Source organism: Caballeronia sp. GACF4, assembly GCF_023631025.1.
Lineage (GTDB): Bacteria > Pseudomonadota > Gammaproteobacteria > Burkholderiales > Burkholderiaceae > Caballeronia.
Genome location: NZ_JALQDW010000018.1, coordinates 346,029 through 403,029 on the forward strand (window position 1 = coordinate 346,029; position 57,001 = coordinate 403,029).

A 57,001-nucleotide genomic window follows, 5' to 3' on the forward strand; every position below is an offset into this window, starting at 1 on the left:
TTTGTTCGTTTGCGGACACGCGCAGAATGGCTTCGAGGATGCCACGCAGATTGCGGATCGACACGCGTTGCTGCAGCAACTGCCGCAGCACGGCCGCGAGCCGGGCTGTCGTGATCCGTTGTTCGATCTGCGCGACGAGTTCGCGAAACTCGGGGCTCAGACGATTGAGCAGAAAGCGCACCTCTTGCGTGCCGATCAGGCGCGGTGCGCACCGCTCGAATATCTCGATGAGGTGTTGAGCAAGGACGTCGTCGGGCGTGGCGGTATTCAGAACGGAGGCATCGAGCGACGCGGCGGCGCCGGCCGCGATCCACACTGACTTCTCGAAGCCCGGTCGATACCCCGACGGGCCTTCGGCCGGCACATCCGCCGGGCGTCCGCTCGCCAGGACGTGCTGGGGCATGAGCGTGCCGCTCGCGAACGGTACATCGTCGACATCGATGATGTAGCGCTCGGCGGCGAGCCGCTCGTCGATCACGACGGCAAGGCCGGGAAAGGGCAGGCCGAAGCGCGTGTTGAGATGATGGCGCAGCGTGCCGAGCACGCGGTTGAACGCATCGCGCGGCACGGCTTTGAAGGCGTCGTTGCCAAGTCGAAGGCGCAGCACGGTGCTCGTTCCAACCTCGGCCTCGTCGAGCAAATGGGGCATGTACCGGCTGCCGTCGCGCGCAAGCGCGGGCATGGGAGCGCGTGCCTCGTCGCGCGCCCGTTGCGCCGCGCGCATGAGCACGAAGCCAAGTCCTCCGAGCAGCGCGGCCAGCAGCGCAAACTGCGCATGCGGAAAGCCGGGAATGAGCGCCAGTGCCGCGCAGCACGCGCCCGCCATGACGAGTGCGTGAGGCCGAAGCGTCAACTGCTCGTAAAGGTCCGTGCCGAGATTGGTGGCGCCGCTCGCGGGCGATACTCTCGTGACGAGCAGACCGGCCGCGATCGACACGACGAGCGATGGTATCTGCGAAACGAGGCCATCCCCGATAGTCAGGATCGTATAGACCTGCAAGGCGTCGCCAAACGGCATGCCGCGCTGCCCGATGCCAACCGCGAGTCCGCCCACGATATTCACGAGCGCGATCACGAAACTTGCAATGGTGTCGCCCTTGACGAACTTCATGGCGCCGTCGAGCGATCCGTAGAAATAGGTCTCGCGTTCGAGTCCGGCACGCAGCAGCGCTGCCTGCTCGGCGGTGATGAGCCCGCTTCGCGAATCGGCGTCGATACTCATCTGGCGTCCTGGAATGCCATCCAGCGTGAAGCGCGCCGCGACTTCCGCGATGCGGTCCGCACCCTTCGCGACCACGATGAACTGAATCGCACAGAGCACCAGGAAGACGACGATGCCGACTGCGACGTTGCCGCCCGCGACCAGCTCGCCGAAGGCCTGGATGATGCGCCCGGCGTGCGCCTGGAGCAGGATCATCTTGGTGGATGCGATGGCCAGCGCGAGACGCAGCAGCGTGGTCATGAGCAGAAGCGCGGGAAAGCCCGGAAGATCCGCCGCGCGCGACACGTAGATCGTGGAGAACAGCATGACGAAACCCGCGCAAAAGCTCATGCCGATGAACAGATCGAGCAGGAACGGCGGGATGGGCAGAATCAGCAACGCCAGCACGCTGATGAAACCCGCGGCTGCCGCGATGTGTGCGTGGCGCGCGATCTGTCGGGGCAAGCTGGCAAAGAGAGGAACGGATGGGCGGTTCATGATTCCGGATTCGGGGTTTAACGGTTCAGATCGCGATGAAGCGCGCGTCGCCGGCCTTTGACGTAGGGGTCGCCGTGTTCGTCGCGGTATTCGCGTTTGAGTTCTTCCTTGTCCATGCGCAAACGGCGCTTTCTCAGCACGTGCTGCATGGCATAGTCGGCTACCGCGGGCGCGGCCTGCGAAAGCGCAACCAGCGCGAGCAGACGGGAATGGCTGAGAGACGCGAGCGCAAGCTGGGATAGCGGATCGAGCGAATACGCCGGCTCGATCTGCACGAGCCATTCTGCCGTCACACGCCAGGCCACGAAGATGAGCACGGCGAACTGGAACAGCATCAGTACGGTCTCGAACGCGACCTTCAAGCCGAACAGATTCTTCAGCCCTTCCACCGGGTTCAGACGCTTGAGATCGAGCGCGATCCGCCTGAACGACACGAGTCCACGCGTTTGAACGAGTTCAGGTATGACGTTGGCAAGCATGCCGGCACTGAGCATGATCAGCGCTCCCTTGCCCGGTTCGAGCAGCGCATTCAATACGGCCTTGAACTGCCACGCGAACGAACGGCTGGCGTCCAGTCCCGACACGGCGTCGATCATGTGGACGAAACCGGAGAACGTGTGTGGCGCTTCGAACGCCAGCAGCAGCCACCACAGCGCGGCGCTCATCGCGGTGCTCAAATGGGCGCTCTTCGCAATGTCGCCGTCGGTTCGGGCGCGCAGCAGCCGGCGAGGCGTGGGCTTTTCGGTTTTGTCGCTCATATCGACCGGTGCCTCCTATTCGAGATTCAGCGAGACGGCGAAGATGCGCGCGAGTCGATCGAGGATCGCTGGAACGCACGCCATCAGCGCGAAGGAGAGCACCATTGCCTTGAACGTACGCGCAGTGGAAAACGGATTGAGACGCTTTGCATGCCGCGACGCGAGTCCGAGCGAAACGTCGGTGAGCAGCATCAAGGCGAGTAACGGCGCCGAAAGCTGCAAGCCCTGCGCTAAAGACTGCGGCAAACGCGTTTCCGAGAACATGGAGAGGAGGCGCGCGAATCCACCGGGATACGGTCCGCCCGGTGGCCAGATCGACCACGCGTCGGCGAAGACTCCGCACAGTGCGACAAGACCGTGGCCCGTAAAGAGCGTGAACGCCGCGAATTGAGTGAAAAGCGTTTGAAACGCGGCGGATTCCTGCTGAAAGTTCGGGTCATAGACCGCGCCCACGCTATAGCCGCCTTGTTGATCGAGGATGGCGCCCGCCGTGGAGGCCGCATGAAAGACGACGCCGAAACCGAGTCCCAGCAAAAGACCGATGCCAGCTTCCATGACGCTTGCCGCAAGCGGTTCGTGCGGCAATCCCGCTTGCGCGGGCAGCACCGCGAACATCAGCACGAGCGGGGCACGCAGTGTCACACCGAGCGCTCCGTCGTTACCAAACGGAATCAGGGCGAGCGCCACGGCTGGACGAATCATGCAGAAGGCGAAGCCGCTCAATTGATCGAGGATGTTCATGGTCAATGCGTGCGGCCCGAGGCGATCATCGTGAAGATATGGCTCAAAAGACGCGCGACTTCCCGGTTCGCCCACGGCGCCGTCACGATCAGCACGAGTCCGACGCACACGATCTTTGCACCGTACGGCAGACTCTGATCTTGGATCTGCGTGACCGATTGCAACAGACCGAGCAAAAGACCGACTGCGGTCGCGACGGCGAGCATTGGCAACGAAAGCCAGAACACGAGCAACAGCGCGTCGGTTGCGAGCGAGGTAAGGGAAGGAAGCGAATTCACTTGGCGTAACCGAGAATGAGTGCATGCATGAGTCTGGGAATGCCGGAGGCAGCCACCAGCACGAAGAGCTTGAGTGGAATGGAGACGGTGCTCGGCGACAGCATCATCATGCCCATGGCGGTCAGCACGTTCGCGACCACCAGATCAATGACGAGAAAGGCGATATAGAGCAGGAAGCCCGCTTCGAAGCCGCTCGAAATCTCGCTGATCAGAAACGCCGGAACGAGCAGCGTGAAGTCGCTTTCTTGCGCGTCGAGAGCGGGATCGGTGCGCTTTGCCGCGTCGAGCAGGAACGCACGTTCTGCCGGGCGTGAGTGCGCCAGCATGAATTCCCCGAGCGGTCCACGAACGGCGTCGATCATCTGCGGGAGGGGCGGCAATTGCCCGCTTTCGACGCCCTCGTCGAGGGAGAGCGCGTCGCCGATAGCGTGCAGGGTAGGCGCCATCACGACCAGGGTTGCCGCGAGCGCGAGACCGGATATCGCCAGGTTGCCGGGCGCTTGCTGCACTCCGAGCGCGGAGCGCAACAGCGTAAGGACGATGCTGAACTTCGTGAACGAGGTGCACATGATGACGACGAGCGGCGCCACGCTCAGTAGAAAGAAGACGCCGACGAGTTGCAGTTGCCCGGTTTGCGCTCCGATCATGACGCGACGTCCGGATGGGCGGATTGCAGCACGCTCGTGATCCGCACGGCCAGCACATCGTCTATGTTCACCAGTTCTCCCTTGGCGAAGGGCAATCCCTGGCACAACAGCGTGACCGAGCGCTCGCGTACCGAAAGCTGCAGCGACACCAGCGAACCCTGTCGCAAGCGGCTGAGTTCGTGTAAGGACAGGCGCATCGAGCCGATCACGGCGTCGAACGGAAAAGTGAGGGCTTCGACCGGAATGAATTCGCTGGTCAGTTCGGATGGCTGATTGTCTTCGTTGAGAATGGGGCGATCTAGCACGATCTGATCTCCAAGAGTTTTCAAGAGAATGCGCTGTGTGCCGTTGCGAAGAGGCAAGCGCAGGTATTGAACTGATTTGTCGAGCACCAGCGCGTCACCGGCGCGAATGCGCCGCAAACGCAAGAGCGTGAGCGTTGGTCCGGCGACGCAGACCGGAATGCTGACGACGATCTGGCGCGCAAGCGCGCTCGAATTGCACTGCGGATCAGGCTGGCGCCGCAGCCAGCGATCCACCGCCTCGCAGTGAAATGACAGGCTCGCCGTGCGTCCGCTTTGGACGTGCGTAAGCGCGAGGCCATAGGCGCCCGGCGCGGGCGACGCGTCATAGGAAACGCCGGTCACATCGAGCGCGAAGCCGAATGCGCCTTCCAGCGCGCAAAGCCAGTCCTCGCACGCGTCGGCAATCAGCTTGTGTGCGAGCTTCCCAGTCTTTTCCAGACTCTGGCGCGAAAGTTCGGGGATAAGCGCCCGCGCATCCAGATCGAGTACCAGCGGCTGACCGCAGGCCATGCCGTGCAGCCGCAGCGGATAGTGCGAGCGACACGGCTCGAACGCGAGCGTGTAGCGCCGATGGCCTACGCTCACTGGCACGTCGGCGCCGAAATGCAAGGCAGCGATGTTCTGCCGCTCCGCCTGTTCACGTGTGAGCCGTTCGAGGCCGGCGAACGGATTCATATCGCGGCGCCCCCGCTCGTGGCATTGCACGCGATCCAGCCGGCCGGCGCGGCATCGCGGGAAAGGACGTCGAGCGTGTCGCGCAGTCCTTGCTCGATGACATCGAATTGCCTGAGAAGACGGTCGTCCAGACGCGTGTATTCGTCGAGCACGGCGGCGATCGCATCGCGGATGCCGCGTTCGAGTGCGGCGAGCTGCTGCCGCAAGCTGCCATCGATTACGCCGATATCGGTTTCGACCACGCACGAACGCGGCGGCAGATCGGCGTCGCCAAGAACGGTGATGAGCGTCAGGCCCAGCTCGTCTTCCATCGCGCTGACTGCTTGCCTGGCTTCCTCGTAATCGCATGCCGAGACGCGCACGGAGAGCGGCCGTTGCCCAGGCGCCGCTTGCAGACTGCGGCGAAGTTGATTCGGAAAGATCGCGCCGGCAGGCATGTCGCCGACGACGTCGCGTACGGCCTCGACGACGATCTTCACGAGGCGATCGTTCAAGCCACGAAGCGCAAAGGCGGCCGCGGCGGCCGGCATGGCGAGGTCATGCACCGCCGCCGCGCGGCCCGCGATGAAACCGCGTGCGAGCGCCTGCCGTCTGACACGCCGGGCGCGTTGCGCGAGGTCGGCTGCCTCTTGCCTCGCACGTTGTGCATTCACGCGTTGCAGCGCGGGCAGGTCTTGCAGCAAGGCGAGATCGTTGGCGCAAATGTAACCGTCCGATTCGACCCGCCAGTCGGAAACTCGCCAGATCAGCATGGCCGCCTCTCTGTGTCGAGGAGTTGCAGTGCATCGCCGATCAATTCGAGCGCCGCTCGCGCCGACACGAAAGGCAGGCGCCATTGCGCCGCGGCCGTGGCGTACTCGCAGGGCAGACGCACTTTCATCCACAGCCGTTGTGCGTGGCCGCTCGTCGCCCGCAGTGCGAGCGCGATCCCGGCTATGCACAGGCTGCGCCGGTTGAAGAAGTCGACAGGGGAGTCGAGCCTCAGGTCGGGCTGCTGTCCGCGCCGATGGCACTGGAGCCGCGCGAGCGGCGGCAAGCCCACCGCGCCCGAGAACTGCGTGTGCGCGGCGGCGCTCACGAGAAGGCGCAGCGAGCGCGCGCACGCCAGCGCGGCGCACAGGCGCAAGAGTCGTCCGCACGCCGGGCGCGCGAGCGGCGCGGCGAACCACGGCAATTGCTTGGCGCCGGCCTCGGCGAGCGTCGGAAAGCGCGCGAAAAGATGCAAGGCGGCTGCGGCGCGGGCGCGCTCGCTGCGTGCGGGCGTGGCTCGTCCGCACCAGCTGTGATGCGCCCAGCCTGCGACGTCGAGAATGGGTAGGGATTTCATGTGCGGTCTTCGCGAGAATGGGAGGAGTCGTTGGCGGCTGCGCCCGGCTTCGGCTTCGCCGGCACGGCCTGGCGGGTCCGCCGCCTGAAAAACGTCACACCGGGTATGCGTATCCGCGGCAATGCGCGAATGCCCGAATCCCACACCCAGACGGCCAGGATCAACAGCAGCGCCATGACGGTCAGAACGATGAGGACACGCTCGACCTTGCGCTGATCGGCAAGCGGTGGCGGACAGTGGCCCGTCTGCGCGCACAGATCGATTTGCGTGACGACCGGCATGACGGGAACGAGCGTCACGTAGACCTTGTCTTGCGTGAGCCCCTGCACCGCGCCGGCGACGAGCGCGCGGATCTTCTCGCGCATGGGCTCGAGATTCGCGTCGCTGCGATATCGCACCATGACAGACGCGCTCGGCAGCATCGGGGGGCCGAGTAGCGGATCTCGCTGCGGATCGACGATATGCACCCGCGCCACCAGCACGCCGTCGATCGTTTCGAGCGTGGCGGCCAATTCTTCGGTGAGACCATAGACGTAGCGCACGTGGTCTTCTTCGGGGCTCGAGATCAATCCCTGGCGGCTGAAGAGTTCGCCGAGATTGGCATGACTGGCGTGGGGCAAGGCATACGCGCCGGTCAGCTCGGTCGCGGTGACGGCTTCGTCTTCATCGACGGATACGGTCCACGTCTTGTCGGCGTTGCGCTCCTTCGAGCTCTCGACACCGTGTTGACTGAGGACCGCGACGATGCGGTTGGCCTGGTCCTCGTCCAGCCCCTCGTATAACGAGGTCTTGCATGCGCCGAGCAGGACGAGCGGCAGAAGAATGAGCGCGCGACGCATTACGTTCTCTGAGTGATGGATTGGATGGCGCTGCCTACGCTCTGGGCAAGATGCGACAGCGTAATCAGCGTGACCGAGTAGTCGCTGACGGCGGCTTGCAGCGTGAGCATCTCGCCTGTCGTAAGCGGCCGTCGGCGGGTGGGATCGAGCAACGCGCCGAGGGGCGCGGCCGCTCCTTGCAAGGCGAACTGAGCTTGCTCGGCAAGGCGCGTGATCCCTTCGCCTCCCGTGCCGGCATCCAGTTGCGCCGGTGTGGCGGCGATCGCTGGCGGCGTCGCGTCGACCTGAAAAGATTGGATGGCAACTGCTTGCGAAAGCATCATCGTGAATATTCTTGGTTGGACAGGAAAATCCGGCGCGCGGGAGCCCCCGCATTGGAGGCCCCGCCGGTGTGTGCGTTGGCTTACTTCGTGTTCTGCGCGACGGATTTGTGTGTTTCCGCCAGGCTGCTCAAGATGGACGTCCCTTGTTGCAATGAAGACGTGTACTCGCCGACCTTCTTCTGCATGTCGAGCATGCTGGCGCTGCCCACGCCTCCGGCTCCGCCTTGCCCTCCTTGACCGTTTTGGCCGCCTTGCGCGCTCTGCGCGCTAGCGTCTTGCTCCGATTGATTGATCGACTGGGCCTGCTGTTGCAGGTTTCGCTTGACGGCGTCCGCCACGCTTCCGAGCGACAGCGTGCCGTCGGGTGCGATCATGCTGCCGCCCTGGGCGCCGCCCATGCCATAACCGAACATGGCAGGGGTGTAACCGATATTTGCCGCTTGCATCGACATATTCTGCTTTCCTATATAAGTGATGGCGCGCTAAAAGGATCGTGCAGACTCCATGAACCTTCGTGCGGCGCGCCGACGCGCGAAGGGCAGCGCACCGGTAAGGGGCTGTCGGGTGCGGCTCCGGCGGCGTGAGCCGCTAGCAGGACTTGCCGGAACTCGTGCGTTGTGCAATCAGGACATAGATGCTTCCGTCATCGCGAATCACCGATGCGCCGCATGGGTCGATTCGCTCGATCCGTCCTATCGACAGATGCGCTCCCGCGAAATATCGGGCTCCTTGCTGGTCGGCGAGCCACGCGGCGTGCGGAGAATTCAGCAGATTCAATCCGAGCGCTTCGAGCGGAACACGCACGGGGCCGCTGTTGTTCTCGTGACCGTCGAAGCGCAACGCCTCTAATCCATCCACCTGTCCTTGCGCGAGCCGGTCGACCCGCGCGTAGTCCCATGACTCGGGTTGCAGATAGGCGTCCGCTGCGGGAAGTGTCGCGACGAACACGCCGGGCCGTTCGCCTGCACGCAAACGGACGCCGCGGTAGTACTTGTCGAGAAAATCGCTCAGTTGCTCCCGCATGCTGTCGATCACGGCGACGCGCACACGCACCGCGCCGCCGCGTGCGCGCGCGACGAGGGAAACGGCGCCAAGGTCGGCGGCGGTCTGTACGTAACCCTCGTAAACACGTGCGCCCGTTGTCTGATCCGTGCGCTGGCGAACGTTGCGAAAGGCGGGCTCGTCCAGAGGCGACGACCGTTTTTCTAGAGGTCTCGGAACAAGGGTATTCAGGCTGTACAGCAACGCGAATCCGAGCGGCACGATCGCTATCGCAAGCCATTGATAGCGAGGTATGCGCGCACACTTCCTTCGCAGCCACGTAAATGGCGCGTGAGCAAGGAGCCATGCAGATTCCGCGCTTTTCATGGCCTGCTCTGTCGGCGGGGCGCCGTTGCTGAACTGCAAGGCCGTCTCTCCCAGCCGGAATGTGGCACCGTGGCGCAACTGCGTTCGGGCGCCCACTTTGAGCGCTTGCCCGAATACCGCGATGTCGGCGTGAGCGGCATGCAGTTCGAGCCTGTTGCCGTGCAGTCGAACGCTCGCGTGATGTGGCGCGATGCCGGTATCCAAAAGGATCAGGTCGGCGTCGGCCGCGCTGCCGATTTGCAAGTCGCGGTCCGCCGTTAGGGCGATGCTCGCGCCCGCATGCAGCCCGGAGGCGACGAAGAGTCGTGCGTCGGTCATTGCTTGCTCCCTTGCGATGCATGCGCGGCATTGCGTGGAGCGGCAAGCTGACTGGCCGGCAGTGGTGGCAACGGAGGAAACGCCGCATCGGGCAAGGGCGGCCGCGGATAGTCCTTTCCGGTGATCGCCGAGAGAGCGGGCACATCGTCGACGGAGAGTTCGGCCGGCGCCGCGGCGTCCGCTTTCAGCCGCTTCAATCGCGGTGTGATGAGGACGAGCCGCTCGGTGCGATCGAAAGATGTCTGCTCATCGCCGAAAAGCGTCCCGATGATCGGAATGTCGCCCAGGATAGGGACTTTCGATCCGCTCGTTTGCGTATGCTCGTATTCGTAGCCGCCGATCAGCAGGCTCTCGCCATCGCCCACTATGGCCTGAGTGATGATCGAGTTACTGTTGACGCGCGGTATGCCGTCAACCGACGCGTCGCCGTCGAAGGAGCCATCCTCGATCTGCACGCTGAGAAGAATCCTGCTGTGCTCGCCGCCGCCTTGCTCGACAGTGGGCGTAACCTTGAGCGTGAGTCCCGTGTCGACATTGAATAGATTGGCATCCTGATTACCTGCCACGCGAACATAAATGGAATTGTGCGACGAAAGGACTGCCTCGGCGTTATTGAGCGTCAGCACGCGAGGACGAGACAGGATGCGCGCGCGACCGGTTTTCTCGAGCGCGTGGATCTGCTCGTAGAGGAAGTGCGCGGAATTGCCGATCAACGTCGTCAGCGTGAGTCCCGCATCCACGCCGAGGGCGACGGACGACGCTCCCGGCAGGGCAGGCGCTACGGAACCACGCGTGTTTGACTGGCGGCTGGATGAAGCCCCAGCGCCCCAGCGAACGCCGAGTTCCCTGGCGGCATCGCTCGACACATCCATCACGAGAGCCGAGATTTCCACGAGATCCTGCGGCCGGTCGAGCATGGAGATGGCCTTCTCGTAGGCGGGCATCATCGCCGGTACGTCGTACACCACGACCGAGTTCGTGCGCGGGTCCGCGACGATGTTGCGCCTTGCCGGCGTCACGGCGGATTGGGGAAGTTCCGCCGGACTGTCATCCACCGAGGCATCTTGTGCGGTTTCCGTGAACCCGGGCACGCTCGGTAAAGGCGGAATCCCCTTGACCGTGCCGTGCAGGCTATCCGGGCGTCCGCGAGTGTTCGTCGCCGCCGGTCTCGCCACGCTCGTGTTTCCCATCAGCGTCCGGAGCAATGAAGCCACGCCCGCGATGGTCTGCTGACGATTCCCCGAGGTATAGGTGATGTCCTGTGCCTGGGTATAACGCAGCGGAAACACGCGTATCTGCGTCTGTTCGAGCGTCTGCTGCGGCGGCGGCAATTGCTCCTGGGCTTTGACGATCGCATTGGCCACGGCATCGACGTATCGGGACGGCCCGGTGACTTTCACGCTGTCGCCCGAGAAATGCAGAGGAAGATGCGGATCAATGCGCAGACGCATCAGGCGGTGACTGCATCGGACTTCAAGGCTTAAGTAGCCTTCCCGGCGCGCTTGCGCGTCGGCTGCCGGCGTCAGCAGAAGCTGCCGCCGGCGGCGGCGCTGGCATCACGCCAATTGATCGCGCACGGCGCGGCAGTCGCGTCTCACCTTCGCTAACTGGACGGTTCTTCCGATACGGCTCGTCTGCTCGAAAGCCGCCACCTCACCGCTGACAACGCTGTGAGGTGGCGGCACATTAACGCTCGGCTAACTCAGGCATCATCGCCCGAGGAAGTGTCTTCAGCTGCGTCATTGGGAGACGCCGCCGTCGACTGGTCAACGGAAGCTCCCGCGTTCGAGCCACTTTCCGGCTGTGCTTGCGGCTGTGCTTGCGGTTGTGCTTGCGGTTGTGCTTGGCCTCCGCCACCGTTTGCGCTCTTACGTAGCGCGTCGCCGCCTGATTGTATGCGTCCGGATCACGCGGGTTGACCCCATAGTCCTTCGTGAATGCCCGCTCAGCGGGATCGTCGAGGAAATGGCTCAGTTCGTGAGACAAGGTTCCCATCTGCTCAGTGTCGCCTCCGTCGCGAAAGTCAGGCGTGAGAACGACGCGCTTATCGACCGGGTCGAATTGCACCATTGAGTCGCTTTTGATCGCAATGGGCTTATAGGCTCCGCTATCGATCCGATCACTCGCTGTATGTATGTCCGAGATGAAAGTCGGACTCGCGTTGATCAGCTTGAGCTGACTCTGCGACGGCTGATAGTCGCCCCAAAGCGATTCCTTACCGGTGATGGGTTGTGTGTTCGTACCCCTTGACGACATATGCCCGATTACCCTGCGTAACCGTCACGTTATCGGCGAAGGATACGTTCGAATTGCCGTTAGCCGGTGTCGTGCCGATGCTCACGCGGGTGTGATCCGGCAGGTTGAAGTCGATCGAGCCATTGAACATCCCGCTCGTCTGGTTCGGCGTACCCGAATTGAGATCGATATGCGGATCGCCCCAGACCTTGGTTTGATTACCCGTTTTCTCATCGGTAAGGTTGATCGAGGACTTGGATTTATCGAAGTCCAGCTTGTAATCACCAAGGTCGATGGACGATTTTCCGTCGTGTACGCCCGTGTCCGACCATTGGCTTTGTTGACCCGCCGCGCCGTCACAGGCGTCCCCACGCATCCGGTTCAGGTAGCTGCTCGATTGCATGCTGCTGTATTGCATGTCCTGTCTCGGACTCTCACGCTCGAAGTACGAGTAATTGGCGGAACTCGCCGACTGGCTGAATCCGTCCGGGCCGCGTGACATTTGCTGCGAAGAATCACTAAAGTCGCCGCGCATCTGGTTCGAAAAGCCGCTCGGTTGCATGCTGTTGTACTGCATGTCCCGGCCAGGACTCTGACGCTCGAACGACGAGTAGCTGGCCGAAGTCGCCGACTGGCTGAATCCGTCCGGGCCGCGCGACATCTGCTGCGTCGAATAACTGAAGTTCGAACTGGACATGCTGCTGCCGCCGAATGCACGCGGCATGGCCGGCTGATTGAAGGGCTGACTGAAAGACTGGTTGAACGGCTGATTGAGCGACATGCCACCGTAGGGCATGGACATCATCTGAAGCGGCCGATTGCTCGAAAAAGACGAGTTCTGTTCGAAACCGGTAGTCGAGGACGGAAACCTCGGCAGGTTCATCGAGAACGAGGCACGGCTGTCGAAATTTGCTTGCATGGTTAGATATCCTTGTAAATGGACGGATGTGCATAACTGAGTATCACAGAGCATCGGCGACCAATTTTCGTGATGGCTCGAAATTGCTCTGCAGAGGCAGTGTAGGTTTCGCAGATCTGCCCATGCACTAAATATTCAACGCGCGCGAAAGAAATCCGACATCGGGGGTCCCCGTCGAACGACATCGCTCGCATGTCTTGCCCCAAAAACGCACAAGTAATGAAGGAGTATCACCTTCGTCGCGTCCGGGATTTGTACGCTTCAGTCACGCGAATCACCTTCATGTTGGATGCCGCGTGCATTCGAGAAGTCGACCAAAATCTAATGAGGAAAACGAGTGACGTCATCCCGCGAATCGATCCACGTTGAACCAGCGCATGCCGCGGGTGTCGTCAAGACGGGCAGAGTGCGCAATGTCAAGCTCTTCAAACCGCGCGCGCTAACCGGTGCCGCGAAGGCTTTGCTCGTCGTGGGATTTGGCGGCACGGTTTCGTACGCTTCGGCGCAAGCCAGTGGAGACGCAGGTCACGAAAACGCAAGAGCGGCCAGGACGCGCGGTGATTATTCGTCGGTGGGCATGGACGATTCGAAATCGTTGAAGGCAGGCGCCATCGGCTCAGGCGTGTTGCAAGTCGAGTCATCCGAGCCGCTTCGATCGTTCGATTCTCCCAAGCTTCATTTGCGAGGCTGGCCGCACGATTTATCGTTCGCGCAACGCTTCTCTCTTAGATCCGATGCAACGGCGAGCAACGAGCTGCTGGCTAATACGAAGCATACGCGGCCTCAACATGCCGTGTTCTTCGCCACCCCATTCGTGAGCAATGGGCTTGATAAAACCGCTGATTACGGCAAGGTATTCGACACACGCATGACCGTGCGTTCGTCCACGCCTTTATCGCTCGACGCATCAAAACGACGCGCGCCACCGGACAAGCTTGCGGGCCATGTGCAAAGATTTACTAAGCGGCGCGCCGCCCACGCGCGAGTTCAACAAGGCGTTGGGACACCGATGCATTCCAACCGAACGCGGCGGGTTGCACCGCGCGTCGCGCATCACGCTGCGGGTGCATGGAAGCATCATCACCACGCAGTCGTTTCGGGCAGCGACATGGTCACCGCGCGGGTTGATGACATCGCCGCGCACTTGGATCACACGCGGCACGACGCGCCGGAAAGGTCGCTTTACGCACTGGGACAGCAGCGCGCTGCGCAGATGCCACAGATGACGCCAGCCTTGATGGCCGACGTCGGCAATGTCACCACGGCCGCAACCCATCCCGCGAGTCGACTCGTCGCCACCATGTTGAGAGCGGATGAACCGGAGATCGTTGTCGGCGATGTGGTGAGTCGTTCCCTCGATCGAAAGCCAACAGTACGTTTGGAGGAGGCCAGAAGCCTCATAACGAGTCTTGCCGCGCTGCCTGACTCAACGCCTCCGAATGCCGTAAATGTAAGCCATGCCGCGCAACGACCCGAACTGGCAGAAGGGCCACACGTTGCAATGCGGGCATCGATTGGCTCTCCTTCGACCAAAAAGACGGCGACCGTAGCGTTGGGCAGCGATGCAATCGCCCTTGGCGCACATGCGAGCGCTCTCGGCGATTCCGCGATGGCAAGCGGCGAAAATGCCGTGGCAATAGGTGCGAATTCGCTAGCCGACCGGGATAACGCGGTGTCGGTCGGCAGCACGGGCCACGAGCGCCAGATCACGAACGTCGGGGCTGCGACGACGCGCACCGACGCAATCAACCTTGGACAACTCAACGACGTTATCGGCGGCGTGAACGGTCGTATCGACGATGTCGATCGCGCCGCGCGACGAGGTATTGCAGCGGCTTCAGCACTCAACATTGCCACGCCGTATTTGCCGGGGCGGACCACGTTCAATGCAGGCATGGCGAGCTATCGCGGTCAGGCGGCGCTCGGTATAGGCGTTTCAAGCTGGAATCGTAAAGGAACGGTGAACTATAACCTTGGCGTTTCTACAGCAGGCGGCAATAGCACCATCGTGCGCGTCGGTATGGGCATCGTACTAGGCGCGTGAGCGAAGAGGAACTGCGAATCTTTATAACATCGAGGAGGAGCCGGGGTTGGCCAGATGACCCAACGATCCATTCGGAATCGAACTGGCAGTTTATGTAGTACTACCAATATTGCAAGAAAATCAGGTTACGTGGAGAATTTATCAAATGAAGAAATCTGTTGTCGCAACGCTTTTCGCGGGTGTCTTTGCCGTGTTTACCGGCAGTGCTTTCGCATCTGACGGAACCATCACGTTCAACGGCGCCCTGACTGCCTCCACCTGCGCCATCAACGGCAATGGGACTTCGGCCAAGGACTTCACGGTCAAGCTGCCGACGATCTCGACCAGTACGCTGAAAGCCGCAGGCGAGACAGCCGGAACGACGTCCTATCAGATTGCTTTGACGGGATGCACCCCGGTGACGAGCTCCAGCAAGGCAGCGGTCTTCTACGAAGCCGGCACCTCGGTCGATCCCGCCGACGGCCGACTGACCGTCACGGCTGGCGGTGCCAGCAACGTCAAGATGCAGTTGTTGAACTTGGATGGCAGTCGAATCAAGGCGGGCTACTCGACCGATCTGCAAAACTCGAAGGCTGCCGACATCTCGTCCGGTTCGGCAACGCTTAGCTACAACGTTCAGTACTACGCAACTGGCGTAACCACCGCCGGTGCGGCCAACTCTTCTGTCGTTTATAGCATCGACTATCAGTAAAGCGACGTGCGGGCCACGGAGATCGTCATGTCATTGCGGCCCGCCGTTCAATGCAACGTCTTGAAGACGAGACACAACGCCAATGAAACTTGCGATAAAGATCCTCACCATTGCAACCCTGAGCACGGTGATGCTCGGGCGCACGCACGATGCCGAAGCATCGGTGGTTATTGCAGGAACTCGCGTCATCTATAACCAGAGCGACTCCGAGGTCACGGTCAAGTTGACCAACAACGGCAAGCTCCCTGGCCTGGTGAAGGTGTGGATCGACAATGGTAATCCGGACACCGCGCCGGACACCATCGAGGTTCCGTTCGCCATCACACCGTCCATCATGCGGATCGATCCGGACAAGTCTCAGACTTTGCGGATCATGTCATCAGGCGAGCCTTTGCCCGCGGATAGGGAATCGATCCTTTACTTGAACGTGCTGGAGGTTCCGCCCAAACCAACGGGCGATGAGGCGGACGCGAATCAGCTACAACTTGCGTTCCGCTCACGTATCAAGTTCTTCTATCGGCCAAGCGCACTGAAGGGTCAACCTGATAGCGCGTCCGGACAGGTCGTGTGGCAAATAAAGCCTGGCGACGCCGCCAACAAGATCGCGGCATTCAATCCCAGCCAGTACTTCGTCTCTTTCGATCGAATCACGCTAACCGACGGCGCGCGCACCGCCGTGTTCGATGAGGGCGGGATGGTTGGTCCAGGTGAGACCCGAGTCTTCGCGCTAACCGGCGACATTTTTGGTCCAGGCGCGAAGTTGCACTACACAGCAATCAACGATTACGGCGGACCACAAGAGGGTGAGGCCGACTTGCAGCCGTGAGCAGGAGATATCGAAGCTGCTGACACACAAACGGCAATGCGGTTTTGTAGCGAACCAAACGCCAATCATACAGACAGGACGCGTTGATGCAGGCCAGGTCTCATGCGTAAGGCTTGCCTTTGAGATGGAATTTCGGAATCCGTAATGAAAGCAAGAAAATATAAAAGCAATGAGCCTCAACCCAGGCTCAAGCCAATAAGTGTCTGTACGATACAGGCATTGGCGGCGATTGGTGTAAGCGCTCATGCGTGGGATGCATCCGCGCAAGTTGCAGCGGTCGAATTCAACGAGCAATTTCTCGACACGGGCGACGGCGGGAAAGTCGACATCTCTCGCTTCAACCAGGGACAGCGCGTATTGCCTGGCACCTATCGCTCCGACCTCTACGTGAACGATGTCTGGAAAGGCAAGCTCGATATCGAGCTACGCGAATCCACGCCCGGGACCGGGACAGTGCATCCGTGCGTCACGACCGGATGGCTCGAAAAGTCCAGCGTGGACTTGAGGAAGCTCTCGTCCGAGGCATCCGCAAGGCTAGAGAACGACAGCGGGGAATGCCTTGAACTTCCCGACCTGATACAGAACGCGACTGCAACGTTCGACAGCGGCGAACAGCGGCTCGATGTAAGCGTGCCGCAGATCGTCATGCTCAAACGTGCGCGTGGCTATGTCGATCCGAAGTATTGGGATGATGGCGTGCCAGCCGCTTTGCTTCAATATTCCGCAAACGCTTATCACAGCGAGTCGGGAAGCGCCCGAACCGACACGCAATACCTCGGCGTCAACGCCGGTCTCAACGCCGGACCGTGGCGCTTTCGCTATCAGGGAAACCTTACGCGCGGGAATCTCGGCGGGCAGCATTATCAAAGCGTGCAGACTTACGTGCAGCGCGCGTTCAAGGACATCAAGAGCCAATTCATTGCAGGCGACACCTTCACCGACGGCGCGCTGTTCGACAGCTACGGCGTGCGAGGCGTGACGCTAGGCACGGATGACCGGATGGTTCCCGAGTCGCAGCGCGGCTATGCGCCAGTCGTTCGGGGCATTGCAAGCAGCAATGCGAAAGTGCAGATTCGCCAGAACGGCAACGTGATCTACGAGACGACGGTCGCGCCCGGTGCGTTCGAAATCGACGATCTCTACCCCACGGGCTATGGTGGAAATCTGGAGCTACTTGTTACGGAGGCGGACGGTACGACCCACGTTTCCTCGATTCCATATGCCGCTGCCGTCAACGCGCTGCGCCCCGGTGTAACACGCTATAGCGCGGCAATTGGCGAGTATCGCGACCCGGCCGTGAGAATTCATCCGTTCGTATCTCAGTTCACGGTTCAGCGCGGCATGAGTAACCGTGTGACGCTGTATGGCGGTATCACCGGTGCGGACATGTATTTCTCCGCGCTCGCCGGCGTGGCGCTCAATACAAAATTCGGCGCATTCGGGTTCGACGTGACGGAATCGAGCGCGAGCTTCAAGGGCTTCGGAACACGGAATGGGACGAGCGCTCGCCTAAGCTATGCCCGAATGTTCGAGCCGACCAACACCAACATTGCAATCGCGGCCTATCGATATTCGACTGGCGGTTTTCTGAGCCTGCCAGATGCGGCCACGACGCGTCAACTGATCAGCGATCATCAGCTCGGTTCGATGTCCGCTCCTCAAAAGTCGCGCTTGCAGTTCACGCTGAATCAAGGACTAGGCGATAGCGGACGCTTTGGCGCCATCTACGCGGTGGGCTCGCTCACGACATACTGGAACCGGACATCGCGCGATACGCAGTTTCAGCTCGGCTACAACAATAGCTGGAAGCGCCTGACCTACGGGGCGTCGGTCATCCGTCAATACCAGGTGGACAACAAGCGATGGGATAACCGCTTCATGTTGACGGCGATGGTGCCGCTCGGTTGGGGCTCGCACGCTCCTCAGTCTTCGACCAGCTTTCAGCACGACACCGGCAACGGCAACTCCAGCCTTCAGGAATCGGTGACGGGCACGCTTGGCTCGGACAGCGCGCTTTCATATGGCATGAATGCGTCGTTCAGTGATGGCGATCGAACGAGCGGCAATACCGCCAGCGTGGGTGGAAATCTAGGCTATGTATCGCCATTTTCCTCGCTGTCGGTCAACGCAAGCAAGGGACGCGACTACTCGCAATACGGCGCGGGCATTTCCGGTGGCGTGGTGGCCTGGCAAGGCGGCGCGGCATTCGCGCCAAACATGAGCGACACCGTCGCCGTCATCGAAGCGAAAGACGCGGCGGGCGCAAGGCTCGCGAATGGCGCAGGTCTTCGTGTCGATCCATGGGGACACGCCATCGTCTCCGGCGTGCAGCCTTATTCCGACAACGAGGTCGAGATCGATCCTAAAGGGCTACCGCTCAACGTGCAACTCAAGTCGACCGTACAACGCGCTACGCCGACTGCGGGCGCCGTGGTGAAACTCGAGTTCGACACTGAGAACATGGGCAAGCCCGCCCTGATGCATGTTCTTCAGGCAAGCGGCAAGCCGCTTCCGTTCGGCGCGCAAGTTTCGGATGGCAAGGACGACACCGTGGGCACCGTGGCGCAGGGCAGCCGCATCATTGCCACCGGACTCAAGAGCGATGAGGGAACGCTCAATGTCAAATGGGGAGACGCTCCCGAGCAGCGTTGCGTGGTTCGCTACGCGTTGCCAAAACTGCCGCTGGCCAGCACGCCTAATTCACTTAGCATAGCTGATGGAGTCTGCCGATGATCCTCGACAGATCACTTGAGATCATAACTTCGATGAACCGTTTAAACACAATCGTCCGTGCCGTTGCACGGCATGCAGCGGCCTGGCTTATGCTGGCCGGAATGATTCCTTCCGCCGCATGGGCCAGCGCGTCTTGCCATTCCAACTACAGCGCATTCACGCTTTCTTTTCCGTCTACGATAGCCGTGGCGCGCGACCTGCCCGACGGATCGCTTCTGAGTGCATGGTCCGTGTCTGCCGCCACTCCAAACTATTGGACCTGCACTGTGTCCGATGGCTGGTACACCGGCACCGATTTCGAGCTGGCAGGTATCGTCGCCGGTGCGCCAACCCGCTATAAAGCCTCCTACAATGGCGTCGAATTTTCGGTCTATGCGACTAATGTGCCTGGCATCGGGATCGCACTTGGAGGAACAGTCTATGCCGCTAAAACGCAATACGGCCCGTGGGACTTTCCGGTTTTAGGATACGAGAGAAACAATGTCGGTAGCCCGGTGGACAATGGCGGACAGCTCATAGCGGCCCTCGTGAAGATCGGTGACGTTACCCCGGGTACAGTTTCCGGATTGATCGCGAGGGCGTTCTCGTGGGAGACCAAGGGAAAAGTCCTCCTGGATACAACGCGGCTTCGGGTTCGATCGACTTCAACATGACGCCGGTGATCATCACCGTTCTGACATGCCGCACACCCGATGTAACGGTGCCAATGGGCACGCTAGCCCTGACGGACCTACCGGCATTGGGACCCGCACCGCGCAAGTCGGCATCTTTCAATATGAGCTTTGACAACTGTCCCGCAGGCACGCCCGTGGAGGGCACTACGGCGGGCATGATCCATAGTGTTCAATACCGGATCGATCCGGCGAATGGGACGGTGTCGGGCTTCAGCAATGTTGCGGCACTAAGCGGCACGCCTTCGGCAGGAGGCGTCGGCATTCAGCTATTCGACAGTGCGGGCGCGGCAATTCCGTTTGGAACGAACCTTACCTTGAATGGTTTCAACGGAGCAGTCGCTTCGAGTTACACCGTCGCAATGACCGCACGTTATTACCGGGCAGGTCCGTTATCCCCCGGTCCGGCCAACACGACAATGACAATGACCATGTACTACCAGTAGTAATGCGATCGACGTGAAGATGTGCGCTCCCCAACCTCGCGGAAGGGGTAGATCGGCTCACTTGCGGGCCATGTTCATTTACTTGCTTAATCGAAGGGAGTTTCAAAATGGAATCTATCAAGCGCGATGCCTTGGCTTACGCGTCGGTGGCCGGTGGCAGCGCGAAGGCGTCGAGTAGTTCGTCTGCGTCGACAAACGTGAGCATCGTTATCAGTGCGCCGGTTCCACATGGCAACCAGAAGGGATGATGCATTAGCCCATCCGTAAAGCAGGCAAGACCTGCGTTTCGCTTGTCTTCAAAGCGAAGGCCGCCTTCGATTCTCTGAAAGCGGCCTTCGTCCTACCTCGCATTCAACTGGCGAACGCCGCCATCGTGCGTTGCGCCTCGGTGATCTGGCGGAAGTACCGCGCCGTGCGCTGCAAGCCTTCATCGAGTTCCGTCACGGGTTGCCAGTCGAGCAGCGTGCGCGCCTGCGTGATATCCGGTTGACGATGCCACGGATCATCCATCGGCAATGGATGAAACACGATCTCGGAGCTCGAACCCGTCAACGCGATGATGCGTTTAGCAATGTCCAGCATCGAAAGTTCGTGCGGGTTACCTAGATTGACTGGACCCGTGACGTCATCGGGCGTGTTCATGAGGCGGATGAAGGCGTCGACCATATCGTCGACATAACAGAATGAGCGCGTCTGCGTGCCTTCGCCATAAACGGTGATCGGCTCGTTAGCGAGCGCCTGCATCATGAAGTTGGACACCACGCGGCCATCGGCGGGATGCATGCGCGGCCCATACGTATTGAAGATTCTCGCGATCTTGATGTTGAGGCCATGCTGCCGCCGATAATCCATGAAGAGTGTTTCGGCGCAACGCTTGCCTTCGTCATAGCAAGAACGCGGACCGATAGGATTTACATTGCCCCAATAAGCTTCTTGTTGCGGATGCACGCGTGCGTCACCGTACACTTCACTCGTCGATGCCTGAAAGATGCGCGCCTTCACACGTTTGGCGAGACCCAACATGTTGATCGCGCCATGCACGCTCGTCTTCGTGGTCTGAACGGGATCGTACTGGTAATGAATGGGCGAAGCGGGGCATGCGAGGTTATAGATCTGGTCCACTTCCACATAGAGCGGAAACGTCACGTCGTGGCGCATCAGTTCGAAATTCGCGCTGTCCAGCAGATGCGCGATGTTGTCCTTCGTGCCGGTATAAAAATTGTCGACGCACAAGACATCGTGTCCTTGAGCGAGCAGGCGTTCACATAGATGCGAGCCGAGAAAGCCCGCACCTCCCGTGACCAGAATGCGCTTGCGAAAGGCTTCCTTCATGGCTGTTCTCTAAAATGATGTTTAGCTGCAGACGTGACGCAGCGTGGCTTCCCACTCGGCTGCGAAGCGATCGATATGAAAGCGTTCCAACGCCACCTTGCGTGCACCTTCACCGAGCCGGCGGGCCTCGGCGGGATCGCGTAGAAGGTGTTGCATGGCATCGATCAACTGGTCCGTATCGGTATGGATGAAGCCGCTTTCGCCGTTGCGAATGACGGTTGCAAGCTCGGTCGTCGCGAGGCCGACAATAGGCATGCCTATCGTCATCGCCTCGACGATTGCGAGACCGAGGCTCGTCCAGCGAATCGGATTGAAAAAGAAACGGTATTGCGCGCTGAAAGACGCGAGATCGAGGTTGCCGATCTCGCCGAGTCCTCCCGCTGCGTGAGCATCCATGCCGACTAGGTCGAGCGGCACACGCCGCGCGGCTTCGGTGAATACATCGTGACCGAGCCTGCGTCCACGCTGCTTCAGATGATTGATGATGACAATGCCGCGTTCTTTCTCGCCGCTATAGCGCACGCTGTCGGGCACCACGACACCATGTTCGATCACCTGCGTCGGCGTCTCGCCGCTGTCCCACATGAGGCGGTTGAAGTGGGTCACATGCACGAGCAGCGTGTCGCGATCTTGCACCCAATGCCGCTGTTCGAAGGCATTCTCCTGCGGCGGATCATGCTCGATATAGACGCGCGGCAAACGGCGTTGTGCATTGCTCAAGAGATTCAAGCGGTCGTCGTCCCAATGCGTGCGATGCTGAAAGAGCACGACATCGAAATCTTGCGAAGCCACTTCGTCATAAGGCACTTCGTGGACATTGTCGCCCCACGGCAAGACGCCGACCTTGCCCGCGTAGCCCGGAGGATGGCCGGGCTTCGTGACGAGATAGAAGTCGTGCTTCGCCTGACTCAAGTAGTACATGTAGTTGCCGTGCACGTGCCATGTCAGAACACGCAGGCGTCGGTTATCAGCAGTGAGCATGGATCGGGGCCGTATGGAATCGAGGTTCGAGCAGCTGCGCATGTGCGACATCCAGTACCTGTGCAACGCTGATATTCAGCGCGCATGGATGCCCATACGGACAGTCGCGAAACGAGCAGGGACGACACGACGGATAATCCGCCAGCACGCGATGACGTTCATGGTCGAGCGGCGCCCAGCGGCGCGTGTCGCTACCTGACGCGATGACGACGCTTTTCGTACGCATCGCCGCCGCGATATGCGATATGCCGGTGTCGTTGCAGACAACGAGTTGCGCCTTGGCTACGAGCGCGGCGAGGCCGCCTAGCGATGTCTTTCCGGTCAGGTCGATTGCATTGCAGCCTTCCAATGCCCGCGCTATATGCGACGTGATCGGCGCTTCTCCCGCGCTGCCAGTCAATGCGATCTGCCAACCCGCATGGGCAAGCGATAAAGCCACTTGCGCAAAGCGTTCGGCGGGCCAGCGGCGTGAAGGCAGTTGCGAACCCGCATGCACGAGCACGAGTCGCGTGGAATCGAGTTCATAAGCATCGAGCAACCCGGCGCATTCTTGGATGTCTTCGTCGCTCAATGGGATGTCGAGATCGGTATGGCTTGCATCGATACCGAGCGCATCCATCAGTGCGTTATAGCGTGCTATCTCGGGCAGCGTATCGGGCCAGGGAATGAAGACGCCTTCGCGCATCGCTTCATCAGGCTTCAGATAGCCGGCGTTCGAATGCGCGCCCATTCGTTCGACGATATCGTTCGCCACGCCGCCGCTGCCATGCAGCTGAACCGCAAGATCGAAGCGGCGCTCCTGCATCGCGCTCCAGAATGACGGCAAACCCGCATCGGTTTCTTCCTGCTCGGGAAAACCGACAGCGCCGGGAAAGGGAACGAGTTCATCGATCAGCGGACGATAGCGCGTCACGAAACTGCTTGCCCACGGTAGCCCTATCAGCACGATATGCGCACGCGGATGAGCAGCTCGTAACGCGCGCAACGCGGGGACGCAGCAGAGCATATCGCCAAGCTGCAAAGCCCTGAAAATAGCGATGCGTTCGATCATACGAACACCACGCGAAATTTGAAGGCGCCGTATAGCCGCCAGTAGATCGAGAGAAACGGAATCCACAGCGACGTCCACGCCATTTCGAGCACGTGCGATGCCGTAAGCGCTGTCTTCATCAGGCGCTTTACACAGAACCAACCGCTCATGGCGAGCCACGCAATCACGCAGGCAATGGCGAGCGAGTTGAAACGCAGTGCGTAAGCGACGATGGCCGCCACGACCACCGCGAGGATCATGTAATACAACACGGGCGGCGTGCTGCGTATGCGCGATCTGAACAACGCAGGATGCTTCTTGTAAAGCAACGCATCGAACTGACTCTTCTTCTGTTGCGACAAGCTCACGCCCCAACGTGCGGGGCGCACGGGGTGCAACACCATCGCATCGTGCGAACGGACGATATGCGCGCCGCTGCGCAGGAGTTGAAATTGCAGATCCGAATCTTCGCGCCACGCAGATGTAAAACGCGCATCGAATCCGCCTATACGGTCCATCGCGGAGCGCTTGACGAAGGTATTGGCCGTTGCGAACTCTGCGCTCGAAAGACCTGCCGCGTCCTGTTCGTAGTCGGTCGGCCGCGCGGGAAGCGGCACGACGATGCGTCCGGACACCGCATCCGCGCCGGCATCGAGCGCGGCCACGCCCGCACTTAGCCACTGCGCATCGGGGATGGTGTCGTCATCGGTGAATGCGATGAAACGTGACTGCGCCGCACGCCATCCCGCGTTGCGCGCACCCGCAGGCCCTTGCGTCGCGGTGACGGGAACATAGCGAATACGCGGGCCGCGCGGCTCGGTTGTCTCGCATTCGCGTGCAAGCGCCATGACCTTGGCGCGCGTGGCATCATCGGGACCGTCGTCGCAGACGATGATCTCGTAACGCGATGCGCGCATGTCCTGCGCCATCACCGCGCGCAAGCATCGTTCGAGCATGTCGGGACGACGATAAGTCGGCACGGCTACGCTCACGTCGTACGCGAACGATGATGGCGTTACCGCGCTCTCGCTCCTTTCGAAAGCGTCGGCGCCATCGAAGCTAAAGCCGCCGGAAACCGTGCTCATGCATGTGCTCCGGGTTTTTCGATTAAGAAAGAACCGATGACGAGCGCATCCAGCGGCGACGTCCAGAAAGATTCGAGCGCATCGCGCGGCGAGTTGACCATCGGTTCGCCACGCGTGTTGAACGACGTGTTGACGAGCACCGGTACGCCCGTGCGTGCCTTGAATGCGGCGAGCAGGTCGTAATAGAGCGGATGTTGCGAGCGGTTCACGGTCTGTACGCGCGCCGTGCCATCGATATGCGTCACGGCCGGAATCTTCGGCTTCATCTCTTCGCGCACGTCGAAGACGAAGAGCATGAAAGGCGCCACGCATGCATCGACGAACCAGTCGACCGCGTGTTCTTCCATGACCACCGGCGCAACAGGACGGAAGTCTTCACGATCCTTGATCTCGTTGAGCTTCGCTTGCATGGACGGATCGATCGGCGATGCAAGTATCGAACGTGCGCCGAGTGCGCGCGGTCCGAATTCCGTGCGGCCCTGATACCAACCGATCACGCGATTCCGCGCGAGCAGATCGGCTGTTTCGCCCGCGACGTTATCGAGCTTCCGATACGGCGCCTTGGCCCACTTGAGAAACTGTTCGACTTCGTTGTCGTCATAACGCGGGCCGAGATATGCGTGATCCATGCGCCATTTGCGGCTGCGGTCGCCTTGCTTCTCTCGTTCGCGATAGTCCGTCCAAAGCGCCGCGCCCAGCGCGGTACCGGCATCGCCGGCCGCAGGTTGCACCCAGATCTCTTCGAACGGGCCACGGTCGCGCAGACGCGCGTTCATCACGCAATTGAGTGCCACGCCGCCTGCCATCGCGAGCTTCGATAAACCAGTTCGCTCGTGCAACCACTTTGCCAATTCGAGCGCCGTGTCTTCGAGCACGACTTGCAACGAATGCGCGATATCGTAATGATGCTGATCGAGCGGACCGCCGCGCTCACGACGCCGACCGAAGCGTTCTTCCAGGCGCGGGGCATCGACGGTATAAGTGCCGTCATGGCGATATTTCACGATCTCGCGAAACTGGTCCACGTAAGCCGGCTTGCCGAACGAAGCCAGCGCCATGACCTTGTATTCGTCCGAGGAATGCAGAAAGCCCAAATAGTCGGTGACGGTCTCATAGAGCAGCCCAAGCGAATGCGGCAGTTCCACCTGTTTGACGCGCTCGTACTGTCCGTTGACGAATTGCCCGAGACTCGTTGTTACGCCTTCACCGCGTCCGTCCATGGTAAGCACGGCGGTATCTTCGAAGGGCGCAGCGAGAAACGCGCTCGCTTCATGCGACAGATGATGATCGACGTAATGCCAGTCGAACCGCGGCGCGCGTCCGCTGCTTGCGAAACGCTTCTTCAGATGATGCGGCGCGCCATCCACCAATTGACCGCGCGCATTGACGATATAGCTTAAAAAAAGCGGGTCCCAAGGCGATTCGGATGGGTTGCCGCTCGAATGCTCGGACGGCATGAATGGCAACGCAATGCTCGCTTTAGGCTGCCGTGGCATGGCGGAAAGCAGATGCGGGTCGTATGAATAGGCGACATGATCGACATCCGCCAGTTCGATACCAGCCTCTTTGAGGCAATAGTCGATGGCGTCGAAGGGCAATTGCCATGTCGAAAACGGCACCGGACGCTTCGCATGCTTGACGTGCGTGAAGCGTTCGTCTTCCGCTGCCGCAACGACGACACCGTCCTTGATCAGCGCAGCCGCGCTGTCGTGATAGACCGCATTGATTCCGAGGGTGTACATGGAAAGCGAACCTTATGGATGGATCGAGAGAGGGGCGGCAGCGTCTGCGCGGGCATCGCAAAGCGACATCACAGCGTCGATTACTTCATCTACGCTCACGCCGAGGAGGCACAAATGATGTCCTTCGGGACAGATGCTGCGATAGCACCATCGGCACGGCACATCGTGATTGAGCACGCTATGCGGCGTCTGCCATGGCGTATGTTGCGGATTGGTGAGTGCATAGAGATCGACTACAGGCGTGCCGAGCGCAGAGGCAATATGAACGGGACCGCTATTGTTTGAAACAAGGACGCGTGCGTGCTTCACGAGAGCGGCCAGTTCGCCGAGGTCGAGTGCGCCCGACAGGTCGCTAATGCCGCCGTGACCGCCGCTTACCTCGCGACACAAATCCGCTTCGCTTGCCGAGCCCGTGACGACGACTGGCCAGCCCGTGCGCGCGTTGAGCGCTTGCGCGACCTCCGCGAAGCGGTCCGGCGGATAACGACGCGATGCTGCCGTTGCACCTGGATGCATCATGAAAAAAGGCGCATGAAGATCGATGCCGCGTGCATCGAACTTCTGCGCAAGCGATGCCTCATCGCCGTCGCGAACCGTGAAGCGCATGCGCCTGTCATCGGCGCGTGCGCCTACCTGAGCGACCAACGCAAGCTGACGCTCGACCTCGTGACGTGTGCCGTTCTGCGGTTCAGTTTCGGCAACCCAGTCGGTGAGCAAACCGTAGGGATTCTCGCGGCAATGCGCCAACCTTCGAGGGATACCCGCAAGATGACAAAACATTGCGGCAGGCAAAGGATTCTGGCTATAGACCGTGAAGATCACGGCGGCATCGAAGCCGAGCGTTCGAATGCGTTCGAGCATCGCAAGATCGCGACTCGCGTCGACGGGCGTGTCATGCTTGACCCACGGCGCGTCATACTCGATCACGTCGTCGATATCTTCGATGAAGCGCGCGGCCATCGCACCCGAACGCGATGCAAGCAAGCTCAGATGCCGTCCGGGATACGCATGTTTGAGAGCGTGCAGAGCAGGCGTCGTCATCAGCACGTCGCCGAGATTGTCGGTACGTACGCAGAGGATGCGCTTGACGTTCTCGCCCCAGACGCCTTGCGGACGCGACTCCGGTGCGCGCGCGTGAGGCGCGATGGCGACGACAGGGATTCGCTCGCGCTTCACGCTGCAAGCTCCCCATGCCATGCCGCTTCAATCCTGCGCGCTGCTTCGTGCATGTCTTTCGCAATGGCGTCGGGCTCGCGCTGTGGGCCACGCTGCCATAACGTCTCGTTGCCATTGTCGATAAGCACGGCGCGGCAACCTGCACGATGACCCGCTTCGACATCGTCGAGTATGTCTCCGACGAACCAGCTACGTGCAAGATCAAGACCGAGGTCACGCGCCGCGCGTTCGATCATGCCGGGCGCTGGCTTGCGGCATTCGCATATTTTCCGGTATTTCGCCACCGTTCCTCGTGGATGGTGCGGGCAGAAGTACACGCCAGCGAGTCGCGCGCCTGCGCGCGCCGCAAATTCATGCAGCGTGCGTTCGACATCGACGAGCGCCGCTTCATCGAACTTGCCAAGCGCCACGCCGCTTTGATTGCTGATGACGACGACCGGTACGTCCATGCGTGCGAAGAGCGCGAGCGCATTGACGGCGCCAGGTGCAAGACGCATCTTCAGCGGGTCGACGTTGTAAGGCACGTCGTCGAGCAAGGTGCCGTCCTTATCCAGAAACACGGCAGGGCGAAGGAGCGTCGGCTTCATGCGGAAGCGCCACCGTAAGCACTGCGCTCATCGAGCACGGTGTTCGAAAATTCCACTTCCGCCACGCGCGCATAGACGCGTTCGAGCGCTTGCGCGACGCCGGTCCATGTGAACATCGAGCGCGCACGTTCCAACCCCGCCGCGCCCATGCTTTCGGCGAGCGCGGGATCGCGCTTGAGCATGGCAAGCGCGGCCGCCAGTGCATGCGGGTCTTTCGGCGGAACGAGCAGGCCAGTCTCTTGATGAGCGACCGAGTAGCGAATGCCGCCCACATCCGCGCCGATTACAGGCGTGCCACAGGCCATGGCCTCGAGCGGGGTAATGCCGAAGGGCTCGTACCAGGGCGTCGTGACGAAGACATCCGCCGCGTTATAAAACTCCTTCAAACGCTGGCGTCCATGACGTCCGAGAAAATTGACGCGGTCTTCCACGCCGCATTCGCGGGCTATTCCGCGTAGTCTGCCGATTTCCGGTGTCGCGATTTCGTTGGCCTCATCCGAGTTGCCGCCGATCACGTAGAGATGCGCGTCTTCGTTCAACTCGCGATTGCACACGCCAATCCCGCGCACCACATTATCGATCCCCTTGCGCGGCACCATGCGCCCGAGTTGCAATGCAATGAACTTGTCCTGCGGCCAGCCGAGCCGCTCGCGCGCTTCATGCTTGTTGACCGGATGAAACTCCGCGCTGTCGAAGCCGCATGGCACGAGGTCGATCCGCTGACGCTCCGCCTGATATAGCGCGATGAGATCGGCAGCATCTTGCGGACATTCGGCGATAACGGAATCCGACTCGCGTACGAGCGCATCTTCTATGTCGAAGCGCTCGTCGGGAAAGCCATCGCCTGCGCCTTGATGAATACGCCGCACGCGACCGAGCGCGTGGAACGTGGTGACGAGCGGCGTGCCGAGCGCAGTCTTGATTCGCATGCCGACGAGTCCCGACATGAAGAAGTTTGCATGGACCACGTGATAGGGCGTTTCCTCTTTCTCGAAGAACCCGATCATGAAGCGCGCGAATTCGTCCATGAACGGAAGTAATTGCTCCTTGGGCAATTGCACGGGCGGCCCTGCCGGAACATTGATTACGCGAATTCCTTCGAAGCGCGAGACAAGCGGAAGTAAAGAACGATCGCGACGCGTGAACACATCGACTTCATGACCGCTGCGTGCAAGTTGCCGCGCTACGTGCGCGACATAGATGTTTTGTCCGCCGCTATCGACGCCGCCCGCCACTGCGAGTGGAGAAGCGTGTTCACTGATTAGTGCGATCTTCACTGTGCCCGTCCCCATCACGAAGGTCCAAAGTAGGCTCGTCGCGCTTGATCGTGCGAGTCCTTCGGAGTCGTGGAGTTAGAGCATTCGTTGTGCCACTGAAATGGAAATACGCAGAATCGTTTGTTCGTTGTCGGACGAAAGCAATTTCGTTTTGGGTTCGCACACAGCCGAATCCGTGCTGGTGCGCTTCTATATCGCGCTGGCAGTGGATGAGCGGCGCTGGTCGTCATCGCGGACGATGGCGCGCATCAGCAGGACGCTGCGTGCAACCACGCGCCGTTTCGACAACGCCCACGGCAAACCGCGCAACATTGCGAGCGAGTCGCGTAAGAGCGTGCGTTCACGTCGCATGATGAAGAAGGCATTCAGACTTGAACGCAGCGCTTCGGCAAGCGGCAGGCGCAACCATGCGACCCATGCCTCATTCCGCGCAAGCAGACGCCTGCGCAGCGCACTGTCACGTATTTCCGATGGATGGTGATGTAGCACGAGCTCATCGGCATAGACGAGCGCATGGCCGCTGCTCAGAATATCGAGTGCTAGAAGCGACTCTTCGCCGCCAATGAAAAGCTTCGGCTCATATCCGCCCATTTCGCGGTAGACGCTTGTGCGGAATACGCTCGCACCCGCCATGAAGCCGATCAGCGCGGGCCCCGGCAGCCCATGCGACCCGAGCGGACTCACGCGCATGCGCTCGCAGGTTTCGTCCGTCGATTCGGCATCCCCGACGACCACGCGAGCGCTTAAAACAGCCACGCGAGGCGACGCGTCTAGTAACTGTACTGCGCGCGAAAGCGAGCCAGCTTGCCACCAGGTGTCGTCATCGCAGAACGCAACGTATTCTGTCCGCACACGCGCCACGCCGAGATTGCGTCCAGCCGCGCCCATGTTTTTGGACGCAATCACGAGATCGACCGAGGGAAATTTTTCTGCAATACGGCGGGCAGTATTATCGGAGGAGGCATTGTCGACCACCACGATACGGACGGGATCGGGCAGGGCGGCAAGTTTTGCGATCGTGCGCAGTACGACATCGGCACGATTATAGGTAAGGACGACAACGCTAAGGCGTACGGACGAGACGTCGTGCGCGCTCATCGGCCATCCTCGCTACGTTCGAGCGTCCAGTAGCGCTCAGGAAGAAAAACGTCGTCATATCCGCCGGGGCCGAAGGCCTTCAGTTGGCTCGTATAAGCCTGCACGGCGTTTCTCTTGACTGCATGCGCGCGTTCGGCATCCGCAAGATTCGTCGTGGCGGCTTCATATGGCGTTGCATCGATGCCGATGCCGTGCAGATCGACGAGACGCCGCTGCACCAGACCGCGCATTCGCCGATATAACCCTTCCTCATAGCCGATGCAGGCGAGCGCGGGATGTTCGAGCCATGCATCGCAAGCGGCAAAGTGCGTGAGCGCATGGTCCGAATGGAACAGGCCGAGTGGAATCAGCAGAAGATCAGGGCGATATTCGCGCACGACATGCAGCAGTGCATCGCGAATCGCCGCGCGCGTCGGTTTTGCCGACTCCGGCGTATGCGGCACATATTGCGAATCGAGAAAGCCGAGATTGACTGAACGCGCGCTTAGCAATCCGAGCGCCCGCTCGTCCTCGTCGATGCGTGTGCGCATCGCTTCGTGAGCGCTACTGAAACCGCAATGCTGGTCCCAGTCCGTCGTCAAATCTTCTTCGGGGCTGCCGGTGAAGACATTGCAGACGATAGTCTCGTTGGATGCAGCGAGCAGGGCGCCGCAACCGAAGACGGCGTCGTCGAGATGTGGCGAGACCAGGAGAACACGGGAGCGCATATCAGGCATGGGGACAGGTCCAATTGCGAATGACGGCAGCTGCGCCGCAATCGCCGGACCCGCCCGCCTTGGGTTTGCGCCATGTCAGAAGCGCATGCCGATACCCGCTTCGATGATGTCCGAATCGCGGTCATAACGCGTGACCATGCGATTCCATGTCAGACGCGCGAGCCATCGGTCGGTAAACCGATAACTCGCCGATGCCGATACCACTCCCGCGAAACGGCCATCGCCCGTGCGGTTTTGCGGCAAATCGTCGTTCTGCGTGATCGACAAATAAGGACCCGCGCCCACGCCGAGCGTGAGCCTGTCGTTGAAGAATGCGCGCGTGGCCCAAAGCTGTGCCGCAATGCCATCGCGACGCGACTGCACGTGACCGCCTTCGTGAAGATACGACGCGGTGAAGTCGACGTAATGCCACAGTCCGCGCCTGTACTCAACGCTCTCCGAGAGATTCGATTCCGAGTCCAGACTGTTGAGGATCGTGCGCCCGAGCATGACCGTAACTTCGTTGCTGGTAACGTTCGTGCTGCGCGACGGCGCGTAGGCGCGCGGACCGCGACCATCCGGCGCGTCGAGCTGGTAGCCGATACCGAACAGAAGCGCGGTCGTGTCCGGACCGCCGAACGCCTGCACGCGGTTGAGCTTCATCTCCGCGATCCACCGGTTATCGAAGTAGTACGCGGCGCGCAACGTGAACATGCCGCCCCAACCGTGCGAATTCGAGTAGCCGCTGCCGGCTTCCGCTTGGCTCGTATCGAAGTAACGGTAGGGACCGGCGCCCGCGGAAAGTTCGAGCCGGTTGTTCCAGAGCGGCAAACGGCCCCACAACTGCACGGCCTGACCATCGCGATGATGATCGGGAATGTGGCCTTCGTTGAGCCACGAAAAACTCCAGGCCGCATAGCGTCCAAGGCCTTCCCGATAGTTCGCTTCCCATGAATAGCTGTTCTGGCTGCTGCTCTTGAGCGGCCCGGCGAGCACCGAAAATTCCTGAGCTTGTGCGCTTGTGACCGTGCCCGCAAGGGCAGCGCCAGCAATCGTCCAGGCAGCTAACTTGCGAGATCGTCTTTTGATCGAAGTAGTAGTCATCAGGTGGAGTTAAATGCGCATTGTTTGCATTGGCAGCATAGCGGCTATAAGCGGCTTTTGCCCAGATGACGCTTTACCGAATGTTCTTGCATTGAGTCGATGGCTCGACGCGGTGCCTTTGGAAGCTGTCCTCGGCACTGTAAAACGTTTGCGGCGGCGAATTCACGCGCGCCGCGGGCTTCCGAGCATTGTGGTGAGCCATGATTCAAGCGTCGTCGCGCTAGCGCCTCTGAAGCCGATATGACCATCCGGACGCAGGGCCCAGATCATGCCGCTGCGCGCGCCGAAAAAAGCCGCGAATTCACCCGCCGCATCTGCGAGAACGGCGTACGTCTCGCTGCATTCAGGCGATTTTCCCGCCGTAATCAGCACCGCATTGCCTGCGTCACCCAGCATATCGCGCCACGCTTGAAACGCTGCGTCGAACGATTCGCGTGAGTCGCCGTTCATGTCGCGATCCAGATACCCGATGAGCGTATGCCGCCCGCGACCGATATGGTCGCGCAGTCGCACGGCATGCCCGACGAACGCTTCAGCGAGCCCGCCGCATTCCGGTACGCGATCCCCAGGCGCGGGAAAGCCGGGCGCAATCTGCGCGCTGATCTCGTCGTTTGCATCCGCCACGATTGCACTGCCGCGATATCCGACGAGCAACTGTGTTTCGCGCATCGCGGGCCGCACTTCGCCATGCACGAGCACGGTGTTCAAGGCGCGGCTCGTTGCTTCGACCACATCCAGTCCGACCGGCCGACGTTCGGCTTCGTAGCTCGACAACAGTGTTTCGTTCGCGATACCGCGCGCCACGAGCGCGAGTTTCCACGCGAGATTGTGCGCATCCTGCAAGCCTGTATTCATGCCCTGGCCACCGACAGGCGGATGAATGTGCGCGGCATCGCCCGCAAGGAACACGCGTCCGCTCGTGTACTTTTGCGCATTGCGATGACTCACGCGGTACACGGACGACCACCGCATCGACGAAAGCCTCGTTCCCGGCGGAAGTAACGGCAGCATGATGCGTTCTACGTCGGCAAACGCGGGCGCGGTTTCATTGACGAGGCGCGCGGCATCGTCGTCGCCGAGGATCATGGAGAGGCGATAACGGCGGGCCGAACCGCGCACCGGTAGCGCGGCAATCGTCGTCGCACCACGAACGCCTTCCACTGCGGACAGGTTGAAACGCAGCATCGGTCCGCGCTGAACGTGCCAGTCGACATCGAGATCGGCGAGCATGAACGTCTGCGGATACTGCCCTCCTTCGAACGGTACGTTCAGATGATGCCGCACGGTGCTGCGTGCGCCGTCGCAACCGACCAGCCACCGGGAGCGGATTTCACGCATGGTGCCGTCGGCGTCTTGCATGCGAGCGAGGACGCTGTCGCCGGTATCGTCGAAATCGATGAGGGTTGTCCCGTAGTGCACGTGCCCGCCCATACGCGCGAATGCCGCTTCCAGAATGCGCTCGGTTTCATATTGCGCGAGAGAGAGTGCGCCATAAGGCAGGCCCTCGCGCGGCACTTCGACGCTGAAGGCCAGCGTGCCGTCCTTATAAGTATCGGCGCCAGTGAGCCAGACACCCGCATCGATGGCTTCACGCGCGATGCCCAGATCGTCGAAGACTTCGAGCGTGCGCGCGGTCACGCCCAACGCCTTCACGAAGAACGCGCGGCTGGCGCGCGCGTCGATCACTCGCGCGTCAATGCCGTCGCGGCGCAGTTCGGTTGCAAGGAGGAGACCGACAGGTCCCGCGCCGGCGATAAGAACGTCGATGGTATCGGGCATGGAGAGCGTTCTCCTGAGCGTTTAGCCGAGGTCGTTTTGCGAGGATAACCGTGCATGCGTCGCCGCGGCTAGTGATTTATGGCGCATGAAAGGAGGGCATGTATTCGCACGCGTCCTACACTTTATTTGAAGCACGCGGCTCGCTCAATAATTTGCAATTTCGACCCGACGGTTGGCTATGCTCATGCCTTCATTTTCATTTACGCTGGTTTAGCAATCATGGTCACGCTGGTCAGTTGTTTCTTCGATCGCAACGCTCACGAATCGCTCGTCAATCACGCGGAATATTGCCGTCGCGCGGGTGCTCGTCACCGCTTCGAGCCGGTCGCGGCGGGGGCTGCATCGCTTGAACTGAGGATCGTTTATAAATATCAGTTGCTGTGCGATCTCATGGTCCGCGCAGCCGATAACGAGCTCTTGATCTTCGCTACCGAGAACGCGCTCTTCTTGCGCTTCGACGATTTCGAATCGATGATGGCCGGACGCGATGCCCTCGTGACGACAGGCCATTTCGGCATCAACAGCGAGATAGTGGTGCTGAGAAATACCGAAGGCAATCGCGTCATTGCAAGGAGCATGGCCGCGAAGGTTCGGGCGTATTACGACTATGGCCAGTTCGTCACGGAAGATCAGTTGCTCGAAGCGCTGCCCGTACAGAGCGAAGCCGATAGCGTCAACGAAAGATTCCCGATCGTCTCGGCGTGTTCGACTCAGTTTCCCGAGTTGAACGCTTCCCCGATCGTGGCGTTGTCGCTTGTCTTCACCCCGCGCCTTTATAGCAAGTACGGGCCGCGTTGGGGAACGACGCTCGCTCGGCATGTGAACGCGTGTCACGCTAGCGCACAGCGGTTCTTCGAAATAGCGCCGCCCGAAGGCGTGTCGTCTGAAGCGCTATCGATCTATCAGCCAGGCCAGCGTATCGCCGTGGTCATGCTCTACACACCGAACATAGCGAATTACGCATGTTTTGGCGAAGCGAGCCTGCGTGATTACTGCGAACAGCACGGCTACACCTTGTACATGCATCGCGAGGTGCCGGCCGACTTTGCTCGCGAAGCGTGTGGCAACTGGGCCAAGCCATTTCTGCTCAGCAAGTACTTGCCGCATCACGACTGGGTCTTCTGGATCGATGCCGATATTCTCGCGACCAATCGCACCGTCAAGCTCGAAGACTTCATGAACGGACGCGAGCGCGTGCTGAGCGCGGATATCGCCGGCTGGCCTTTCAACTCAGGCGTCATGGGCTTTCGCAATACCGACGTCAACGCGCGCGTGCTGCAGGGCACGCTCGACCGTATTCGCGGGCTGGACGATCTAAGCTGGACCTTTTCCAATCATGGCGATCAGGCGCACTTCATGTTCGAACTGGAAGCGAACGGCGTCTTGCCAGCGCGGGAATCGACCGAACTGGTCAGTTTCCGTGAACTGAATACGCCTTGGTATTACGCAGACCAGAACACGTTCCTCTGCCATTTTCATGGCATCGGCAGCGAGTTGCGGATGCTGTTCATGTCCATGAAGGGCGTGCCCGAAGGCGGGTTCGACTGAAGTCTTTCGCGCACTTCAAGCGGGAGCCGCGCACCAACTTGAACGCTGCGCGAACCATGTTGGGACGTGATCAGTCCTCTTGCATGAGACCAGACCACGCACGAAGCCCCATGGATAAAGGCTTTTGAGCGTCATGGCCTTGACTGGCACAGATGCTGCAAAGTGACGTTCAACTTGTATTCAAGATTGAACTCATGTCCCACGACCCGCTTTCAGGCGTGTACGCGCTTATCGAATCGTATAGGCAAGGCAGCACTGATCCGATCGCCATGATCGAAGAAGTGCTGCGCAGGCTCGATGCAAGCAATCGGCCCGAAGCCTGGCTGCTGCGCGTGCCTCATGCCGACCTTCGTGCGCGTGCCGCGAGCCTTGCGCATGAACTCGCCGAAGAGGGCGGCGCGATCTTCGCGCGCAAGCCGCTTCTCGGCGTGCCCTTCGCGGTGAAGGACAACATCGACGTGGCAGGCTTGACCACCACCGCCGCGTGCCCCGCATTTGCCTATACGCCGCAAGAGACGGCGTTCGCCGTGCAGCGTTTGCTCGATGCGGGCGCGGTGCTTATCGGCAAGACCAATCTCGATCAGTTTGCAACGGGCCTCGTCGGTACGCGTTCGCCTTTCGGCGCGGTACGTCAGGTCGATCACGACGCATACGTCTCGGGCGGATCGAGCTCGGGTTCGGCGATAGCGGTCGCGGCGGGCATCGTCGCGTTCTCGCTTGGAACCGATACAGCGGGCTCCGGCCGTGTGCCAGCAGGCTTTAACGGTCTCGTTGGACTTAAGCCGACGCTGGGTCTCGTCAGCAAGCGCGGCGTGGTGCCCGCATGCAAGAGCCTCGATACGATCTCGATCTTCGCGCATGACGTAGCCGACGCCTGGCACGTCCTCTCGACGATGGCCGCGTTCGACGCAGCCGATGGCTATTCGCGCCGCATTCCTTCCTTGCCGGTTTTGCCGCTTGCGCCGCAAGCCTTGCGCGTCGCCATTCCCGACACGCTGGAATTCTTCGGCGATACCGTTGCCGCCGATGCCTTCGCCGCGACACTCGAAAGGCTCGCGCTCAAGCCGTCGACGTTCGCCTTTGCGCCAATGCAGCAAGTCGCTGCGCTGCTTTACGACGGTCCGTGGGTCGCCGAACGGCGCGCCGCGTTAGGCGACTTCTTCAAGACGAATCACGACGATATCGACCCGGTGGTTGCAAAGGTGATCGGCAAGGCCGACAACTTCAGCGCCGCCGATGCCTTCAACGGCCAGTATGAACTCGCACGCTTGAAGCGCCACGCCGAAGCGCTCTTCGAAAGCGTGGACGTGTTGATCGTGCCGACGACGCCGACGCATCCGACCATCGATGAAGTGCGCGCGAACCCTATCGAAGTGAATAGCCGTCTCGGGCTTTACACGAACTTCGTCAACCTGCTCGATCTGTGCGCGCTCGCGGTGCCGGGCATCCCGCGCGCCGATGGCTTGCCCGCCGGCATCACGTTGATCGCGCCCGCTGGCGCCGATCAGCGGCTCGCCATGCTCGGTGCGCAGTTCGAAGGCATGCAGAAGCAAGATGCCGTTGCAGCGAAGCCATTGCCGTTCAACGAGCCGACCGTGCAGCTTGCGGTGGTTGGCGCGCATCTACGCGGCATGCCGCTCGAATGGCAGATGCGCAAGGCCGGCGCGCGCTTCGTCGAAGCGACGACGACCTCGGCTAACTATCAGCTATTCGCGCTTGCGAACACGCAGCCGCCGAAGCCGGGCCTCGTGCGCGCGAATTCTGCGGGGCAAGCCGGGCAAGCCATTGCCATCGAAATATGGGACATGCCCGTGCGCACCTTTGGCGCGTTCGTCGAAGCGATTCCGGCGCCGCTTGGCATTGGCAGCATCGAGACGGCGGATGGCCGCATCGTCAAAGGCTTCATCTGCGAACCGCTTGCCGTCACTGCCGAAAGCGGCGCGCGCGACATCACGCGTTTTTGCGGCTGGCGCGCCTGGCTCGACAGTCAAACCTCCAACGACCCAACCACACAGGAATTGAGACCATGACCAACCGCCGTGAGTTCATCAAGGGCGCGGGCGCGCTCGCGCTCGGCAGTGCATTGCCGTTCGATCTGGCGTTCGGCGCGAGCAATCTCACGGTCGGCGTGATCTACGTCGGCGCGCGCGGCGACTACGGCTACAACCAGGCGCAGGCGCAAGCCGCTGCAGTCATCAAGAAGCTACCCAACGTGAAAGTGGTCGAGGAAGAGAACGTGCCCGAAACCGTGGCCGTGCAAAAGACCATGGAAGCGATGATCGAGCAGGACGGCGCCACGCTCATCTTCGCGACCTCGTTCGGTTATTTCGATCCTCACGTCCTGAAGATGGCCGCGAAGTATCCGAAGGTGCGCTTCGCGCATTGCGGCGGATTGTGGAAGCAAGGCAACCCTTCGAATATCGCGAGCTACTTCGGTTATATCGACGAATGTCAGTATCTGAACGGCGTCGTCGCGGGTCATATGAGCAAGAGCAAGAAGCTCGGCTTCGTCGCGGCCAAGCCCATTCCGCAGGTGCTGCGCAACATCAACGCGTTCACGCTGGGCGCGCAATCGGTCGATCCGGCCATCACGACGAACGTGATCTTCACCGGCGACTGGTCGATGCCCGTCAAGGAAGCCGAAGCGACCAACAGTCTCATCGATCAAGGCTGCGATGTGCTTACGTGTCACGTCGATGGTCCCAAGGTCGTCATCGAAACAGCGGAGAAGCGCGGTGCGATGAGTTGCGGCTATCACGCGAGCCAGGCCGCGCTCGCGCCGAAGGGTTATCTCACGGGCGCGGAGTGGGACTGGGCGACGCCCTACAAGGAACTCGTCACGGATGCGCAAAGCGGCAAGCCGCAGCCCAACATTCTGCGCGGCGGCCTCAAGGAAGGCTTCGTGAAGATGTCGCCATACGGCGCGAAGGTCACGGCCGATGCGAAGACCAACGCAGACGCCATCAAGACGAAGATGGTCGCGGGCGACTACGCCATCTTCAAGGGGCCGATGAAGGACAACAAGGGCGGCACGGCAATCGCGGCGGGCACGAGTCATCCGCAGACGGACATCGCGCTCGAGAGCATGAACTATCTCGTGGCGGGTGTGGTGGGGCAAATCTGATTATCTGCAATCGATAGGAGCCGCGGATGTCCACTGTGATCGGTTCGAACTCAGGCGCGCTCGGTCCACGGCTCCTGCTCGGCGTCTTGCCTGCTTTGCCAACGTTGTGCGCGCTCGTCGGCACGCTGGTGCTGTTCTCGCTCTTTCTGCTGGTGCAGGGACAGCCTGCGCTGGATGCGCTCGGGCTCATCGTGCAAGGCGCATTCGGTTCGTCGTTTGCGTGGCAGAGCACGTTGCTGCGCGCGGCGCCGCTCATGCTGACCGCGTTGTGTGTCGCGTTGCCGGCTCAAGTCGGTTTGATCGTGATTGGTGGCGAAGGCGCGCTGGCGCTCGGCGGTCTCGGCGCGGCCATCGTGCCGTCCATCGTTCCTGCATCGTTGCCGTGGTTCGTCGCCACGCCGCTAATGGCGGTCGCCGGAATGCTCGCGGGCGCGCTTTGGATCGGTGCCATCGGCGCGATGCGGCAATGGCGCGGCGTCAACGAGACCATCAGCAGCCTTTTGATGTCGTATATCGCCATCGCGCTCTTCAAGCATCTCGTCGAAGGCCCGTTGCGCGATCCGGCAAGCCTCAACAAGCCCTCCACGCCTCCCGTTCCCGATGCCTTGATGATCGGCTCGCTGCCCGGCCTCGACGTCCACTGGGGCCTGCTATGGGGCGCGCTGGCATGTGTGGCCGCGTGGGTCTTCGTGCGCCAGAGCACCAAGGGCTTCGCGATGCGCGTTGCCGGCGGCAATCATCACGCGGCGCGTCTGGTCGGCTTGCCGGTGACGAGGCTCGCGCTCACCGCTTGCATGCTCGGCGGCGCGGCGGCGGGACTCGCGGGCATGTTCGAAGTCGCAGCCGTGCAGGGCAGCGCGAATGCGTCGCTGCTCGCGGGTTATGGCTATGCGGGCATTCTCGTGGCCTTCGCCGCGCGTCAGAATCCGCTCGCGATCATCCTGTGCGCGGTGCTCGTCGGCGGGATTGAAGCAAGCGGCAGTTTGCTGCAACGGCGCCTCGGCCTGCCCGATGCCACCACGCTCGTTCTACAAGGTCTGTTGTTCGCCAACCTGCTCGCGTGGGAAGCGCTCGGCGGCAGGATTACCGCGTGGCGCGTGAAGTTGCAGGCAGCGGCGCTCGCGCGTTCCACGGTTCGACTGGAGGGGACTCATGCCTGATGCTCAATCGCCCGCTGTCGTGCTGTTGCTCTCGCTGTTCGCGGGCGCCATTCGCGTGAGCACGCCTTATCTTTTCGTGAGTATCGGCGAATGCCTGACCGAGAAGGGCGGGCGCGTCAATCTCGGGCTCGAAGGCATTCTCGTCTCCGGCGCGATGACGGGCTACGCGGCGGCTTATCTGTCGGGCTCACCGTGGATCGGCGTGCTTGCGGCAGCGGCCACGGGCTTCGTGCTCGGTTGCCTGCATGGTCTCGTCTGCTCGTTGCCGCGCGTGTCGGACATCGCGTTCGGCATTGCGTTGATGCTTGCGGGCACCGGCCTCGCGTTCTATCTCGGCAAGCCCTTCATCGAACCGCAAGCGCCGATGCTGCCTTCCATCGATCTCGGCGGCTGGAGCGCATCCGCGCAATTGCATAACGCGTTGCATATCAATCCGCTCTTCGTGATCGGTGTGTTGCTCGCGTTCGCGTTGCAATGGGGCTTGCGTCATACGCGCTGGGGCATGGCCCTGCGGCTCGTCGGCGAGAACGCGGAAAGTGCGCGCGCCATGGGCTATCCGATCACGCGTGTGCGTATCGTTGCCACGGCCGTGGGCGGCTTGCTGGCGGGCGTGGGCGGCGCGTATCTGTCGCTCGTCTATCCCGGCAGCTGGAACGAAGGCCTGTCGAGCGGCCAGGGTCTCATGGCCGTCGCGCTCGTGATCTTCGCGCGCTGGCAGCCGCTGCGCTGCCTGTGGGCCGCGCTCATCTTCGGCGCGGCAGGCGCGCTCGGTCCCGCGTTGCAGGCCATAGGCGTGACGAGCGGCTATTACCTCTACAACGCAGCGCCCTATGTCCTCACGCTCGCGATCATGGTCATCAACTGCCGTCCCGACCGTACCCTTGCCGGCGCGCCCGGCGAACTGAGCCTCACACGCTGATGTCATCTTCCGGAGAAACGCTCATGACCCGCTTCATCGAGGCTCGTCCCTATCCGTGGCCCTACGACGGCAACCTGCGCGCCGATAACACCGCGCTCATCATCATCGACATGCAGACGGACTTCTGCGGCATCGGCGGCTATGTCGACAAGATGGGCTACGACCTGTCGCTCACGCGCGCGCCTATCGAGCCGATTAGGAACGTGCTCAAGCTCATGCGCGAACAGGGCTTCACGATCATTCATACGCGAGAGGGGCATCGGCCGGATTTGTCGGATCTGCCTGCCAACAAGCGCTGGCGCAGCCGGCAAGTAGGCACGGGTGGCGTGGGTATCGGCGACGACGGTCCTTGCGGCAAGATCCTCGTGCGCGGCGAACCGGGCTGGGAAATCATCGAAGAACTCGCGCCAGTGGCGGGCGAAATCGTCATCGACAAGCCGGGCAAGGGCTCGTTCTGCGCCACCGATCTCGAACTCATCCTGCGCACGCGCGGCATCGTGAATCTCGTGCTCACGGGCATCACCACCGACGTGTGCGTGCATACGACGATGCGCGAGGCCAACGACCGCGGCTTCGAATGCACGCTGCTCGCCGATTGCTGCGGCGCCACCGACAAGAGCAATCACGACGCCGCGCTCAACATGGTGCTCATGCAGGGCGGCGTGTTCGGCACGGTATCGGACTCGGCGTCGATGCTCGCCACGCTCGGACGCTAACGCCATGACGCCCGCTCGCCAAGCTCTGGGAGTCGAAGTGGTCGGTGCGACCAAGCGTTTTGGCGCGTTTACCGCGCTCGACGATGTCACGCTAAAAGTGCGACCCGGCACCGTACATGCGCTGCTCGGCGAGAACGGCGCGGGCAAGAGCACGCTCGTGAAGGGACTCGTGGGATACGGCGTGCTCGATCAAGGCGAGATCATCGCGGATAGCCGTCAAGTGAAGATCGCTTCGCCCCGCGACGCGCAGGCGCTTGGCATCGGCATGGTGTATCAGCATTTCACGCTGGCAGCGGGGCTTTCCGTTGAAGAGAATCTACTGCTCGCGCGGGGCCGGTTGTCGTGGAAGATCGACTGGCCGAAGGAACGCGCCGCGCTCGATGCCTTCATGCGCGGCATGCCGTTTCGTCTTGCGCTCGATACGCCCGTCGCGAGTCTTGCCGCTGGTGAAAAGCAGAAGCTGGAGATACTCAAGCAACTCTATTTGCAGCAACGCTTCTTGATTCTCGACGAACCCACTTCGGTGCTCACGCCGCAAGAAGCCGACGAAGTGCTGGGGTTGATGCGCGATCTTGCTTCGAGCGGCGCGTTGACGGTCCTCATGATCACGCACAAGTTCCGTGAGGTGATGTCTTATGCCGATGACGTCACCGTGCTGCGCAAAGGCAAACTCGTCGGAACGAGCCGAGTGGCGGACACGAATCGCGACAGCCTTGCCGCGATGATGATGGGCGGCGACGCGCCTCATGCCGCAACGGATGTCGAGCGTCCACCGCGCAAGCCGCTCGCTGTCGATGCACCCGTGCGTCTCGCGTTGTCCGGCTTATGCGTCGTGGATGATCGCGGACATATGGCCGTGCGTGAAGTGTCGCTTGCGGTGAAGTCGGGCGAGATACTCGGCATTGCAGGCGTGTCGGGCAATGGACAGAAGGAACTGATCGAAGCGCTCGTCGGCCAGCGCCGTGTGCATGCAGGCGAGATGCGCATGCATGGCGAACCCTACACGGCGACACGCGACGAGATGACCCGTCTGCGGGTTTTTGCGTTACCCGAAGAGCCGCTGCGCAATGCATGCGTGGCGGGCATGAGTATCGCGGAGAATCTTGCGCTGCGCGATTTCGATCGCGCGCCGATGAAGCAAGGCGGCTGGCGTCTGGACCGCCGTGCTATGCGTGAACGCGCGGAACGCTTGATTGCCGACTTCAACGTGCGCCCGCCCGTGCCTGCGCGCGCCATCGGCACGTTGTCGGGCGGCAATGTGCAACGCGCGGTGCTGGCGCGTGAACTGGGGCAAGCGGTGGATGTGCTGATCGTCGCGAATCCTGTGTTCGGGCTGGACTTCGCATCGGTCGCGGATATCCATGCGCGCATTCTCGCCGCACGCGACACGGGCGCCGCCGTGCTGCTCGTGAGCGAAGACCTCGATGAACTGCTGGAACTCGCGGATCGCATCGCGGTGATCGCCGAAGGGCGGCTCGTGCACGAAAGCGCCGCGAGCACCGCGGATCGCGTCACGCTGGGGCGGCACATGGCCGGTCACGGTGACAGCATGGATAGCGGTGCGGCCGAACCCGTCACCGCGCATGCGTGAACAACAAGGAGCGTAACGAATGAGTTCGAGCGGACTGGGCGGTCTCAACAAATCGCCGCAAGGAATGGTGATAGGTCTCGTGCAATTGCAGAATCCCGACGTTGCCACGCCCGCGGATCTTGCGGCGCAGACGCGGCGTATCGTCGAGATGGTTGGCAAGGCGCGGCGCAACAATCCGGCGATGGACCTCGTCGTGTTCCCCGAATACGCGCTGCACGGCCTCTCGATGCGTATCGACGACGACATCATGTGCGATCTCGATGGTCCAGAAGTGCGGGCGTTCAAGGACGCGTGCATCGAACATCGCATATGGGGCTGCTTTTCGATCATGGAGCGCAATCGCGGAGGCAATCCTTATAACAGCGGTATCGTTATCGACGAACAAGGCGAGATCAAGCTCTATTACCGCAAGCTGCATCCGTGGGTTCCGGTTGAACCGTGGGAACCGGGCAATGTAGGCGTGCCGGTTTGCATCGGACCGAAGGGCGCGAAGCTTTCCCTGATCATCTGCCATGACGGCATGTTTCCAGAGATGGCGCGCGAGGCCGCGTATAAGGGCGCTGAAATCATTCTGCGCACGGCGGGCTACACCGCGCCCATTCGCCACGCATGGCGCATCACGAATCAATCGAACGCATTTCAGAACCTCGCGCAAACGGCAAGCGTTTGTCTCTGCGGTACGGATGGTTCGTTCGATTCCATGGGCGAAGGCATGTTCTGCGACTTCGACGGCACCATCATGGTCGAGGGCAGTCATCGGCCGGATGAGATCATCACTTGCGAAATGCGCCCGGACCTCGTTCGCGAAGCGCGCGTGCATTGGGGCGTGGAAAACAACATCTACCAGTTCGGGCATCGCGGTTATGTCGCCGTGAAAGGCGGTGCGCGCGATTGTCCCTACACGTTCATGCAGGACATGGTGCGCGGCGAATATCATCTGCCGTGGGAAGACGAAGTGAAGATAACGGACGGTCAATCGTGCGGTTTTCCCGCACCCGCACGCCATTACAAGGGCTGACCACATGCCGACCTTGAACGGCGCAAAGCCGTCCCCTTACACGTTCGATGCGAACACGACCGCGCTCGTCGTCATCGACATGCAACGCGATTTCATCGAGCCGGGCGGCTTCGGGGAAGCGTTGGGCAACGACGTGTCGCTGCTGTCGTCCATCGTGCCGACGGTGCAGCGTCTTCTCGAACATGCGCGCGAACAAGGCTGGTCTGTGGTGCATACGCGCGAATCGCATGCCGCCGATCTGTCGGATTGCCCGCCCGCGAAGCGCTTGCGCGGAGCGCCGCAGGCACGTATCGGCGATGAAGGACCGATGGGACGCATCCTCGTGCGCGGCGAGCCGGGCAACGCGATCATCGATGCACTCGCGCCCGTCGAAGGCGAGCTCGTCATCGACAAGCCGGGCAAGGGCGCCTTCTACGCGACGCGCCTCGCCGAAGAACTCGCAGAGCGTTCGGTCACGCATCTCGTGTTCGCGGGCGTGACGACCGAAGTCTGCGTACAGACCAGCATGCGCGAGGCCAATGACCGCGGCTATGAATGTCTTCTTATCGAAGACGCGACCGCGAGCTACATTCCCGCGTTCAAGGACGCGACCATCGACATGATTCGTTCGCAAGGCGGCATCGTGGGCTGGACCGCGACGCTCGCCGACTTAACGGAGAACCGAGCATGACGCTTGCGGTGAATCGCGCCGAGGTGGTTGCGGAAGTAAGCGCCGCGTTCGTCGCATACGAACGTGCGCTCGTCGATAACGATGTCGAGACCATGAACATGCTCTTCTGGAATGCGCCCGAGACGGTGCGTTACGGTATAGCCGAAGTTCAGCACGGCGGCGAAGCGATTCGCGCGTGGCGTGAAGCGGCCGCGCCGGTGCCGCCATCGCGACGGCTGCATGGCACGGTGGTGACGGCTTTCGGGGACGATCTCGCGACCGTGAGCACCGAATTCACGAGCGACGTCACGCCCTTGCTCGGTCGCCAGATGCAAACGTGGGCGCGGCTGGGCGACGCATCGTCCGCGTTCAACGGATGGATCATCGTGGCGGCGCATGTCAGCCTCATCGACGCGCCGTAAAAGGGCGATAATCGTTGCATCATGATGGAGACACGGCATCGGCTCGCTTAAAACTCGCGGAACCGCAGCGCTCGCATTCGAGGCACCGGACGCGACGCTCACGCGGACTGTCCAGAGCGCCAACCCGCTAGCGGAACAGGTGTACCAGCTTCTCAAGCAGGACATCTTCAATTTCCGGCTATTCCCGGGCGATCGCTTTTCGGAGACCGACATCGCGCAACATTACGGCGTGTCGCGCACACCCATGCGCGACGCGCTGTTCCGCCTGCTGCGCGAAGGTTATCTCGAAGTTGGTTTCCGGCGCGGCTGGAAAGTGTCGGACATCAACTTCGACCAGCTAGACCAGTTGTATGACTTGCGTATCGTTCTCGAAGTCGCCTCGCTCGACAAGCTCGGTAATACGCCGCCGCCTTATCCTCATATCGATGCACTGAAGGAAGTGTGGTGCGTCTCGCCCGAAGCGCGCGAAAGCGATCCCGTCGCCATGTTCAACATGGACGAGAATTTTCATCGCGGCATTGTAAGCGCGACGGGCAACGCGGAAATCCTGCGCGTGCACGACGAAGTGACGGAGCGGATCAGGATCATGCGGCGGCTGGACTTTCTGAAGGCACACCGCACCAGCGCGACTTACGAAGAACACTCGACCATGCTGAATTACATCGATCGCGGCAGACATGGCGAAGCCGCTATGCTGCTGCGCGCGCACATCACGCAGAGCAAGCTCGAAGTGCGCAAGATCACTGTGTCGATGCTATCCGAGGCGCGTGACCGAAAGCTGCCCTTCGTGAACTGAAGTACCTCAAGAAGCCATTCGATCTCACGGGAACGGCCAATGACGGAGGTCGTGCTGAAGACGGCCGCCCAAGCGCCTACTGGTATCGCGGGCCTGGCGTTTGCTGCATTTTCGTGCCGACCTTTTTCAAAGGAGCTCGACATGACATCCGTTCCCCGCGCAACTGCCGACGACATGGACGAACCGCAGGGTAAGCCCGCGACCCCCAACACCACACAGACGGACGTCGACACAGCAGAGAAGCAAAAGCACGAGGACAGCGAGAACGCACTGCCCTCGTCACAGGACAAAAATCCTGTGCCGCCCGACTCGACGCGCTGATCATGCGCCAGCAGGCGTGAGCGCTTGATCTACTGATTCGTCCGGCGCAAGCTTGTAGGCAACACTACGCGCACGCACCCGCCGCGCGAGCTTCGCGCTTTGGCGCTTACGCACCAGCGTGCGCGCCGCGCGTGCCAAGGCAAGATCGATTGCGCCTCGCCAGTCACGCGCTATCGATGTTGCCACCACGGTATTGCTCCGGTCTATCTGCACCTCCACCTGACAGCGCTTGTCGACGCCGCCACGCGGGCCGTTGATATCGGAGAGACTGACGGTGGCCTTCGAAATCAGCCATGCAAGCCGGCGAAACACGAACTCACTGCGCGTCTTGGCGAGTTCGTGCATGGCGATAGCTTCAGGTTCACGCGATTTGAAAAGGACCTTCATGTATGCCTCCTCGTTGGATGTGAACCAGCGTAAGGTTTGACAAGCGTATGAAAAAGCAGGGTGAGCAGAACTCAAACTTCGGAAAAACCGAAGTTGCATTAGTCTAGGAAGCTGCCCGAGCCAGCACTTCCTGAGTCAAAGGATGATGCCTTCCACGTCGCGACACGATCGCGTAAATCTCTTCTTTTACTTCCTCGGAACGGCCTAGCCAGCGAAGACCGCGCAACAACGGCGTCTCGCCCGCACCGAATTCGGCCAGCGGAAACACGCCGAGCCCACGCGCACCGAACACGGCCATCAAGGCGCTATCCTCGAATTCGCCGACAATGCGCGGCACGATACGCTCCGTCTCCAGCCATCTGTCCAGACGCGCTCGCAACGACGAGTGTCCGGTTGGCAAAAGCATGGGCAATGCGGCGAGGCTGCCGGGAAATTGATCGACCGCGCTCTTGCGTACGACAGACGCCGGCCCATACCAGTCAACGGGCGAGGCGATCAACCGCTCGCTCGTCAAACGCAGATTGTGATTGTGCGGTGCAGGCTGGCTTGCAAGCACGAGATCCAGCCGATGCAGCGCAAGCTCGCCGAGCAGTTCGTCGGTCTCGCCTTCGTGACACAAGAGACGCAGCGCCGGATTGCCGAGTACGGGTTCGAGTAGCGCATGCGCCGCCAGCTTGGATATGCCATCCGACAAACCCACGGCAAGCCGCGCAAGCTTTCCGCTTGCGGCCTCGCGCACTTCGTCCGCAATATGCTGACCAATCTGAAAAATTTCCTCGGCGCGGGCATAGGCCGCGTTGCCGGCTTCGGTCATCGTCACGCCGCGTCCCGATGGCTTCAGTAATTGATGACCGAGCGATTTCTCGAGTTCGCGCACCTGTGCGCTGATGGTCTGCACGGCCATGTCGAGCCGTTCCGCCGCGCGTGCAAAACCGCCTTCCTTGACCACGACCCAGAAGTAATGCAGATGTCGATAGTTGAGCATGCGATTGATGCCTCCATCCATGTATTCGAAAAAACCGAAGTATGGATTCGATTATCACTGATTTTTCCGATCACGTAATTTCGCCATCATCAGGGCTCGGTCACCTATCGACAACAATATCCCACTGCTCATGGAATACCTTCTCGCGCTCGCTACCGACCCCGCCGTCTGGGCTGCACTCGTCACGCTCATCGTGATGGAAGTGGTGCTCGGCATCGACAATCTGGTCTTCATTTCGATACTCAGCAACAAGCTGCCCGAAGCGCAACGCGCACGCACGCAGCGTCTCGGCATCATGCTTGCGCTCGTCATGCGGCTCGTCTTGCTCGGCACGGTGGCGTGGATTGCGCAACTGACTCAACCGGTGTTCACCGTGTTCGAGCACGCGTTTTCATGGCGCGATCTGATCTTACTCGCGGGCGGTCTGTTCCTGGTATGGAAGGCCACCACCGAGATGCGTCATCACGTGAACAAGGACGCGCATGCGCCGGGCGCGGTATCGGGCGTAGCAAGCCTGACGGCATGGGCGGCCATCGGTCAGATTCTGTTGCTCGATCTCGTGTTCTCAGTCGACAGCATCATCACGGCGGTCGGCATGACGGAGCATCTGCCGATCATGTTTATCGCAGTGATTTTCGCGGTCGCCACCATGCTGTTTGCCGCACAACCGCTGTCACGCTTCATCGAGCGCAATCCGACCGTGGTCACGCTGGCCTTGAGCTTCCTGCTCGTGATTGCGATGACGTTGATCGCCGAAGGCTTCGGCACGCACGTACCGAAGGGTTATATCTATGCGGCGATGGGTTTTGCGGGCTTCGTCGAAGGCTTGAATCTGCTGTCGAGGCGCGGCAAGAAGAAGCCGCGCGAAGACGCGGCGCGGCTCGATGGCGTGTCGGGCTAAGCAACACGATACGAGGCTTCGCGGCGGTTTATCCTCTTGCGAGCAACGCCGAGACTTCTTGCAGATCGAACTCGCGTTCGAGCGAATGCAGCAGCGAATCGTGGATCAGGCCGCTGCGATGCATCTTGAGTAGCTCGGCGCGACCGGCCGCAAGGCCCGCGAGCACGACATCGTAATGAGCACGGCGGGCATCGACCGGAAAATCATCCAGCGACTGGAAGCGTTGCGAGAGGCTCGCCCGATACGAGTATTGCTCGAAGAGACGCGGATGGATCACGTTGCCCTGCGCATCGTGGACGAGCGGGCGGATCGCTTCGAGTTGCGCCCCTTCCAGGCGCGACCACGCTTGCGGCTCGCTCAGATGACGCTTCGAGCGCTCGGGGCCGCCTTGAATGGCGAGGAGGGCGATCAACGGGCCGATAGTCGTGCCCTGCAGCAGCACCGTGACCAGAATGACGGCAAAGCCCGCGAAGAGAATGAGGTCGCGTCCGGGCATCGAATCGGGCAAGGACAACGAGACAGCCAGCGTTACCACGCCGCGCATGCCTGCCCAGCCGATGACCGTGGCCGCGCGCCAGTTCGGAACGATAGCGTTCGGCTCACCGTCCTCGTTGCGGTCCTTTCGCCCGGTGGCGTGCCATATCGCGCTCTTGACGGCTTCCACGGCATAGACCCACACGAAACGCGACAAGACCACGACGGCGATCACCGCGCCCGTCGCTGGCGCGAGCAATTCGAAGGCGTTGCCTGCGCCGCCCAGACGCGTCACGATACCGCGCAGCGACAGTCCGATCAGCACGAACACGAGCGATTCCAGCACGAACACGACCACTTGCCAGAACGCCGTGCCGCGCATGCGCTGCGCCGCCGAGAAGACGTCATGCTGATGCCAGCCGACCACCATCCCGCACGTGACGGTCGCGATCACGCTCGAAACGCCCAGCTCTTCCGCCGCGATGTAGCTGACCCACGCGGTGAGCATCGATGTCGTGATGACGAGGTAATCGTCCTCGAGCGCGCGCAACAGCCGCACCGCGATGAACCCCGCCACCACGCCCACGATGACGCCGCCGACCGCGAGCACGGCAAAGCTGCCGAGCGCACGCGGCGCGCTGAACATGCCGCTCAATGCGGCGGCCACGGCAAAGCGAAACAGCACAAGACCCGCGGCGTCGTTGAGCAGACTTTCGCCTTCGAGCAGCACCATGAGCCGTCGAGGCAACGCGACGCGTTCCAGCACGGCCTTCGCGGCGACGGCATCCGGCGGCGATACCACGGCACCGAGCGCGAAGCACGCGGCCCAGGGCAGGGCGGGCACGACCAGATGCACGGCATAGCCGACCGCGAAGGTCGTAAAGGCGACCGCGCCTATGGCGAGCAGCATGATGCCGCTGAGATTACGCTTGAAGTCGTCCCATACGAAGAAATACGCGCCATACATCAAGAGCGGCGGCAGGAACACGACGAGCACGAGTTCCGGGTCGAGCTCGAAATGCGGCGTGCCGGGGATGAATGCCATGGCCGCGCCGCCCACCAACAGCGCGGCTGCGGGCGGCAGATTCAGGCGCCGCGCCAGCACTTCCAGCGCGATGATGGCGATGAGCGAGACAAGCACCAGATTGAATGCCGACACAGCATGCATGAGTAGATTCCTGGCGGATGGTGGCTATGTTGTGCCTTGCACGGACGGAAATCCGTTAATCGGCTATCTTCGAGTCTTGGCGACCGGGCGTTTTCGCGTGCCGGCAACATCGTATCCGATTGGGAGCCTGGATGAAGCGAAACACGTCTGGAGTGGCAGTGGTGGCGGTGCTCGTGGCCGTCGTCGTGGCGGCAACGGTTTATATCGCGAGCTTCGGCAAGTCGTCGCGGCATGCCGAACTGAATGCCGAGCCTGCGCAAGCTCTCGCCATCGAAGCGTCCGCGCCGATGGCCAGCGGTGCGTCGGAGGCCGACGCGCGCACTGCGGCGCGTTAGATGTCGACCGACATACGACAGAAGGACGACAAAAACGGGAACGTGTCTTGCGTGTTCGGCGTGATCAGGCAGACCGACCGACTCGCATTACACACAGGCTGAAGTCAGGCCAAAGGCATTCTCATGGGCCATCCATCCCAAGAAGTTCCGCCTAAAAAGATTCCCATCGATGCACGCGGCATGATCGGCAACATGAAGACGGCCGCTCTCGTGTCGTTGCGCGGCGCCATCGACTTCATGTGCTTTCCGCGCATCGATTCGCCGACGCTCTTCGCCGAGCTTCTCGATGGCGAGCACGGCGGCGCATTCGCGATCACGCCAAGAGAGGAGCAGGCGAACGTCAAGCAGATGTATCTGCCCGAAACGAACGTGCTGCTCACGCGATTCATGACGCACGATGGCGTATGCGAATTGCTCGGTCTCATGCCGGTGCCATCGGGCGAGGCGAGAGTCGATGCCGTGCCCAACTGCGTCATGCGTATCGTGCGGCTCATTCATGGAACCATGACGCTCGATGTGCGTTGCGCGCCGCGCTTCGACTACGCGCGCATTCGCCATGGCGCGCGCGCAGTGACGAAGGGCATCGAGTTCATTCCGGACGACAAGACCGCGTCCGTCCAGTTGCTGGCAAGTGTCCCGCTGGACATCCAGAATAACGACGCTCACGCCACGCTCGAATTGAAGGCTGGCGACTCCGCATGCTTCGCGCTCGGCGCAGGCGACGACTTGCAAAAGCTCGAATCGAACTTCGAGAGCATCCTTGCCGAGACCATCGATTATTGGAAGGAGTGGTCGTCGCGATCGACGTATCGCGGACGTTACCGCGAAGTCGTGTTGCGTTCGGCCCTCACGTTGAAGATGCTCAGCTCGGACGAGTTCGGCGCTATCGTTGCCGCACCGACCTTCGGCTTGCCGGAGTCGCAAGATGGATCGCGTCGCTGGGACTATCGTTTTACATGGATACGCGATGCCGCGTTCTCGGTCTATGCGCTGCTCAGACTCGGCTACACGGGCGAAGCGGAACGCTTCATGAAATGGATTGGCGAGCGCAATCGCGATTGCAGTTCGGACGGCTCCTTGCGCGTGATGTATGCCGTCGATGGTGAAACCGCGCTCGAAGAGGCGGAGCTCAGGAACTTCGCCGAGGCCACGCAGGCGAAGGTCGTGGTCGGCAACGAGGCGCGCGAGCAGATGCAGCTCGATGTCTACGGTGCGTTGCTCGATTCGCTCTATCTCTACAACAAGTACGGCGCGGCTATCTCGTATGAAGGCTGGAAGCATGTGACGCGTACCGTCGACTATGTGGTCGAGCACTGGCGCGAAGCCGATCACGGTATCTGGGAGTTTCGCAACGGCACGCGTCCGTTGCTGCATTCGCGGCTCATGTGCTGGGTCGCGGTGGATCGCGCGTTGCGGCTCGCGGAGAAGCGTTCGCTGCCTGCGCCGCTTGCAAAGTGGTTCAAGACGCGCGATGAGATTCATCGCGACATTCACGAGGAGTTCTGGAACGAGGAGTTGAAATCGTTCGTGCAGACGCCGGGTTCCGCGACGCTCGATGCCTCCACGTTGATGATGCCGCTCGTGCGTTTCATCGGTCCGAAAGATCCGCGCTGGGTCGGTACGCTCGATGCAATCGGCCGCGAATTACGTGTCGATCCGCTGATTTTTCGCTATACACGCGGCTCGACGCTCGATGGATTACCGGGCCTGGAAGGCGGCTTCAGCGCATGTTCGTTCTGGTATGCGGAAGCGTTGGCGCGCTCCGGCCGTGTGGATGAAGGCCGGCTCGTGTTCGAGAAGATGCTCGCATATGCGAACCATGTGGGGTTATTTTCTGAGGAAGTAGCGACCAATGGCGAGGCGCTGGGTAATTTTCCACAAGCGCTGACGCATCTGGCTTTGATCAGCGCGGCTTATCAGTTGGATCGGGATCTGGACCGGGTGCATGTGGCGTGGACTTGATGCTAGCTTGGCCACGGCGCGGCATCTGAGCGTGTGGCCAGCAACCAATGTCGAGGCTAGATTCAAATGATTGCCGCAGCCCCTGAGCAGGACATCAGGATATCGCCCATACAACAAAAAAATTTGCTAATTTGTGTTATGTAAAGTAACGAGTTGCCCGCCATATCAGCTCGTCTGTCTTCAGCCAAAGCACCACGACAACCGCCAGCTCAAATCAACCTCGTCGCGCCGAAGCGGACAAATCCATTATCAAAACGGTCGCGCGAAACGTCATCGACACGCCGATCACCCACAAACCGTAACCGACGTGCCGAAGCCCCAACCGCATCACCGCGATTCATCAAACGCCAGCCTCAAATCCCGCGCACTTTGCGGCAGATCACGACTGAACACCGCACTGCGCGGCGACAAAAAGTACCGCACGTATGCAATAGCGGCAATTTGCCGGTCCCGTCCAGGCGTCACGTTGACATCGGCAAGCGCACCCACTTGCCAGCGCGAAGTCACCTGCAGCGCGCCCGCAAGTTGAACGTGCGCGTAAGGCCCGCGATCGTTGCTGCCGCTGCAATCGATCACCACGCCCAGTTTCGCGGCCTCGGTCGTCGAGCACGACCCCATCGATTGCTTCGAATAATTCCAGCCGCTTTCGATGTTTCCCGAGACCTGCCAAGACCGGCCTTCCTTCGATAGAAACTGAAGCGCCGCGCCCACGCTGGTCGATCCCTGCGGACTGTAATAGCCGCCCTGCGTCGGCACGAAGAAGTTCTCGTTACGCCGATAGCCCAGGTAATGCAGCGCAGGCCCGATGCTCAAATAGTCGAAGCCCGGCGCACGCAAATCGTAGCTCGCCGCGACATCGACGCCTAAGCCTTCGTTACCTTGGACCTCATGGCCCGTCAGCCAGTCCAGATGACCGCCCGCGCTGACGTTCCAGCGCTCGACGATCTGCCAGCGCGCGCTGCCGCCCGTCGTGGCACGCGTGACGCGGCCCCATTCGAAGACGTTCGCGTTGGGATTCGTGCCGTCAAGACGCACGGTCTCGCCGCGCCAGGAAAGCAGCGAATCGCGCACCGGCAGCGCCGCGGCATAGGCCGACCACGCGCCCCACGACGTCGTCTGGCCGACGCCCGCCTCGCCCTGCAACGATGCGCCGAACGGTCCGCCCTGCGTGGCGCCCGCCATCGCATGGACGTCGAGGCGATCTTCGCCCAGACGCACGGTCTGTGTGAGCTTGCCCTGCAATTCTTCGGCGTTGACGTTGCCCGTGCCGCTGTTCAGGAACAACTGGCGATAGCGCAGTTCGTATGAGCGCGATGCGTCGAACCATTCGGCATCGAGCGTCGGCGAAAACACCGTCAAGCGGTTCTCGCCGCGCGTGCCCGCGTGATTCGCCCAGCCCAAACCGGCGGTGATCGACGGCGCGTCGATGCCGGTGAGATCGGCGGGCAGATAGTGCGCGATGCGCTGCGCGTCGGCGTTGCCCGCAATCGCATTGCGCCACATGCGCTCTGCTTCGACGAACTGCTTCTGGTAATAGAGATGCTGCGCGTCGAGCGCCGCGGTGTAAGCGGGCAACGGCCCCGTATCGGCGCTTTCGGTATGCGTCGCGCGATGACCACGCCCTTGCGCTTTCGCACTCAGCGCAAGGCCTTCGGCGCTGTCGTCGTCATGATGTTGCTGATAGTTCGCCTCGAACACGCGCTCCGCTTGCGCATAGTCGCCCAGCGCAAAGAAATTCCAGCCGCGCAACGGCTCGACGCGTTCATCGGCCGCGCCCGCGTCTTGCGCGGCGTCGAGCGCCGTCAGACTATCGCGATAGCGCGCTTGCCGGTACGCATCGCTTGCACGCGCCATGGCAACTTCCGCGCGCAGCGGACGCGTACGCGAATCGGTGGCGAGCGAGGGTGACTCGATCAGGCGCTCGGCATCATCGAGATCGCCTTGCGCCATGCGTACTTGCGCGAGGCCCAGCATCGCGTCGTTCAAGGTCGCTTTGTCGCAGTCGCTCGCGAATTCGAACCATTGCGCGGCTGCGACGTAGTCGTTCTGTGCGAGTTCGAGCCAACCCGCGCGCATGGCGGACGGCCCATCGCGCGAGTCGCGGATCGACGGCGCGAGTTCGGCGAGCGTGCGCTTCGTGCTTGCCGCGTCCGTCGCCCATGTCGATGATGCATCGAGCACGCGCGCATTGCGCAGGCGCGCGAAATCGCGTGCGGCGGGCTCGCCGCGAGTCCCCTGCTTCCATTCGATGTCGATCAATGCGTCGGCCTGTGCGGCGGGCAACTGCTGCGTCGCGCGCTGCAGCGTGACCACGCGATTCACATCGGACGTGCAAGCGGCGACTATCGGCCGATAGAGTGCGTAGACCGCTTTGTCATCGCCCGCGGCGGCGAGCAGTTCGCCCGCTCGCCATGCACGGTCGATGTGCGCGCAGCCGAACGCATCGGGGTCGCTGACAATCTGCGCGCGCAGCAAGGCGACATCGCCCGCGAGCGAGCGCTGGATTTGCGCGTCACGCTGCTGACGGGTGCGTTCTGCGACGAGGCTAGCGGGCGGTGACCACGCAGGAAAACGCCGCTCGACGCGTGTGAGCATCGCGTCGAAATCGGCGAGGCGCCTTGCGTGCAAGAGGTTCCAGAGCGGACGCTCGTCGGGCGCGCCGGGCGCTTTGATGGCGGGCGTGCGCATGCTTGAAGCGTGAGCCGCCGTCGGATCGCCGGACGGCGTGCGCGGCATTGCGTGCACGAGAACGTTCGCTTGAGCTTGTTGCTGGACTTCCTTGATGGTGCTCGTCGAGTTCGCGCTGTTCCTCGCGTTCGCCGCACTCGCTGCGCCCTTCACGCCTGGCGCACGCGTTGAACTGGCCGCGTTAGCCGCACTCGCGGCCACTCCCGGCATGACGCCACGCTCCGCCGAAACCACGTTCCCCTGCCCGCCTGCCGCAACCGCGGCGGACGGCAACGCGGCAACGCAAAGCAACGCCGTCGCGAGCCGCGTACCTACGGCCGGTGCAAAGCGCGCACGGTGGCGCGGCATGTCGCGACCCATCCTGTATGGATCGCGCGGACCAATGACGCTCATCGACATGGCCGTTTCCCGCACGAGCAATTCGGCGAGCGCTTTGCGCCGATCAGCTTCTCGAATCGACATGATGCTTGCGGTGATAACGACGCAACAGCAACGCCGTGAGCGCCGCGAGCATCGCAAGCGCCCCGGCCAGCACGCCGTAAGCCATCCACGGATGCGCCGACACTTCGTAGCCGATATGATCGAACGCGCCGATCTCGCCGACTTCGTAGCGGCGGCTCACGCGCGTCGTCCAAAGCGCGTCGCTGTCGAAGCTGACGACGCTCACGTCGCCATCGAGCGATCCCCAGTGCTGCGGCGCGATCAGCTGCTGCACGCCATGCAGCAACTCGGCAGGCGTCGCGGCCGTTAAAAGCGTGGTCGTCGCGGTGGTTTTGCTCGCGGCGCTGCGATACTGCATCACGAGCAATTGACGCGACAACTTCATGTCGCCGTCGAGCACCATGTCGGGCGCGACGTCCGCCGCGTAGGCCGGCTTGCCGAACACGCCCGCCACGCGTGCCCAGATGCTGTCGGCGAGCGTGGGCTCGGCCGGTGCGGGCTCGTTGATCGCAAAGCGCATGGACTTGCCCGGCGCCCACGGTGCGCCGTTGAGCGCCGCGCGCGGCAACTCGGCGCCCGCGCCGACGACGATGGTCTGCCGGCCCACGCCCGGCACGCCCGCCGTGATCTGCGCGGCGGTCAGCGGCCTGCCCTGTTTCTGCGCGAGCTTGCCGAGGAGCGACCACGCGGCGTTCAGCGTGTCGTCGTCGCGCGCGTTGAGCTGAATCGCGAGATCGGCGCCATTGGCGCGGCGCGTGTATGGAAAGCCGCTTTCCGCGAAACGCCGAAGGTCCGGCAGATTCGTGAAGTGCAGCATGGGCGGCAGCTCGATGGTGGAATCGTCGAACAAGGACAGTTGCAGATTGGCCGACTGACGCAGCGTGCAGCGATCGGTCACGAGCGGCACGAGCACCGGGCGCAGCGAGAGCACGTTGGCGCCCGGCTGGAAGCGCTGCAACGGCACGGACACGCGATAGCGGTTGACCACCGCGCCCTGCTGCTGATCCAGCGCGACGGCCTGCACGAAGCGGTCGTTCAGGTACAGGTTCAGCACCGAGTCCGAACGCATGCGCGCGCCTTCGGCAAAGTTGAGCGTCAGCACGGCCTGCGCGTTTTCCGGCGCGTAGGCATCGGCGGGTAGGGTCAGCGCCACATCGGCGCTTGAGCCCACACCGAGCGTCGTGCTGCGGAAGCCCAGATCGCGCAGCGAGTACGGCTTCGTGCCGGACAGCGCGTCACCACCCTTCGCGCCGTCCATGCGCGCTTCCGTCAAACCGTCGGCCGTCATTTCGGCGCGGCGCGGCAGCGGCAGTTCCGCGTGCGAGAACACGCGCGCGGCCAGATTCACTTCTTCATCGGTACGTCCCGCGACGAGCAGCACGAAATGTCGCGGATCGTCGGGCTTCGGATAGACGCCGAGAAACGCGCCGCCGATACGCTCCAGCATGGCTGCATCGAGATACGGCGCAAGCGTGTCGCGCTTGCCGATCAGGAGTACGTCGGCGTTGGCGAGCGACGCGAGATCGAGGCCTCGCAACATGCCCGCGCCCTCGCCCGCTTGCGCATCGAGCACGCGCAGATCGGCATTCCTGTAACGCAGCCGCAACGCGACGCCCTGAGCAAGCAGACCGCCGCTCGAAAGCTGCGAGTCCGTCACCGGATGGGCC

The 57,001-nt window shown here is 61.5% G+C and carries 53 protein-coding genes (2 of these 53 only partly in view); 21 read left to right on the plus strand and 32 right to left on the minus strand.

Annotated features, from left to right (window positions below; all coding sequences use genetic code 11):
- The 15 genes from NCR40_RS16640 to NCR40_RS16710 form a co-directional block, all read right to left on the minus strand.
- Positions 1-1,699 carry the 5' portion of a flagellar biosynthesis protein FlhA gene (locus NCR40_RS16640; protein WP_250493332.1) on the minus strand. Its footprint begins 377 nt before the window's first position, so only the first 1,699 of its 2,076 coding nucleotides appear in the window; the start codon lies at positions 1,697-1,699; its stop codon lies beyond the left edge, outside the window.
- A gap of 17 nt (positions 1,700-1,716) precedes the next feature.
- Entirely contained in the window at positions 1,717-2,457 is a 741-nt protein-coding gene (locus tag NCR40_RS16645; RefSeq protein WP_250510005.1) for an EscU/YscU/HrcU family type III secretion system export apparatus switch protein, read from the minus strand.
- Positions 2,458-2,472: 15 nt separating this feature from the next.
- Positions 2,473-3,198: an EscT/YscT/HrcT family type III secretion system export apparatus protein gene (locus NCR40_RS16650; protein ID WP_250510006.1), complete on the minus strand. Its 726-nt coding sequence runs from the start codon at positions 3,196-3,198 to the stop codon at positions 2,473-2,475.
- A 2-nt stretch (positions 3,199-3,200) separates the two neighbouring features.
- Complete coding sequence (gene sctS / locus NCR40_RS16655) at positions 3,201-3,476, minus strand: type III secretion system export apparatus subunit SctS (RefSeq protein ID WP_244828251.1); 276 nt, start codon at positions 3,474-3,476, stop codon at positions 3,201-3,203.
- Entirely contained in the window at positions 3,473-4,123 is a 651-nt protein-coding gene (locus NCR40_RS16660; protein WP_250510007.1) for an EscR/YscR/HrcR family type III secretion system export apparatus protein, read from the minus strand. The genes sctS and NCR40_RS16660 overlap by 4 nt, the downstream gene beginning before the upstream one ends.
- Positions 4,120-5,103, minus strand: a complete 984-nt coding sequence (locus tag NCR40_RS16665; protein ID WP_250510008.1) for a FliM/FliN family flagellar motor switch protein — start codon at positions 5,101-5,103, stop codon at positions 4,120-4,122. The genes NCR40_RS16660 and NCR40_RS16665 overlap by 4 nt, the downstream gene beginning before the upstream one ends.
- On the minus strand, positions 5,100-5,855 hold the full coding sequence (locus tag NCR40_RS16670) for a FliH/SctL family protein (protein WP_250510009.1): 756 nt from the start codon (positions 5,853-5,855) through the stop codon (positions 5,100-5,102). Before NCR40_RS16670 ends, NCR40_RS16665 begins: the two co-directional genes overlap by 4 nt.
- On the minus strand, positions 5,849-6,430 hold the full coding sequence (locus tag NCR40_RS16675; RefSeq protein WP_244828245.1) for a hypothetical protein: 582 nt from the start codon (positions 6,428-6,430) through the stop codon (positions 5,849-5,851). The genes NCR40_RS16670 and NCR40_RS16675 overlap by 7 nt, the downstream gene beginning before the upstream one ends.
- Positions 6,427-7,269, minus strand: a complete 843-nt coding sequence (gene sctJ / locus NCR40_RS16680; protein WP_250493340.1) for a type III secretion system inner membrane ring lipoprotein SctJ — start codon at positions 7,267-7,269, stop codon at positions 6,427-6,429. The genes NCR40_RS16675 and sctJ overlap by 4 nt, the downstream gene beginning before the upstream one ends.
- Positions 7,269-7,592 carry a hypothetical protein gene (locus tag NCR40_RS16685; RefSeq protein ID WP_250466923.1) on the minus strand — a complete coding sequence of 108 codons (324 nt, stop codon included), beginning with the start codon at positions 7,590-7,592 and terminating at the stop codon, positions 7,269-7,271. The genes sctJ and NCR40_RS16685 overlap by 1 nt, the downstream gene beginning before the upstream one ends.
- An 80-nt stretch (positions 7,593-7,672) precedes the next feature.
- Entirely contained in the window at positions 7,673-8,038 is a 366-nt protein-coding gene (locus tag NCR40_RS16690; RefSeq protein WP_250510010.1) for a hypothetical protein, read from the minus strand.
- A 142-nt stretch (positions 8,039-8,180) separates the two neighbouring features.
- The gene (locus NCR40_RS16695; RefSeq protein ID WP_250510011.1) at positions 8,181-9,278 is read right to left on the minus strand and encodes an FHA domain-containing protein; all 1,098 of its coding nucleotides are present in this window, start codon (positions 9,276-9,278) and stop codon (positions 8,181-8,183) included.
- Positions 9,275-10,729 carry a type III secretion system outer membrane ring subunit SctC gene (sctC, locus tag NCR40_RS16700; RefSeq protein WP_250510012.1) on the minus strand — a complete coding sequence of 485 codons (1,455 nt, stop codon included), beginning with the start codon at positions 10,727-10,729 and terminating at the stop codon, positions 9,275-9,277. The genes NCR40_RS16695 and sctC overlap by 4 nt, the downstream gene beginning before the upstream one ends.
- Before the next feature lie 235 nt (positions 10,730-10,964).
- Positions 10,965-11,348 (minus strand): hypothetical protein, encoded by a 384-nt coding sequence (locus NCR40_RS16705; protein ID WP_250510013.1) that lies wholly within the window; start codon positions 11,346-11,348, stop codon positions 10,965-10,967.
- Between the two features lie 145 nt (positions 11,349-11,493).
- Positions 11,494-12,432, minus strand: coding sequence for a DUF1521 domain-containing protein (locus NCR40_RS16710; protein WP_250510014.1), 939 nt, complete (start codon positions 12,430-12,432; stop codon positions 11,494-11,496).
- Between the two features lie 595 nt (positions 12,433-13,027).
- Here NCR40_RS16710 and NCR40_RS31485 point away from each other — a divergent pair.
- From NCR40_RS31485 to NCR40_RS16740, 6 genes are all read left to right on the plus strand, one after another.
- Positions 13,028-14,476, plus strand: coding sequence for a YadA family autotransporter adhesin (locus NCR40_RS31485; RefSeq protein ID WP_350029304.1), 1,449 nt, complete (start codon positions 13,028-13,030; stop codon positions 14,474-14,476).
- A 145-nt stretch (positions 14,477-14,621) separates the two neighbouring features.
- Entirely contained in the window at positions 14,622-15,167 is a 546-nt protein-coding gene (locus NCR40_RS16720; protein ID WP_250510015.1) for a fimbrial protein, read from the plus strand.
- Positions 15,168-15,249: 82 nt separating this feature from the next.
- Positions 15,250-15,993: a fimbrial biogenesis chaperone gene (locus NCR40_RS16725; RefSeq protein WP_250510016.1), complete on the plus strand. Its 744-nt coding sequence runs from the start codon at positions 15,250-15,252 to the stop codon at positions 15,991-15,993.
- Positions 15,994-16,212: 219 nt separating this feature from the next.
- Positions 16,213-18,726, plus strand: a complete 2,514-nt coding sequence (locus NCR40_RS16730) for a fimbria/pilus outer membrane usher protein (RefSeq protein ID WP_250510017.1) — start codon at positions 16,213-16,215, stop codon at positions 18,724-18,726.
- Positions 18,723-19,379, plus strand: a complete 657-nt coding sequence (locus NCR40_RS16735) for a hypothetical protein (RefSeq protein ID WP_250510018.1) — start codon at positions 18,723-18,725, stop codon at positions 19,377-19,379. Before NCR40_RS16730 ends, NCR40_RS16735 begins: the two co-directional genes overlap by 4 nt.
- On the plus strand, positions 19,376-19,843 hold the full coding sequence (locus NCR40_RS16740) for a fimbrial protein (RefSeq protein ID WP_250510019.1): 468 nt from the start codon (positions 19,376-19,378) through the stop codon (positions 19,841-19,843). The genes NCR40_RS16735 and NCR40_RS16740 overlap by 4 nt, the downstream gene beginning before the upstream one ends.
- 351 nt (positions 19,844-20,194) lie before the next feature.
- On the opposite strand, the gene NCR40_RS16745 is transcribed toward NCR40_RS16740, so the two are convergent.
- The 12 genes from NCR40_RS16745 to NCR40_RS16800 form a co-directional block, all read right to left on the minus strand.
- Positions 20,195-21,175 (minus strand): UDP-glucuronic acid decarboxylase family protein, encoded by a 981-nt coding sequence (locus NCR40_RS16745; protein ID WP_250510020.1) that lies wholly within the window; start codon positions 21,173-21,175, stop codon positions 20,195-20,197.
- A gap of 21 nt (positions 21,176-21,196) precedes the next feature.
- The gene (locus NCR40_RS16750) at positions 21,197-22,156 is read right to left on the minus strand and encodes a glycosyltransferase family 4 protein (RefSeq protein ID WP_250510021.1); all 960 of its coding nucleotides are present in this window, start codon (positions 22,154-22,156) and stop codon (positions 21,197-21,199) included.
- The gene (locus NCR40_RS16755; protein ID WP_250510022.1) at positions 22,143-23,207 is read right to left on the minus strand and encodes a glycosyltransferase family 9 protein; all 1,065 of its coding nucleotides are present in this window, start codon (positions 23,205-23,207) and stop codon (positions 22,143-22,145) included. The genes NCR40_RS16750 and NCR40_RS16755 overlap by 14 nt, the downstream gene beginning before the upstream one ends.
- Positions 23,204-24,271, minus strand: coding sequence for a glycosyltransferase family 2 protein (locus tag NCR40_RS16760; RefSeq protein ID WP_250510023.1), 1,068 nt, complete (start codon positions 24,269-24,271; stop codon positions 23,204-23,206). The genes NCR40_RS16755 and NCR40_RS16760 overlap by 4 nt, the downstream gene beginning before the upstream one ends.
- Positions 24,268-26,013: a carbamoyltransferase family protein gene (locus tag NCR40_RS16765; protein ID WP_250510024.1), complete on the minus strand. Its 1,746-nt coding sequence runs from the start codon at positions 26,011-26,013 to the stop codon at positions 24,268-24,270. Before NCR40_RS16765 ends, NCR40_RS16760 begins: the two co-directional genes overlap by 4 nt.
- A gap of 12 nt (positions 26,014-26,025) precedes the next feature.
- Entirely contained in the window at positions 26,026-27,210 is a 1,185-nt protein-coding gene (gene waaF, locus NCR40_RS16770) for a lipopolysaccharide heptosyltransferase II (protein ID WP_250510025.1), read from the minus strand.
- A complete protein-coding gene (locus NCR40_RS16775; protein ID WP_250510026.1) occupies positions 27,186-27,776 on the minus strand; it encodes a D-glycero-alpha-D-manno-heptose-1,7-bisphosphate 7-phosphatase in 591 nt (196 codons plus the stop codon). The genes waaF and NCR40_RS16775 overlap by 25 nt, the downstream gene beginning before the upstream one ends.
- The gene (locus tag NCR40_RS16780) at positions 27,773-29,053 is read right to left on the minus strand and encodes a glycosyltransferase family 4 protein (RefSeq protein WP_250510027.1); all 1,281 of its coding nucleotides are present in this window, start codon (positions 29,051-29,053) and stop codon (positions 27,773-27,775) included. The genes NCR40_RS16775 and NCR40_RS16780 overlap by 4 nt, the downstream gene beginning before the upstream one ends.
- Before the next feature lie 189 nt (positions 29,054-29,242).
- The gene (locus NCR40_RS16785) at positions 29,243-30,151 is read right to left on the minus strand and encodes a glycosyltransferase family 2 protein (RefSeq protein ID WP_250510028.1); all 909 of its coding nucleotides are present in this window, start codon (positions 30,149-30,151) and stop codon (positions 29,243-29,245) included.
- The gene (locus NCR40_RS16790) at positions 30,148-30,867 is read right to left on the minus strand and encodes a PIG-L deacetylase family protein (RefSeq protein WP_250510029.1); all 720 of its coding nucleotides are present in this window, start codon (positions 30,865-30,867) and stop codon (positions 30,148-30,150) included. The genes NCR40_RS16785 and NCR40_RS16790 overlap by 4 nt, the downstream gene beginning before the upstream one ends.
- A gap of 75 nt (positions 30,868-30,942) precedes the next feature.
- Positions 30,943-31,950, minus strand: a complete 1,008-nt coding sequence (locus NCR40_RS16795; protein ID WP_250510030.1) for a hypothetical protein — start codon at positions 31,948-31,950, stop codon at positions 30,943-30,945.
- Between the two features lie 162 nt (positions 31,951-32,112).
- Positions 32,113-33,729: an FAD-dependent monooxygenase gene (locus tag NCR40_RS16800; RefSeq protein WP_250510031.1), complete on the minus strand. Its 1,617-nt coding sequence runs from the start codon at positions 33,727-33,729 to the stop codon at positions 32,113-32,115.
- 219 nt (positions 33,730-33,948) lie between these two features.
- On the opposite strand from NCR40_RS16800, the gene NCR40_RS16805 reads away from it, so the two are divergent.
- From NCR40_RS16805 to NCR40_RS16860, 12 genes are all read left to right on the plus strand, one after another.
- Positions 33,949-35,277, plus strand: a complete 1,329-nt coding sequence (locus NCR40_RS16805) for a glycosyltransferase family protein (protein WP_250510032.1) — start codon at positions 33,949-33,951, stop codon at positions 35,275-35,277.
- A 194-nt stretch (positions 35,278-35,471) separates the two neighbouring features.
- Entirely contained in the window at positions 35,472-37,307 is a 1,836-nt protein-coding gene (gene atzF / locus NCR40_RS16810) for an allophanate hydrolase (RefSeq protein ID WP_250510033.1), read from the plus strand.
- A complete protein-coding gene (locus NCR40_RS16815) occupies positions 37,304-38,401 on the plus strand; it encodes a BMP family ABC transporter substrate-binding protein (protein WP_250466967.1) in 1,098 nt (365 codons plus the stop codon). Before atzF ends, NCR40_RS16815 begins: the two co-directional genes overlap by 4 nt.
- A gap of 26 nt (positions 38,402-38,427) precedes the next feature.
- Positions 38,428-39,561 carry an ABC transporter permease gene (locus NCR40_RS16820; RefSeq protein ID WP_244828204.1) on the plus strand — a complete coding sequence of 378 codons (1,134 nt, stop codon included), beginning with the start codon at positions 38,428-38,430 and terminating at the stop codon, positions 39,559-39,561.
- Positions 39,554-40,480, plus strand: coding sequence for an ABC transporter permease (locus tag NCR40_RS16825; protein ID WP_250466969.1), 927 nt, complete (start codon positions 39,554-39,556; stop codon positions 40,478-40,480). The genes NCR40_RS16820 and NCR40_RS16825 overlap by 8 nt, the downstream gene beginning before the upstream one ends.
- A gap of 23 nt (positions 40,481-40,503) precedes the next feature.
- Entirely contained in the window at positions 40,504-41,196 is a 693-nt protein-coding gene (biuH, locus tag NCR40_RS16830; RefSeq protein ID WP_250466971.1) for a biuret amidohydrolase, read from the plus strand.
- 4 nt (positions 41,197-41,200) lie between these two features.
- Entirely contained in the window at positions 41,201-42,787 is a 1,587-nt protein-coding gene (locus NCR40_RS16835; RefSeq protein WP_250510034.1) for an ABC transporter ATP-binding protein, read from the plus strand.
- A gap of 19 nt (positions 42,788-42,806) precedes the next feature.
- The gene (locus tag NCR40_RS16840) at positions 42,807-43,805 is read left to right on the plus strand and encodes a formamidase (protein ID WP_250466974.1); all 999 of its coding nucleotides are present in this window, start codon (positions 42,807-42,809) and stop codon (positions 43,803-43,805) included.
- 4 nt (positions 43,806-43,809) lie between these two features.
- Entirely contained in the window at positions 43,810-44,475 is a 666-nt protein-coding gene (locus tag NCR40_RS16845; RefSeq protein ID WP_250466976.1) for a cysteine hydrolase family protein, read from the plus strand.
- Entirely contained in the window at positions 44,472-44,876 is a 405-nt protein-coding gene (gene hpxZ / locus NCR40_RS16850) for an oxalurate catabolism protein HpxZ (RefSeq protein ID WP_244828195.1), read from the plus strand. The genes NCR40_RS16845 and hpxZ overlap by 4 nt, the downstream gene beginning before the upstream one ends.
- A gap of 139 nt (positions 44,877-45,015) precedes the next feature.
- Positions 45,016-45,672, plus strand: coding sequence for a GntR family transcriptional regulator (locus tag NCR40_RS16855; protein ID WP_250493385.1), 657 nt, complete (start codon positions 45,016-45,018; stop codon positions 45,670-45,672).
- Positions 45,673-45,813: 141 nt separating this feature from the next.
- The gene (locus NCR40_RS16860) at positions 45,814-45,993 is read left to right on the plus strand and encodes a hypothetical protein (RefSeq protein WP_250510035.1); all 180 of its coding nucleotides are present in this window, start codon (positions 45,814-45,816) and stop codon (positions 45,991-45,993) included.
- On the opposite strand, the gene NCR40_RS16865 is transcribed toward NCR40_RS16860, so the two are convergent.
- Positions 45,994-46,380, minus strand: a complete 387-nt coding sequence (locus tag NCR40_RS16865; protein WP_250510036.1) for an HPF/RaiA family ribosome-associated protein — start codon at positions 46,378-46,380, stop codon at positions 45,994-45,996.
- A gap of 103 nt (positions 46,381-46,483) precedes the next feature.
- The gene (locus NCR40_RS16870; protein ID WP_250510037.1) at positions 46,484-47,365 is read right to left on the minus strand and encodes a LysR family transcriptional regulator; all 882 of its coding nucleotides are present in this window, start codon (positions 47,363-47,365) and stop codon (positions 46,484-46,486) included.
- A gap of 130 nt (positions 47,366-47,495) precedes the next feature.
- On the opposite strand from NCR40_RS16870, the gene NCR40_RS16875 reads away from it, so the two are divergent.
- Positions 47,496-48,266, plus strand: a complete 771-nt coding sequence (locus tag NCR40_RS16875) for a TerC family protein (protein ID WP_250493388.1) — start codon at positions 47,496-47,498, stop codon at positions 48,264-48,266.
- A 28-nt stretch (positions 48,267-48,294) separates the two neighbouring features.
- Here the strand turns inward: NCR40_RS16875 and NCR40_RS16880 are convergent, their stop codons facing one another.
- Positions 48,295-49,908 carry a Na+/H+ antiporter gene (locus NCR40_RS16880; RefSeq protein ID WP_250510038.1) on the minus strand — a complete coding sequence of 538 codons (1,614 nt, stop codon included), beginning with the start codon at positions 49,906-49,908 and terminating at the stop codon, positions 48,295-48,297.
- Positions 49,909-50,039: 131 nt separating this feature from the next.
- On the opposite strand from NCR40_RS16880, the gene NCR40_RS16885 reads away from it, so the two are divergent.
- Together NCR40_RS16885 and NCR40_RS16890 are read left to right on the plus strand one after the other, a co-directional pair.
- Positions 50,040-50,243, plus strand: a complete 204-nt coding sequence (locus NCR40_RS16885) for a hypothetical protein (protein WP_250466987.1) — start codon at positions 50,040-50,042, stop codon at positions 50,241-50,243.
- Positions 50,244-50,366: 123 nt separating this feature from the next.
- Positions 50,367-52,205: a glycoside hydrolase family 15 protein gene (locus NCR40_RS16890; RefSeq protein WP_250510039.1), complete on the plus strand. Its 1,839-nt coding sequence runs from the start codon at positions 50,367-50,369 to the stop codon at positions 52,203-52,205.
- Positions 52,206-52,532: 327 nt separating this feature from the next.
- Here NCR40_RS16890 and NCR40_RS16895 read toward each other — a convergent pair whose 3' ends face one another.
- Entirely contained in the window at positions 52,533-55,355 is a 2,823-nt protein-coding gene (locus tag NCR40_RS16895) for a cellulose synthase subunit BcsC-related outer membrane protein (RefSeq protein ID WP_250510040.1), read from the minus strand.
- On the minus strand, positions 55,336-57,001 hold the 3' portion of the coding sequence (locus NCR40_RS16900; RefSeq protein ID WP_250510041.1) for a cellulose biosynthesis cyclic di-GMP-binding regulatory protein BcsB. The gene runs 647 nt beyond the window's last position; 1,666 of the gene's 2,313 nt are visible here — the last part of the coding sequence; the start codon falls outside the window, past its right edge; the stop codon is at positions 55,336-55,338. Before NCR40_RS16900 ends, NCR40_RS16895 begins: the two co-directional genes overlap by 20 nt.

What these genes read in the sequence shown, in the direction of transcription:
- NCR40_RS16645 (WP_250510005.1), bottom strand. Translation starts at nt 2,457, where the DNA reads ATGAGCGACAAAACCGAAAAGCCCACGCCTCGCCGGCTGCTGCGCGCC.
- NCR40_RS16650 (WP_250510006.1), bottom strand. Translation starts at nt 3,198, where the DNA reads ATGAACATCCTCGATCAATTGAGCGGCTTCGCCTTCTGCATGATTCGT.
- NCR40_RS16660 (WP_250510007.1), bottom strand. Translation starts at nt 4,123, where the DNA reads ATGATCGGAGCGCAAACCGGGCAACTGCAACTCGTCGGCGTCTTCTTT.
- NCR40_RS16665 (WP_250510008.1), bottom strand. Translation starts at nt 5,103, where the DNA reads ATGAATCCGTTCGCCGGCCTCGAACGGCTCACACGTGAACAGGCGGAG.
- NCR40_RS16670 (WP_250510009.1), bottom strand. Translation starts at nt 5,855, where the DNA reads ATGCTGATCTGGCGAGTTTCCGACTGGCGGGTCGAATCGGACGGTTAC.
- NCR40_RS16675 (WP_244828245.1), bottom strand. Translation starts at nt 6,430, where the DNA reads ATGAAATCCCTACCCATTCTCGACGTCGCAGGCTGGGCGCATCACAGC.
- sctJ (WP_250493340.1), bottom strand. Translation starts at nt 7,269, where the DNA reads ATGCGTCGCGCGCTCATTCTTCTGCCGCTCGTCCTGCTCGGCGCATGC.
- NCR40_RS16685 (WP_250466923.1), bottom strand. Translation starts at nt 7,592, where the DNA reads ATGATGCTTTCGCAAGCAGTTGCCATCCAATCTTTTCAGGTCGACGCG.
- NCR40_RS16690 (WP_250510010.1), bottom strand. Translation starts at nt 8,038, where the DNA reads ATGCAAGCGGCAAATATCGGTTACACCCCTGCCATGTTCGGTTATGGC.
- NCR40_RS16695 (WP_250510011.1), bottom strand. Translation starts at nt 9,278, where the DNA reads ATGACCGACGCACGACTCTTCGTCGCCTCCGGGCTGCATGCGGGCGCG.
- sctC (WP_250510012.1), bottom strand. Translation starts at nt 10,729, where the DNA reads ATGCGTCTGCGCATTGATCCGCATCTTCCTCTGCATTTCTCGGGCGAC.
- NCR40_RS16705 (WP_250510013.1), bottom strand. Translation starts at nt 11,348, where the DNA reads ATGGTGCAATTCGACCCGGTCGATAAGCGCGTCGTTCTCACGCCTGAC.
- NCR40_RS16710 (WP_250510014.1), bottom strand. Translation starts at nt 12,432, where the DNA reads ATGCAAGCAAATTTCGACAGCCGTGCCTCGTTCTCGATGAACCTGCCG.
- NCR40_RS16720 (WP_250510015.1), top strand. Translation starts at nt 14,622, where the DNA reads ATGAAGAAATCTGTTGTCGCAACGCTTTTCGCGGGTGTCTTTGCCGTG.
- NCR40_RS16725 (WP_250510016.1), top strand. Translation starts at nt 15,250, where the DNA reads ATGAAACTTGCGATAAAGATCCTCACCATTGCAACCCTGAGCACGGTG.
- NCR40_RS16735 (WP_250510018.1), top strand. Translation starts at nt 18,723, where the DNA reads ATGATCCTCGACAGATCACTTGAGATCATAACTTCGATGAACCGTTTA.
- NCR40_RS16740 (WP_250510019.1), top strand. Translation starts at nt 19,376, where the DNA reads ATGACGCCGGTGATCATCACCGTTCTGACATGCCGCACACCCGATGTA.
- NCR40_RS16745 (WP_250510020.1), bottom strand. Translation starts at nt 21,175, where the DNA reads ATGAAGGAAGCCTTTCGCAAGCGCATTCTGGTCACGGGAGGTGCGGGC.
- NCR40_RS16750 (WP_250510021.1), bottom strand. Translation starts at nt 22,156, where the DNA reads ATGCTCACTGCTGATAACCGACGCCTGCGTGTTCTGACATGGCACGTG.
- NCR40_RS16755 (WP_250510022.1), bottom strand. Translation starts at nt 23,207, where the DNA reads ATGATCGAACGCATCGCTATTTTCAGGGCTTTGCAGCTTGGCGATATG.
- NCR40_RS16760 (WP_250510023.1), bottom strand. Translation starts at nt 24,271, where the DNA reads ATGAGCACGGTTTCCGGCGGCTTTAGCTTCGATGGCGCCGACGCTTTC.
- NCR40_RS16765 (WP_250510024.1), bottom strand. Translation starts at nt 26,013, where the DNA reads ATGTACACCCTCGGAATCAATGCGGTCTATCACGACAGCGCGGCTGCG.
- waaF (WP_250510025.1), bottom strand. Translation starts at nt 27,210, where the DNA reads ATGGCATGGGGAGCTTGCAGCGTGAAGCGCGAGCGAATCCCTGTCGTC.
- NCR40_RS16775 (WP_250510026.1), bottom strand. Translation starts at nt 27,776, where the DNA reads ATGAAGCCGACGCTCCTTCGCCCTGCCGTGTTTCTGGATAAGGACGGC.
- NCR40_RS16785 (WP_250510028.1), bottom strand. Translation starts at nt 30,151, where the DNA reads ATGAGCGCGCACGACGTCTCGTCCGTACGCCTTAGCGTTGTCGTCCTT.
- NCR40_RS16790 (WP_250510029.1), bottom strand. Translation starts at nt 30,867, where the DNA reads ATGCCTGATATGCGCTCCCGTGTTCTCCTGGTCTCGCCACATCTCGAC.
- NCR40_RS16795 (WP_250510030.1), bottom strand. Translation starts at nt 31,950, where the DNA reads ATGACTACTACTTCGATCAAAAGACGATCTCGCAAGTTAGCTGCCTGG.
- NCR40_RS16800 (WP_250510031.1), bottom strand. Translation starts at nt 33,729, where the DNA reads ATGCCCGATACCATCGACGTTCTTATCGCCGGCGCGGGACCTGTCGGT.
- NCR40_RS16805 (WP_250510032.1), top strand. Translation starts at nt 33,949, where the DNA reads ATGGTCACGCTGGTCAGTTGTTTCTTCGATCGCAACGCTCACGAATCG.
- atzF (WP_250510033.1), top strand. Translation starts at nt 35,472, where the DNA reads ATGTCCCACGACCCGCTTTCAGGCGTGTACGCGCTTATCGAATCGTAT.
- NCR40_RS16815 (WP_250466967.1), top strand. Translation starts at nt 37,304, where the DNA reads ATGACCAACCGCCGTGAGTTCATCAAGGGCGCGGGCGCGCTCGCGCTC.
- NCR40_RS16820 (WP_244828204.1), top strand. Translation starts at nt 38,428, where the DNA reads ATGTCCACTGTGATCGGTTCGAACTCAGGCGCGCTCGGTCCACGGCTC.
- NCR40_RS16825 (WP_250466969.1), top strand. Translation starts at nt 39,554, where the DNA reads ATGCCTGATGCTCAATCGCCCGCTGTCGTGCTGTTGCTCTCGCTGTTC.
- biuH (WP_250466971.1), top strand. Translation starts at nt 40,504, where the DNA reads ATGACCCGCTTCATCGAGGCTCGTCCCTATCCGTGGCCCTACGACGGC.
- NCR40_RS16835 (WP_250510034.1), top strand. Translation starts at nt 41,201, where the DNA reads ATGACGCCCGCTCGCCAAGCTCTGGGAGTCGAAGTGGTCGGTGCGACC.
- NCR40_RS16840 (WP_250466974.1), top strand. Translation starts at nt 42,807, where the DNA reads ATGAGTTCGAGCGGACTGGGCGGTCTCAACAAATCGCCGCAAGGAATG.
- NCR40_RS16845 (WP_250466976.1), top strand. Translation starts at nt 43,810, where the DNA reads ATGCCGACCTTGAACGGCGCAAAGCCGTCCCCTTACACGTTCGATGCG.
- hpxZ (WP_244828195.1), top strand. Translation starts at nt 44,472, where the DNA reads ATGACGCTTGCGGTGAATCGCGCCGAGGTGGTTGCGGAAGTAAGCGCC.
- NCR40_RS16860 (WP_250510035.1), top strand. Translation starts at nt 45,814, where the DNA reads ATGACATCCGTTCCCCGCGCAACTGCCGACGACATGGACGAACCGCAG.
- NCR40_RS16865 (WP_250510036.1), bottom strand. Translation starts at nt 46,380, where the DNA reads ATGAAGGTCCTTTTCAAATCGCGTGAACCTGAAGCTATCGCCATGCAC.
- NCR40_RS16870 (WP_250510037.1), bottom strand. Translation starts at nt 47,365, where the DNA reads ATGCTCAACTATCGACATCTGCATTACTTCTGGGTCGTGGTCAAGGAA.
- NCR40_RS16875 (WP_250493388.1), top strand. Translation starts at nt 47,496, where the DNA reads ATGGAATACCTTCTCGCGCTCGCTACCGACCCCGCCGTCTGGGCTGCA.
- NCR40_RS16880 (WP_250510038.1), bottom strand. Translation starts at nt 49,908, where the DNA reads ATGCATGCTGTGTCGGCATTCAATCTGGTGCTTGTCTCGCTCATCGCC.
- NCR40_RS16885 (WP_250466987.1), top strand. Translation starts at nt 50,040, where the DNA reads ATGAAGCGAAACACGTCTGGAGTGGCAGTGGTGGCGGTGCTCGTGGCC.
- NCR40_RS16890 (WP_250510039.1), top strand. Translation starts at nt 50,367, where the DNA reads ATGGGCCATCCATCCCAAGAAGTTCCGCCTAAAAAGATTCCCATCGAT.
- NCR40_RS16895 (WP_250510040.1), bottom strand. Translation starts at nt 55,355, where the DNA reads ATGTCGATTCGAGAAGCTGATCGGCGCAAAGCGCTCGCCGAATTGCTC.